The organism is Shewanella sp. POL2 (assembly GCF_000282755.1).
Taxonomy (GTDB): Bacteria; Pseudomonadota; Gammaproteobacteria; order Enterobacterales; family Shewanellaceae; genus Shewanella; species Shewanella xiamenensis.
This window is the reverse complement of record NZ_AKZL01000017.1, coordinates 1-56,300: the sequence shown is the minus strand read 5'-3', so window position 1 is coordinate 56,300 and position 56,300 is coordinate 1. Positions and strand designations below refer to the sequence as shown.

At 45.9% G+C, this 56,300-nt stretch carries 62 protein-coding genes; 37 read left to right on the top strand and 25 right to left on the bottom strand.

Annotated features, from left to right (window positions below):
- A complete protein-coding gene (locus SHEWPOL2_RS06595) occupies window positions 1-519 on the top strand; it encodes a hypothetical protein (RefSeq protein WP_204366680.1) in 519 nt (172 codons plus the stop codon).
- 21 nt (window positions 520-540) lie between these two features.
- Window positions 541-942, top strand: a complete 402-nt coding sequence (locus SHEWPOL2_RS06590) for a type II toxin-antitoxin system YafO family toxin (RefSeq protein WP_086023996.1) — start codon at window positions 541-543, stop codon at window positions 940-942.
- A 53-nt stretch (window positions 943-995) separates the two neighbouring features.
- Here SHEWPOL2_RS06590 and SHEWPOL2_RS06585 read toward each other — a convergent pair whose 3' ends face one another.
- Window positions 996-1,886, bottom strand: coding sequence for a BRCT domain-containing protein (locus tag SHEWPOL2_RS06585; RefSeq protein WP_037427194.1), 891 nt, complete (start codon window positions 1,884-1,886; stop codon window positions 996-998).
- 185 nt (window positions 1,887-2,071) lie between these two features.
- On the opposite strand from SHEWPOL2_RS06585, the gene SHEWPOL2_RS06580 reads away from it, so the two are divergent.
- The 14 genes from SHEWPOL2_RS06580 to SHEWPOL2_RS06515 all read left to right on the top strand — a co-directional run bounded on the left by SHEWPOL2_RS06580 (window position 2,072) and on the right by SHEWPOL2_RS06515 (window position 8,567).
- Window positions 2,072-2,401, top strand: a complete 330-nt coding sequence (locus SHEWPOL2_RS06580) for a hypothetical protein (RefSeq protein ID WP_037427192.1) — start codon at window positions 2,072-2,074, stop codon at window positions 2,399-2,401.
- Window positions 2,402-2,410: 9 nt separating this feature from the next.
- On the top strand, window positions 2,411-2,596 hold the full coding sequence (locus tag SHEWPOL2_RS06575) for a hypothetical protein (RefSeq protein WP_037427191.1): 186 nt from the start codon (window positions 2,411-2,413) through the stop codon (window positions 2,594-2,596).
- Entirely contained in the window at window positions 2,593-2,856 is a 264-nt protein-coding gene (locus tag SHEWPOL2_RS06570; RefSeq protein WP_037427188.1) for a pyocin activator PrtN family protein, read from the top strand. Before SHEWPOL2_RS06575 ends, SHEWPOL2_RS06570 begins: the two co-directional genes overlap by 4 nt.
- Before the next feature lie 48 nt (window positions 2,857-2,904).
- Window positions 2,905-3,555, top strand: coding sequence for a hypothetical protein (locus SHEWPOL2_RS06565; protein WP_037427186.1), 651 nt, complete (start codon window positions 2,905-2,907; stop codon window positions 3,553-3,555).
- 121 nt (window positions 3,556-3,676) lie between these two features.
- Window positions 3,677-4,237 (top strand): hypothetical protein, encoded by a 561-nt coding sequence (locus SHEWPOL2_RS06560; protein WP_204366679.1) that lies wholly within the window; start codon window positions 3,677-3,679, stop codon window positions 4,235-4,237.
- Window positions 4,231-4,395 carry a DUF1317 family protein gene (locus tag SHEWPOL2_RS22670; RefSeq protein ID WP_037427185.1) on the top strand — a complete coding sequence of 55 codons (165 nt, stop codon included), beginning with the start codon at window positions 4,231-4,233 and terminating at the stop codon, window positions 4,393-4,395. The genes SHEWPOL2_RS06560 and SHEWPOL2_RS22670 overlap by 7 nt, the downstream gene beginning before the upstream one ends.
- 9 nt (window positions 4,396-4,404) lie before the next feature.
- Window positions 4,405-4,794, top strand: a complete 390-nt coding sequence (locus SHEWPOL2_RS06550) for a hypothetical protein (protein ID WP_037427183.1) — start codon at window positions 4,405-4,407, stop codon at window positions 4,792-4,794.
- The gene (locus SHEWPOL2_RS06545) at window positions 4,791-5,165 is read left to right on the top strand and encodes a hypothetical protein (protein ID WP_239642743.1); all 375 of its coding nucleotides are present in this window, start codon (window positions 4,791-4,793) and stop codon (window positions 5,163-5,165) included. The genes SHEWPOL2_RS06550 and SHEWPOL2_RS06545 overlap by 4 nt, the downstream gene beginning before the upstream one ends.
- Window positions 5,166-5,167: 2 nt before the next feature.
- Entirely contained in the window at window positions 5,168-5,884 is a 717-nt protein-coding gene (locus SHEWPOL2_RS06540) for a hypothetical protein (protein ID WP_204366678.1), read from the top strand.
- A complete protein-coding gene (locus SHEWPOL2_RS06535; protein WP_037427182.1) occupies window positions 5,881-6,237 on the top strand; it encodes a hypothetical protein in 357 nt (118 codons plus the stop codon). Before SHEWPOL2_RS06540 ends, SHEWPOL2_RS06535 begins: the two co-directional genes overlap by 4 nt.
- Entirely contained in the window at window positions 6,234-7,898 is a 1,665-nt protein-coding gene (locus SHEWPOL2_RS06530; protein ID WP_037427223.1) for a DEAD/DEAH box helicase, read from the top strand. Before SHEWPOL2_RS06535 ends, SHEWPOL2_RS06530 begins: the two co-directional genes overlap by 4 nt.
- Window positions 7,895-8,020, top strand: coding sequence for a hypothetical protein (locus tag SHEWPOL2_RS23330; protein ID WP_037427180.1), 126 nt, complete (start codon window positions 7,895-7,897; stop codon window positions 8,018-8,020). The genes SHEWPOL2_RS06530 and SHEWPOL2_RS23330 overlap by 4 nt, the downstream gene beginning before the upstream one ends.
- The gene (locus tag SHEWPOL2_RS06520) at window positions 8,020-8,307 is read left to right on the top strand and encodes a hypothetical protein (RefSeq protein WP_037427179.1); all 288 of its coding nucleotides are present in this window, start codon (window positions 8,020-8,022) and stop codon (window positions 8,305-8,307) included. Before SHEWPOL2_RS23330 ends, SHEWPOL2_RS06520 begins: the two co-directional genes overlap by 1 nt.
- Window positions 8,307-8,567 carry a hypothetical protein gene (locus SHEWPOL2_RS06515; RefSeq protein WP_037427178.1) on the top strand — a complete coding sequence of 87 codons (261 nt, stop codon included), beginning with the start codon at window positions 8,307-8,309 and terminating at the stop codon, window positions 8,565-8,567. Before SHEWPOL2_RS06520 ends, SHEWPOL2_RS06515 begins: the two co-directional genes overlap by 1 nt.
- A gap of 20 nt (window positions 8,568-8,587) precedes the next feature.
- On the opposite strand, the gene SHEWPOL2_RS06510 is transcribed toward SHEWPOL2_RS06515, so the two are convergent.
- From SHEWPOL2_RS06510 to SHEWPOL2_RS06500, 3 genes are all read right to left on the bottom strand, one after another.
- The gene (locus SHEWPOL2_RS06510) at window positions 8,588-9,052 is read right to left on the bottom strand and encodes a hypothetical protein (protein WP_037427176.1); all 465 of its coding nucleotides are present in this window, start codon (window positions 9,050-9,052) and stop codon (window positions 8,588-8,590) included.
- A gap of 433 nt (window positions 9,053-9,485) precedes the next feature.
- Entirely contained in the window at window positions 9,486-10,160 is a 675-nt protein-coding gene (locus tag SHEWPOL2_RS06505; RefSeq protein WP_037427174.1) for a Fe2+-dependent dioxygenase, read from the bottom strand.
- A gap of 73 nt (window positions 10,161-10,233) precedes the next feature.
- Entirely contained in the window at window positions 10,234-12,426 is a 2,193-nt protein-coding gene (locus tag SHEWPOL2_RS06500) for a TonB-dependent siderophore receptor (RefSeq protein ID WP_037427173.1), read from the bottom strand.
- 556 nt (window positions 12,427-12,982) lie between these two features.
- Between SHEWPOL2_RS06500 and SHEWPOL2_RS06495 the strand changes: the two genes are divergently transcribed.
- Window positions 12,983-13,447 carry a chemotaxis protein CheX gene (locus SHEWPOL2_RS06495; protein WP_037422113.1) on the top strand — a complete coding sequence of 155 codons (465 nt, stop codon included), beginning with the start codon at window positions 12,983-12,985 and terminating at the stop codon, window positions 13,445-13,447.
- A 169-nt stretch (window positions 13,448-13,616) separates the two neighbouring features.
- Here the strand turns inward: SHEWPOL2_RS06495 and alr are convergent, their stop codons facing one another.
- Window positions 13,617-14,693, bottom strand: a complete 1,077-nt coding sequence (gene alr / locus SHEWPOL2_RS06490) for an alanine racemase (RefSeq protein ID WP_037427171.1) — start codon at window positions 14,691-14,693, stop codon at window positions 13,617-13,619.
- Between the two features lie 76 nt (window positions 14,694-14,769).
- Window positions 14,770-16,176, bottom strand: coding sequence for a replicative DNA helicase (dnaB, locus tag SHEWPOL2_RS06485; protein ID WP_037422109.1), 1,407 nt, complete (start codon window positions 16,174-16,176; stop codon window positions 14,770-14,772).
- A 123-nt stretch (window positions 16,177-16,299) separates the two neighbouring features.
- On the opposite strand from dnaB, the gene SHEWPOL2_RS06480 reads away from it, so the two are divergent.
- The 9 genes from SHEWPOL2_RS06480 (at window position 16,300) to hydF (ending at window position 25,842) form a co-directional block, all read left to right on the top strand.
- Window positions 16,300-18,498 carry a S46 family peptidase gene (locus SHEWPOL2_RS06480; RefSeq protein ID WP_037427169.1) on the top strand — a complete coding sequence of 733 codons (2,199 nt, stop codon included), beginning with the start codon at window positions 16,300-16,302 and terminating at the stop codon, window positions 18,496-18,498.
- Between the two features lie 633 nt (window positions 18,499-19,131).
- Window positions 19,132-20,364: an iron hydrogenase large subunit HydA gene (gene hydA / locus SHEWPOL2_RS06475; protein WP_037427167.1), complete on the top strand. Its 1,233-nt coding sequence runs from the start codon at window positions 19,132-19,134 to the stop codon at window positions 20,362-20,364.
- A 12-nt stretch (window positions 20,365-20,376) separates the two neighbouring features.
- Window positions 20,377-20,697, top strand: coding sequence for an iron hydrogenase small subunit HydB (gene hydB, locus SHEWPOL2_RS06470; RefSeq protein WP_023268564.1), 321 nt, complete (start codon window positions 20,377-20,379; stop codon window positions 20,695-20,697).
- Between the two features lie 13 nt (window positions 20,698-20,710).
- Window positions 20,711-21,394, top strand: coding sequence for a cytochrome b/b6 domain-containing protein (locus SHEWPOL2_RS06465; RefSeq protein WP_037427165.1), 684 nt, complete (start codon window positions 20,711-20,713; stop codon window positions 21,392-21,394).
- A 69-nt stretch (window positions 21,395-21,463) separates the two neighbouring features.
- On the top strand, window positions 21,464-22,429 hold the full coding sequence (locus tag SHEWPOL2_RS06460) for a radical SAM protein (protein WP_239642742.1): 966 nt from the start codon (window positions 21,464-21,466) through the stop codon (window positions 22,427-22,429).
- Complete coding sequence (locus SHEWPOL2_RS23165) at window positions 22,315-22,902, top strand: hypothetical protein (RefSeq protein WP_239642745.1); 588 nt, start codon at window positions 22,315-22,317, stop codon at window positions 22,900-22,902. The genes SHEWPOL2_RS06460 and SHEWPOL2_RS23165 overlap by 115 nt, the downstream gene beginning before the upstream one ends.
- On the top strand, window positions 22,903-23,541 hold the full coding sequence (locus SHEWPOL2_RS06455; protein ID WP_037427163.1) for a hypothetical protein: 639 nt from the start codon (window positions 22,903-22,905) through the stop codon (window positions 23,539-23,541). It begins immediately after the preceding gene.
- Window positions 23,541-24,617 carry a [FeFe] hydrogenase H-cluster radical SAM maturase HydE gene (hydE, locus tag SHEWPOL2_RS06450; RefSeq protein WP_083848310.1) on the top strand — a complete coding sequence of 359 codons (1,077 nt, stop codon included), beginning with the start codon at window positions 23,541-23,543 and terminating at the stop codon, window positions 24,615-24,617. The genes SHEWPOL2_RS06455 and hydE overlap by 1 nt, the downstream gene beginning before the upstream one ends.
- Window positions 24,601-25,842, top strand: coding sequence for a [FeFe] hydrogenase H-cluster maturation GTPase HydF (gene hydF, locus SHEWPOL2_RS06445; protein WP_037427161.1), 1,242 nt, complete (start codon window positions 24,601-24,603; stop codon window positions 25,840-25,842). Before hydE ends, hydF begins: the two co-directional genes overlap by 17 nt.
- A 158-nt stretch (window positions 25,843-26,000) precedes the next feature.
- Here hydF and rplI read toward each other — a convergent pair whose 3' ends face one another.
- From rplI to rpsF, 4 genes are read right to left on the bottom strand one after another with little or no spacing between them, the layout of a single operon-like run.
- Window positions 26,001-26,453 carry a 50S ribosomal protein L9 gene (gene rplI / locus SHEWPOL2_RS06440; RefSeq protein ID WP_037422085.1) on the bottom strand — a complete coding sequence of 151 codons (453 nt, stop codon included), beginning with the start codon at window positions 26,451-26,453 and terminating at the stop codon, window positions 26,001-26,003.
- Between the two features lie 36 nt (window positions 26,454-26,489).
- Window positions 26,490-26,717, bottom strand: coding sequence for a 30S ribosomal protein S18 (gene rpsR / locus SHEWPOL2_RS06435; RefSeq protein WP_006083042.1), 228 nt, complete (start codon window positions 26,715-26,717; stop codon window positions 26,490-26,492).
- A gap of 11 nt (window positions 26,718-26,728) precedes the next feature.
- Window positions 26,729-27,034 (bottom strand): primosomal replication protein N, encoded by a 306-nt coding sequence (priB, locus tag SHEWPOL2_RS06430; RefSeq protein WP_011073673.1) that lies wholly within the window; start codon window positions 27,032-27,034, stop codon window positions 26,729-26,731.
- Window positions 27,035-27,042: 8 nt separating this feature from the next.
- Complete coding sequence (gene rpsF, locus SHEWPOL2_RS06425; RefSeq protein ID WP_011623998.1) at window positions 27,043-27,438, bottom strand: 30S ribosomal protein S6; 396 nt, start codon at window positions 27,436-27,438, stop codon at window positions 27,043-27,045.
- A gap of 224 nt (window positions 27,439-27,662) precedes the next feature.
- On the opposite strand from rpsF, the gene SHEWPOL2_RS06420 reads away from it, so the two are divergent.
- Window positions 27,663-28,406 carry a DUF481 domain-containing protein gene (locus tag SHEWPOL2_RS06420; RefSeq protein WP_037427219.1) on the top strand — a complete coding sequence of 248 codons (744 nt, stop codon included), beginning with the start codon at window positions 27,663-27,665 and terminating at the stop codon, window positions 28,404-28,406.
- 182 nt (window positions 28,407-28,588) lie between these two features.
- Window positions 28,589-30,016: an MFS transporter gene (locus SHEWPOL2_RS06415; protein ID WP_037422082.1), complete on the top strand. Its 1,428-nt coding sequence runs from the start codon at window positions 28,589-28,591 to the stop codon at window positions 30,014-30,016.
- A 61-nt stretch (window positions 30,017-30,077) separates the two neighbouring features.
- Here SHEWPOL2_RS06415 and rlmB read toward each other — a convergent pair whose 3' ends face one another.
- The 8 genes from rlmB to zapE form a co-directional block, all read right to left on the bottom strand.
- Entirely contained in the window at window positions 30,078-30,818 is a 741-nt protein-coding gene (gene rlmB, locus SHEWPOL2_RS06410) for a 23S rRNA (guanosine(2251)-2'-O)-methyltransferase RlmB (RefSeq protein WP_037427160.1), read from the bottom strand.
- Complete coding sequence (gene rnr, locus SHEWPOL2_RS06405) at window positions 30,819-33,245, bottom strand: ribonuclease R (protein WP_037427159.1); 2,427 nt, start codon at window positions 33,243-33,245, stop codon at window positions 30,819-30,821. It abuts the gene before it with no gap.
- 39 nt (window positions 33,246-33,284) lie between these two features.
- Window positions 33,285-33,941 (bottom strand): flagellar protein MotX, encoded by a 657-nt coding sequence (motX, locus tag SHEWPOL2_RS06400; RefSeq protein WP_082389636.1) that lies wholly within the window; start codon window positions 33,939-33,941, stop codon window positions 33,285-33,287.
- Window positions 33,942-34,048: 107 nt separating this feature from the next.
- The gene (locus SHEWPOL2_RS06395) at window positions 34,049-35,344 is read right to left on the bottom strand and encodes an adenylosuccinate synthase (protein WP_037427155.1); all 1,296 of its coding nucleotides are present in this window, start codon (window positions 35,342-35,344) and stop codon (window positions 34,049-34,051) included.
- A 66-nt stretch (window positions 35,345-35,410) separates the two neighbouring features.
- Window positions 35,411-35,599: a DUF2065 domain-containing protein gene (locus SHEWPOL2_RS06390; protein WP_011715861.1), complete on the bottom strand. Its 189-nt coding sequence runs from the start codon at window positions 35,597-35,599 to the stop codon at window positions 35,411-35,413.
- A 113-nt stretch (window positions 35,600-35,712) separates the two neighbouring features.
- Window positions 35,713-36,105, bottom strand: a complete 393-nt coding sequence (gene rpsI, locus SHEWPOL2_RS06385) for a 30S ribosomal protein S9 (protein WP_006083052.1) — start codon at window positions 36,103-36,105, stop codon at window positions 35,713-35,715.
- Window positions 36,106-36,119: 14 nt separating this feature from the next.
- Window positions 36,120-36,548 carry a 50S ribosomal protein L13 gene (gene rplM / locus SHEWPOL2_RS06380; protein ID WP_011073682.1) on the bottom strand — a complete coding sequence of 143 codons (429 nt, stop codon included), beginning with the start codon at window positions 36,546-36,548 and terminating at the stop codon, window positions 36,120-36,122.
- A 298-nt stretch (window positions 36,549-36,846) separates the two neighbouring features.
- The gene (zapE, locus tag SHEWPOL2_RS06375) at window positions 36,847-37,959 is read right to left on the bottom strand and encodes a cell division protein ZapE (protein WP_037427153.1); all 1,113 of its coding nucleotides are present in this window, start codon (window positions 37,957-37,959) and stop codon (window positions 36,847-36,849) included.
- 440 nt (window positions 37,960-38,399) lie between these two features.
- Between zapE and degQ the strand changes: the two genes are divergently transcribed.
- The 9 genes from degQ (at window position 38,400) to SHEWPOL2_RS06330 (ending at window position 50,948) form a co-directional block, all read left to right on the top strand.
- The gene (degQ, locus tag SHEWPOL2_RS06370) at window positions 38,400-39,752 is read left to right on the top strand and encodes a Do family serine endopeptidase DegQ (protein WP_037422060.1); all 1,353 of its coding nucleotides are present in this window, start codon (window positions 38,400-38,402) and stop codon (window positions 39,750-39,752) included.
- A gap of 125 nt (window positions 39,753-39,877) precedes the next feature.
- Window positions 39,878-40,960, top strand: a complete 1,083-nt coding sequence (gene degS, locus SHEWPOL2_RS06365; protein WP_037427151.1) for an outer membrane-stress sensor serine endopeptidase DegS — start codon at window positions 39,878-39,880, stop codon at window positions 40,958-40,960.
- A gap of 462 nt (window positions 40,961-41,422) precedes the next feature.
- Entirely contained in the window at window positions 41,423-42,016 is a 594-nt protein-coding gene (locus tag SHEWPOL2_RS06360; protein WP_012588474.1) for a tyrosine-type recombinase/integrase, read from the top strand.
- A gap of 164 nt (window positions 42,017-42,180) precedes the next feature.
- Window positions 42,181-43,284 (top strand): XRE family transcriptional regulator, encoded by a 1,104-nt coding sequence (locus SHEWPOL2_RS06355; protein ID WP_037427146.1) that lies wholly within the window; start codon window positions 42,181-42,183, stop codon window positions 43,282-43,284.
- A 22-nt stretch (window positions 43,285-43,306) separates the two neighbouring features.
- Entirely contained in the window at window positions 43,307-43,759 is a 453-nt protein-coding gene (locus tag SHEWPOL2_RS06350; RefSeq protein ID WP_050991316.1) for a PIN domain-containing protein, read from the top strand.
- A gap of 55 nt (window positions 43,760-43,814) precedes the next feature.
- On the top strand, window positions 43,815-45,374 hold the full coding sequence (locus tag SHEWPOL2_RS06345; protein ID WP_037427143.1) for a type I restriction-modification system subunit M: 1,560 nt from the start codon (window positions 43,815-43,817) through the stop codon (window positions 45,372-45,374).
- Entirely contained in the window at window positions 45,371-46,621 is a 1,251-nt protein-coding gene (locus SHEWPOL2_RS06340) for a restriction endonuclease subunit S (RefSeq protein ID WP_037427141.1), read from the top strand. Before SHEWPOL2_RS06345 ends, SHEWPOL2_RS06340 begins: the two co-directional genes overlap by 4 nt.
- Window positions 46,621-47,826 carry an AAA family ATPase gene (locus SHEWPOL2_RS06335; protein ID WP_037427139.1) on the top strand — a complete coding sequence of 402 codons (1,206 nt, stop codon included), beginning with the start codon at window positions 46,621-46,623 and terminating at the stop codon, window positions 47,824-47,826. The genes SHEWPOL2_RS06340 and SHEWPOL2_RS06335 overlap by 1 nt, the downstream gene beginning before the upstream one ends.
- 8 nt (window positions 47,827-47,834) lie before the next feature.
- On the top strand, window positions 47,835-50,948 hold the full coding sequence (locus SHEWPOL2_RS06330; RefSeq protein ID WP_037427137.1) for a type I restriction endonuclease subunit R: 3,114 nt from the start codon (window positions 47,835-47,837) through the stop codon (window positions 50,946-50,948).
- A 274-nt stretch (window positions 50,949-51,222) separates the two neighbouring features.
- On the opposite strand, the gene murA is transcribed toward SHEWPOL2_RS06330, so the two are convergent.
- From murA to mlaF, 7 genes are read right to left on the bottom strand one after another with little or no spacing between them, the layout of a single operon-like run.
- Window positions 51,223-52,482 carry a UDP-N-acetylglucosamine 1-carboxyvinyltransferase gene (gene murA, locus SHEWPOL2_RS06325; protein ID WP_011073687.1) on the bottom strand — a complete coding sequence of 420 codons (1,260 nt, stop codon included), beginning with the start codon at window positions 52,480-52,482 and terminating at the stop codon, window positions 51,223-51,225.
- Between the two features lie 12 nt (window positions 52,483-52,494).
- The gene (locus SHEWPOL2_RS06320; RefSeq protein ID WP_011621481.1) at window positions 52,495-52,746 is read right to left on the bottom strand and encodes a BolA family protein; all 252 of its coding nucleotides are present in this window, start codon (window positions 52,744-52,746) and stop codon (window positions 52,495-52,497) included.
- Between the two features lie 16 nt (window positions 52,747-52,762).
- Complete coding sequence (locus SHEWPOL2_RS06315; RefSeq protein WP_037427136.1) at window positions 52,763-53,047, bottom strand: STAS domain-containing protein; 285 nt, start codon at window positions 53,045-53,047, stop codon at window positions 52,763-52,765.
- Window positions 53,048-53,052: 5 nt separating this feature from the next.
- Entirely contained in the window at window positions 53,053-53,706 is a 654-nt protein-coding gene (locus tag SHEWPOL2_RS06310; protein ID WP_037427135.1) for an ABC transporter substrate-binding protein, read from the bottom strand.
- 11 nt (window positions 53,707-53,717) lie between these two features.
- Entirely contained in the window at window positions 53,718-54,191 is a 474-nt protein-coding gene (gene mlaD, locus SHEWPOL2_RS06305; protein WP_037427133.1) for an outer membrane lipid asymmetry maintenance protein MlaD, read from the bottom strand.
- A 54-nt stretch (window positions 54,192-54,245) separates the two neighbouring features.
- Entirely contained in the window at window positions 54,246-55,031 is a 786-nt protein-coding gene (gene mlaE, locus SHEWPOL2_RS06300) for a lipid asymmetry maintenance ABC transporter permease subunit MlaE (RefSeq protein ID WP_037427131.1), read from the bottom strand.
- Entirely contained in the window at window positions 55,028-55,846 is an 819-nt protein-coding gene (gene mlaF, locus SHEWPOL2_RS06295; RefSeq protein WP_037427130.1) for a phospholipid ABC transporter ATP-binding protein MlaF, read from the bottom strand. The genes mlaE and mlaF overlap by 4 nt, the downstream gene beginning before the upstream one ends.
- Between the last annotated feature and the right edge of the window lie 454 nt (window positions 55,847-56,300).

The window sequence follows — 56,300 nt, the reverse complement described above, 5'->3', positions numbered from 1 at the left end:
ATGCTAATCGCCACCATCATTGCAAGTGCATTTGGTGCAACTACAGCTAATGTAGAGGCCAGTATGCTATCAAATACCAGCGTTGCAGCTGAAAATTGCCACAAAAATTCGCCATATAAAATATTAGAATGTCGTATTCACGAGCTAAGTAAGATACTGCTAGATTTTAAACAATACCATTATGATATATGTAATGGTGATCAAGCTATTGAAGCAGAAGAATATCAAAACCTGTTAAACCTAGAGTCTACACTTAAAGGTTATAGTGGCTTAATGAAAAGCTTTTTTGCTAAAACTGGCGAAAAAGTACGTACAGAACATGGTGAAGAAGGTTATTTATTACTGCGTAAAGTGGTGGCTACATATGGCCAACTTTATAAAGTGATTAGTAATGTTGCGGCTTTTTATGCCGAGCAACTTGGTGATGTTGAAATTATTACTGATACACACTTCACTCCATCTAAAGAGTTTTGGCTTGCAGCAGTTGACGCTAGCAACAAAGTGTACGGCAGGCACTAATTTTTTAAGGAGTAGTTACGAGTGGTTAGCACAGTAACTTTCATGGAAGGTCTAGAGGCTGAGCTCAAGCGCATGGGTTTTGAGCTCACTCAATTAAAAAAAGACTTAGAAGCCTACTTTGATTCTAATAAGCGAAAAAAACCAGCCTATCTCGGTAAAGATGCCCCATTTTTAAGACCAGAATCGATGTTTGATGCAGAAGTTCACCACCTTCACGTATACGTGAATGGGGTTTCTTGCCATAAAACATGGTTAGCAGGCAAAACGAGTAATTCATACCTTGTTTATACTTCTGGTGATTTAGACCCTGACCAATATCTAGTGATGGACGTCATTCAAGATGATGCCCATAACATTTGTAAAAGTCATTCTCTAATGCGAGGCTATAAACAAAAGGCCAAAGATTTTAGAGATCGAAATTAAAACCCGCATTTGCGGGTTTTATGGGTTATTTTCCCTATATAATTCATTTACGATTACAAATCAGCCACCGCATCATGAAAGTCATGTTCATGCACTATTAGCAGAGTGACACCTTCTTTTCGTAGTTTAACGGCCTCCTCAACCTTGCGGCCATAACAAGCATAAGCCCAGCATGGGTTACCTTCTGCCCCAATAACAAGATAATTAACCTTCTTTGATACATGCTTTGCTGACATGCCACCCAGTTGTTCAACTATGGAGTTGAAGCCTGATCTGGTGTATTTACTTGACGCGCCAGTAAAACAAAAAGTTGAACCTTCAAAAGCGATATCCGGGCAAGCGGCGCAAATACCGACTAAAGTACGCTGTTCTTCACTTAATGGGTTGGTGATAGTGTTGTCATCTAAAGTAAGAATAAATTCAGAGAAAAAATTTAATAACATTTTATGCTCTTGTGCATCAATTCTCTGATCAGCCATTACCGATGTGATCAAACTATCAACCTCATCATACGGCCAACATGCCCGAAGATGATCATGTTCAGCAATCCATTCAGCCAAACCATTTAGTTCATCTTCGTTGATTACCCCATCAGCAATAATCCCACCAAGAATGGCATGCAATCGCTGTAAGTCAGCAGTAACAATATTAAAATATTTTACTGAGGTGAGATTCTCACAAACCCACTTTACATCTTGCCTTTCATCTTCCGATAACCAACCGCTCCCTAGCACAGCCTCTATGATGGGAACCAACTCATTAAATGGATGCTTGGCTTGCACATCTTTATATTCAGCAAGCCACAGGTTAAGAAACTCAATTTCTGATTGATTAACCTTTCCATCAATGGCAACACCTTCAAAAAGCCCGAGTAAAGAATTAATCGACTTATCCATCCTTGAACGGGTGGTTTTCATGTAGTAAGGCAAATGATCCATATGCATTTATTGTCACTCCATTCGCAATTAACACTCATCAGTTCAATCCCTTAACTTATAACACTCCCTGCTATAAAAATCATCAAATCAAAAATAATCAAAAATAAGTCAAGTTTTTTAAACTTTACCACTTGACCGCTAGGTCAAGTTATCTTAACTTTATACCTGTACCCACTACCGAGGACAGGGAAATGATCTTAACCAGAGTTCAAACATCAGCAAAACAGCGCACCGAGTTTCGTCTACTGGTTGCCATCCGCTTTGCATGCCTAATGGCTATCGCCAAAGGCCACCAAAACCCAATGGACTGCCCACGGGTACAAGAGCGTTGTAGCGATCTCGCCAAGCACTTTGCCTACAACCACCCAAGCCCCGCCTTTCACAGCCAATACATTGGCCGTATTGGCGAGCTCGGCAACAGCTTTGGCCTGCGCTTTAACGAACCCAAGCAAGGCTTGTTTGGCACCGTCACCGTATGGCGCAACGACCAAGCGCCAACCAACGTGCATCAACTTGCATAAGGCACAGCCATGAGCGCAACCAAGGTGAGTGCCTTAAGCGATCACTGCGATAAACAAATCGCCGAAACCCAAAAGCTGATAGCCGATTACCCGCACGAACGGGCAGCGCTTGAAAGGGTAATTAAAGGCTGGCGCGCCACCAAACGCCACCACCTAGCCCTGATAAATAACATTCAACCCAAGGAGCCTGCATGAACACCGCCTTTTTACTCATGGCCCAGTTCAACAAAGCCATCGTACCGCTGGACGAAATCAGCGAGGAATACTTCGCCCTCGCCCCGCGAACGGCGCAGAACTACGCCAAAGCAGGCCGCTTGCCCGTCCCCGCCTTTCGCGGCGGCGAAGGCAATAAAGCCCCGTGGTTAGTCAACGTCAACGACCTAGCCGCCTACCTCGACAAACAGCGCGACGCAGCCGCAAAAGACCAGATTAGCAACCAAAGCCGCGCAGCGTAGCAGTTAAACATTAGCCAGCTTAGCAAGCAGCAAAAAGCGAGAGAGAAAATGAAAACCAAATTCAACATTGAATACCTGCCAATGCTGGCAGCGTTCGCCGCAAAACAGGATGTTCGTTACTGTCTAAACGGCTTTCACGTAAAGCCGCACCCAGAAAAAGGCGTGATCCTAACCGCCACTGACGGCCATTGCCTCGTCACCATCCACGATGAGGACGGCTTTAGCGATGGCGAGTACATTTACCCAATCAGCAAAGAGTTGCTAAAAGCCGCCAACAAAAAAGCATTACCGTCTATTCAAAACATCTTTATCAACGATGGCGTGGCCATGCTCACATCGATTTACGACATCATCGATACCTTCACCACCTTTGAAGCGTTGGACACTCAGGAACGTAAGTTTATTACTCACATTGAGTTTATTAACCCCATCGATGCACGTTACCCAAATGTAGGCAAACTCTTTAAATCACGGCTAAGTGATGAAAACTTAAAGCCAGCATCAACGATTGGCATGAATGTAAACCTGCTCAGCCGCCTATCAAAATTGAATTACTGCAAGATTAACGGTGCTGTTTTGCACCTAGCAGACAAGAATTCGCTGATTGCAGTCATGGGCTTAAAAAAAGAAATACGTCGCAATGATCATGCCGATGACATTGGACGAATCAGAGCGAGCTCATCCCGCCGATTTTGTTAACTTTGCAGGCCATCAGCCAGTCGAGCCAGCACCCGAATCCGCCACTCAAACCACCTCACCCGAGCCTGAACAGTCAAGCGCCGCTTGATAGTTGCCGCCATCACGAAACAAGGAATAGAGCATGACACAACGTATCGAATGCAGTCGCCGTACCTGTCGCTGGACAGGCAGACATTCAGAGTTAAGCAAGATCGCAGACCCTAAACACGCATCAAGATCCTTTGCTGTTTATAACTGCGCCTGCCCTAAATGCGGCTGCGAATCTTATTACGAATTGCCTGAGCCAATCATCACCGAGCGCGTAGAACACGCAAACGCACTCATCAAAGTGATATCAGAACATGGCCGCAAGTTCTTCGACTACAAAGGCACCATAGCAACACTTGAACTCGATAAAAACGGCAAGGTTTGGGTGATTGATGAATATACCAAAGCGCGAATTTACACCCATTACAAAGGTGATTGGCGCGGTTTCAATCACGGAGGGACGCTTAAAAATCTTATTTGTTTGATGCGCGAATACATCACTAAAGGCACTCAAATTTCAATTTATTGGTTAGCACCTGCTCCTAAATTTTGTGATGGTGAAGACATTTGGGGCTATGGCAAAGAAGCCGCAGCAGCCGTCCGCGCAGCAGCTGCACAACTGCCCATCATCAAGCAGGAGGACGCAGCATGCTAACCCACGACAAACCCCAACACCGCGATATCAAAATCGGCCTCGGCCATATCGTCGCAGACAAAAACGGTTGGATGTTACCAGGTGGCAAGTTCACCACCAACCGCGCCGTTGCCATTCGTGCCGCCAAAGGCCTGCACCGTTTCTTGGTTAAAAGATAAGGACGTCATATGAGCAACCAACACGACTTCTACGCCAAGCAATACCCTTGGCTAAATGCAGATCAACGTGAGTGCTTTGATTTTCTTTGTGATATTCACAATGGCGGTAATCACATGTTTGGCAAAATCCAAGCCTGTGGCGAGCATGGCTTAGTGATCAACAGCAAAGCCTCTCACTACATGTCAACGTTCGACTATAGCAACCTGACAAAAGCCGTAGTACTTGCCCATGACCGCATGATCCGCTTTCAAATCGAACCTTCAGGACCGCGTATGTTGAAGTTTATCGCTCACAAGCGCCATACCCGCGAAGGTGATTACTGTGAACGTCATCCAACGATGGAAGAAGCAATTGCCACGGTAAGAGAACAGTTTCCATATGACGAGGTGAAAGCATGACCGCCCCTAAATCATCCCGCGAAATGCTTTATCTGCTGGCAGGCTGCGAACCAGAGCCAAAGCTCGACTTGCTGCTATCGCTAACGCGCATCACCTCCGAGCCAACCATTGCCGCCTTAAAGCTGCACTACACCACTGGTCTGGCTGAAGAACGCTGCGCCGCTCGCCACCGTATCGAGCTATCAAACCTGATGCGCGCCCAAACCACGCTCAACAGCATCATGGGCGTGATTGAGGCAATCAAAGAACTCGACTGGGAAAAGCATCTTGCCAAGTTAGCCGCAGCCAATGCACAGATCACACAGTTCGAAAAACAATTAGCCAGTTATCAGTTAACTGATTCAACACCTCAATTGAGCAAGGCGGGCTAACAATGAACAAAGTAAATAACGCCAATCTAATCAACCAATCTAATGCTGAGCAAGGTTTTGAATACTATACGCCAGAACCATGGCCTCAATTAGCAAGTCAGTTGATGGGTGGGATAGATTTAGATCCAGCGAGCAACGACATAGCCAACGCCAGTATTAATGCCAAAACCATTTTCACAAAAGAAATTGATGGGCTTTCGCAACGCTGGTACGGCACAGTTTGGATGAACCATCCATTTCATCGTGGTGAAAAGCCATGTAAGGCTAAATGCAATAAAAAGGCTTGTATCAAGCGTGGTCATCACATTGATAAACCGATACCGGGTAATGGCGATTGGATAAATAAAATTATCAAAGAATATGAAAGCGGCCACATAAAAGAGGCTGTGATCATCACATTTTGCAATTCGTCTGAAACTTGGTTTTTACCATTACTTAAATTTCCGCAATGTTTCCCTCATGGCCGAGTGCATTACAAGAAGGCAGATGGTAGCAAAGCCGATAGTTGTACCAAAGGAAGTGTGATCACTTACTTAGGTAAGAATGTCGCTGAATTTTCAAGACTGTTTGGCGCGCATGGCACCATCAAAGTTGAATTTGGTTATGAGATTAAAAGCCAAATCGACACTCCACTGAAACAGGAGCAAGTAACCGTTGAGTTAGCGCCATCGCAACAGCTCGATATCGAAGATCAAATCGCGCGGGAGAATGCAGCATGATAAATCAAATACTTCTATTGATTTCTCGATGCCGACTTAATGCTGTTGTTGAGAAAGAAGCCCAGTCTGATCTTGAGCGTGGGCTAACCAACAGCAACTTTAAGTTTGAACGCGAGTATCGATTATCTGCACGGGATATTGTTGATTTTGTTGTGCATACCGAAAATGGTTTAGTTGCCATTGAGCTAAAAATTAAAGCTCAACGCATGTCTATCTATCGTCAGCTATGCCGCTATGCAAAACATGATGAAGTCGCCGCTGTAGTGCTATTGACTGGCACGGCAATGAACCTACCCGCATTGATCGAAAATAAACCCGCAGCAGTCATTTCACTTGGAGAAGCATGGTTATGATCCGCACTTACGGCCAACTTACGCTTATCGATAACAAGTGGCAGTTACAGAATATACCGCCTCATGTTGCCATCAGGTTAAAGCAGCTATTCCCAAGGGTGCCAAAACACCAAATTGGCACGTTCGAATTTCCAAATGATAAACAGCATTGCGCTGATCTATCTTGGTTCTTACAGCGTTACCCAATGGATATGATTCAGAAGCAAGTCATCACGCTTGAGGCTGGGCGAAAAAGTTATGAAGCAGAACAATCACGCATGGAAGATATCTTGCGGCCTGAATACATTCCATCAGTATTGAATGGATTGAAAAAGGGCCAGAAGGTACGCCAATATCAAGGTCAGGCAATCGACTTGGTGCTAGCTCGCCGTGCCTTATTGCTCGGTGATGATGTTGGTTTAGGTAAAACCTATACCGCTGCTGGTCTATTCCTCAATCAGCAAGCCTTACCTGCTGCTGTCGTCATGCAAACTCACTTGCAGGCTCAATGGCAAGAAAAGATTGAAAGCTTTACTCACTTAACAGTCCACAAAATAAAAGGCACTAAGCCTTATAACCTTCCGGCCGCAGATGTGTATTTATTTAAGTACAGTCAGTTACTTGGCTGGATAGACACCTTCCACGATGGATTTTTTAAAGCTGTTGCTTTTGATGAAATCCAAGAGTTACGCCGTGGCACTGACAGCGGTAAAGGTCAAGCAGCCAAAGTGTTAGCTGACCAAGCTGTTTATAAGCTAGGGCTATCTGCTACGCCAATTTATAACTATGGCTCAGAGATTTGGAACATCATGCAGTATCTAGACGATCTGGCACTTGGTAGTTATTACGACTTTCTGCGCGAATGGTGTGTCGATGATCGCAGAGTAAAAGACCCTGATGCTTTGGGATCATATTTGCGAGAGCAAAACCTAATGCTGCGACGAACTAAGCGCGATGTTGGTCAGCAAATGCCGCCGATTAATACCATCGTTGAACATATCGAAGCAGACCAAAAAGCCCTTAAGTCAGTTGAAGAACTCGCTAAACAGTTGGCAATTAAAGCGACTACAGGCGACTACTTTAGCCGCGGTCAAGCAGGACGAGAGCTCGACTTAATGATGCGCCATACAACAGGAGTCTCCAAGGCGCTCGGCGTGGCTCGTTATATTCGCATCCTACTCGAAAATGATATTCCAGTGCTGCTAATGGGCTGGCATCGTGACGTGTATGAGATTTGGTTAGACGAACTCGCCGATTTAAAACCCGCAATGTATACCGGCTCTGAAAGCGAGAAGCAAAAAAATGACTCAGTGCAGCGCTTTGTATCTGGTGAAACCAATCTATTCATCATGTCGCTACGAAGTGGAGCAGGGCTAGACGGCTTGCAATTCCGTTGCTCTACCGTCGTATTTGGTGAGCTTGATTGGTCGCCAAAGGTGCATGAGCAAATCATTGGCCGACTTAACCGAGAAGGGCAGCAAGAACAGATAACTGCCATTTATCTGAACACCAATGAAGGTTCTGACCCGCCAATGGTTGAGGTGCTTGGGGTGAAGCAGTTCCAATCCACAGGAATCATCGACCCGGGCAAACAGCTAGATGCTAAGTTCAGTGATAAGAGCCGTATTCAGGCATTAGCTGAACAGTTTCTTAGCAAGAAAATGAATCAGGAGGCAGCATGAAGCAATCAACCGCAATCAGAGAAGCGCTTAACAAGTGGTACGCCCTGCCACGAAAACAAGCATGCAGCTGCCAACAGTTTATGAAAAAACTCGCCGAGGAATTGGCAAAGGAAGGTAAGTGATGACTCTAAATGAACGCATGAATGAACTTATCGCTGAGAATGAGCGGTTAAAAGCCGAGCGGCTTGAAATTCTTACTAAATTTGGTGAGTTAAATCGTGACAAGTTAAGGCTCGATCTACTTGATGAGGTTAACGCTGGTTTCAATAAAGAAAACGGCACTTTATACGGTTGGGTTGTTCATTGGAACCATAACAGAATTTCTCTGCATGATAGCGACCCCATGAAGAAGTCAGTTAGACAAGCAATCGATGATTTTGCCGTAAAAGTAAGTAAGGCGGGTAAGTGATGGATACCATCGAGGAGCTTTATCTATCCGGTTTAACGATTGAAGAAGTCGCGGCCGAAACGGGAATATCGATGTGGACAGTGAGAAGCACCATTCGCAAACTCGGGATTAGCCGACCGCGAAAGGTGGCGATCAAGCTATCAAAGCGCAAGCCGAACAGAGAAACCCGCAACGATGGCTATCTCGATAAGCTAGAAAAGAAAGAAGCAGCGCTCTACATCAAAGCCAATCAGCTATTTAAACCGATAGCGACAAACTAACTAAAGGGCCAAACGGCCCTTTAGTTTTTCTCGCTTTTCAACTGTTCAATCTGCCGATCGATAGATGCCACTTGAGTGTCGGCCTGTTGCGCAACTGCTGCCATTTCCTGCGCCAAGCTTTGTTGCCAAGTCGCACCGGCTAAGTTGTTATTGGCATAGCGCCTGCCATTTTGCAGATCGCGCATTCGCTGATCACGGCGCTCAATCACCCGCTTACGGTCGTTCTCTAACTTAGTTATCTCACGGCTGATCCGCTGATTATCAATGTAAGCGCTAATCTCCTGCTTCTTACCATAATCCACGCCCGCCGCCGAACCGCTGGCAACAACGCTACCAACATTGCTTAGATCAACGGGTTTGCTTGATTCATTACAGGGATCCGCCTGGTATTTACCATCAGCGCATTTATAGACTTCGGCCATAGCCGAAAAAGAAGGGCCGCTCGTCAACACTAGCGCGAGCATTATTAAAGATTTTCTATCCATAGATCACCTCGTTTACGTTTACTAAATATTAACCGTTCGGGTATCCAAAAACTATTCAAAAAACGCGGGGTATCCTATAGGTATCCACAAAATTTACAGCATTATAAAAATCAATAGCTTAATTTAAAATCAAACCAATCGAGCATCGGTGCAATGGAAAAGGTGCGGTCGAGCTGTAGACCATCATTAAGATTATTTTTCAACACGTGACTATCGACTCAAGTAATTAAAATTTGCCAGTAAGTTCAAGCTTTGAGGGATAAAGCGCCTTAACTTAAGCCGCAGATGAGCAACGCAGCGCCAGCGTAAAAATACAAAAACAGTAAACGAGTTAACGTTTACTGTTTTATTGCCCCTCAGAGCAAGCGGGATTATACCCTAAACCGCCTGCTTTGTGGAGATTAAGCAGGGAGAGAAGCCTAGCTCTATATCACTACAACTCACTCCAACGCCTGAGCAAGTTATGATAAACACCCGTTAGATTAAACAGCTCTTGTTCAGGCGCGGTCTGCGACGTCAAAGATTGAATCGATTGATCGAGTTGAAATAACAAGCGACGCTGCCCTTCATCGCGCACCATGCTCTGTAGCCACATAAAAGCGGCGGTTCGCTCACCTGATGTGACAGGCGTAACCTGATGTAAACTCGTTGACGGGTATAACACCAAAGATCCCGCCGCCAGCTTAATGCTTTGCTGGCCATAGGTATCTTGGATGACCAGCTCACCACCTTGATAAGTGTCTGGTTCGCTTAAAAATAAGGTGGCAGACAGATCGGTACGCACCATACCGTCACTCGTCGAGCGAATTGCATTGTCGATATGATAGCCAAAGGTTTCTCCACCTTGATAACGATTAAACAAGGGCGGATAAAACTGTAATGGAAGTGCTGCCGAGATAAATAAAGGATGAGCTAACAAGCGCTCCATAATCAATTCACCGATGCCAATCGCAACAGGATCGTCTTTATCCAACTGCTGATTGCGCTTACGGGTACTCGCCATCACGCCTGATGTTTGATTGCCATCAATCCAAGTGCGAGCATCAAGTTGTTCACGTAACTGATTGACTTCTTGTTTTGAAAAAACATGAGGAATTTCAATAAGCATCTTCAAACCTTAAGGAAAGCATAAACATCAAAGGCAGCCCTAGGGCTGCCATTCAAATCGTCATTCACTAATATTAAAAGTGCATATCAGCACTTAACATCACCAAACGTCCAGGCGCCATATTCGCAAAGTGTGCAGTATAAGCCTTATCGTAATAACGCTCATCCGTTAGATTTTGAACGTTCAGGCGTAAGGTCAAGAATTCGCTCATCTTATAGGATGAGGTCAAATCAAAACGCCAGTAAGACGGAATCGACAGCGTATTAGCCGTATTGCCATACACTTTGTCCATATAATAAGCACCCGTGCCGACCGTTAACTGCTCGGTAATATCGTAAGTCGTGAATAAGCTAAGGCTATTTTTGGCTGTATTAGGGAAGCGATTACCATTAAGCGCAGCGTTGTAACCATTGCTTTCGAGGGTAGCGTCCAAATACGTATAACCACCAAAACCATGCCAATCTTTAGTAAAGTCACCGGAAAAGCCGATTTCAAAGCCTTTGACTTTTTGCTCGCCGACGTTTTCCTGTGGCGCATTACGATCGCCAGAGGTCGCAACGCGGGCATTGTTTTTCTCGATTTGGAATACAGAGCCATTCAGAGATAAACGCCCCTCCCAAAGATCCCATTTAGTGCCTAACTCGTAGCTTTCGGTGTCTTCTGGTTCTAAATCGGCGTTAGTGCTGCCAAGACGATCTGCCCCATCTCCGTTAGACGTGCCAGGTGGATTAGAGGAAGTGCCCCACGCAGCGTAGATACTGCCATTTTCTGCGGGCTTATATAGCACCGACAATTGGTAGTTGAAGAAATCAGCATCATTGCTGAATCGAGAGGTTGAGTTCTCAGCACTGGTGTTATAGTCATCCCAGCGGATACCTGCGTTAACCATCCATGCTTCAGTTAACTCAATCGTATTAAAGGCATAGATAGAGCGAGTATCGGTTTCAGTCACTGTCGCATCGGTACCGAGTGTAATCGTACCAACCCAAGGATCGTGGGGATTCGGATTATCCAGCAACGTACAGTTGTAGTTATCCAGCATTGCCTGATTACAACCCGCGTTGCGACCATTGCCCGTATCGACGGTGTAACTCAAATTGCTAGTACGTTCGTTACTGAGTTCAGTACCGACTGCAAAACGGTTAGTCATTCCTGCAAGTTTTGCTTCACCCGAGAGTTGCAATTGAGTCGCTAGGGTTTTAGTGACCGAATGGCGCGACTTAGTGTTTCGCCAAACATAACCATTAGCCACGTTGCCAGTGGTGTCGTCTGGGTTAGTCACAATATAGTAATTGCTGTTACGGCTATAGATAGACGTCGAAGTGAACTGCATGTCGTTGTTAAAATCATGGCTGATCAACACCGAAGCCGTATCGTCCATCGTATCGCGAAAATCCCGCGATAATAAGCCATAGAAATTGTCGGGATCGACATCGGCAGGTTTGCCTGTCGCCTGATCGTAGGGAATACCATAATCAGGAATATCATGGTTTTCAAAATGATAATATTCAAGGGTCACTTTAGTCGGCGTTGTTAACCCAAAAGTAACTGACGGTGCAACGCCCCAACGATTACCAGTGACCTCATCACGTCCAGGAGTGTTGGCATCGTGAGCCATCATGTTGACACGAACCGCAGCTTCATCGGTAATCACATGGTTGATATCAACATTGGCACGTTTGAGGGCATCAGTCCCCACGGCAACATCGGCGTTAATAAAATCTTCAGCCTGAGCTTTTTTGGTCACAATGTTAATGCTACCGCCAACCGCGCCACGGCCGTTATAGACAGAGCTTGGGCCTTTCAGGACTTCAATTTGTTCAATGTTAAAGGTTTCACGGCTTTGTGAACCCACATTACGCATACCATTGATAAAAGTGGAGGATTGAGCATCGTACCCACGAATAAACGGTCTATCACCGTAGGGGTTTCCCCCTTCGCCAGTACCCAAGGTAATACCAGGCGTCGCTCGTAGCGCATCAGTAAAACTCTGCGCGCCCATATCTTTGATCAGATCTTGATTGATGACTGTTACAGTTTTCGCAGTATTGAGCAGGTCTTCGGTAAATTTACCCGATTGTACTTTGCGGGTGTTATAACCCAAGTACTCACCATTGACTTCAATATGTTCAACTTTTTTATCTGCGACTTGTGCCTGCTCCGCTGCCATAGCAGGGATAGCAGAAACCGCCATCCCTATGGTTAACGAACCTAAAACATGGGCACCAAGCGTGACTCGACCATTGCGACGTTTTGCAAATTTCATTTAAAGCATTCCTGTTGCGGACTAAACCCTGTAACAGATGTCCCCCACCTGTTAATCGCCCGCTAATATATGTAAAATTATTTTTGTGATCAATAATTATTATCATTTACATTATAATTTAATGTAAATCACAGTTTAAGCCGTTTATAGTTGTTAGGCACAGCAAAACGACTGTAGCTACATTGGTAGGGTTAAAGATACGCCTATGATAGAAATGAAAATTTCCTTCAAAAATCTTTCGCATACATTCAAGCTATCGCACTATAGCCTAACGGCATGCTCATTCGAATCATCAACCTTTCGGTGGAAACGTGCCTTTGGACTCATTGAGGGGGAATGCAGAATACGCGACTCTTTTACCGCTTGTAGCGTGGCTTTTGGTAAAAAGACTTTTACGATAAATAACAAGAAAATCGTGAAATTAACCTCACATTTCCATTTGTGTCATCTAAGCTGATAGAGTGTGATTAAGATTGCTGTGGTCAAGCCACTTTTCGACTACCCTTAATTACGTGGTGACCATAAGGCTTAAGTTCATAAGAGGACACACTGAAGCATGAACGTCAATTTTATTAATCCTTTTTTGCAGTCGCTGCTCAATGTTATTTCGACCATGGCCAGCCTAGAGCTCACGCCAGGTAAACCCCAAATCAAAACTGACAACTTAGCCAAAGGCGATGTATCAGGTTTGATTGGTATGGTTGGGCCACAAACCAAAGGCTCACTTTCAATTACGTTTGAGCAAAAACTGGTACTGCAAATCATGCAAAATATGCTGGGCGAAAACCCCGGCAAAATAAATGAAGAAGTAACCGATCTGGTGGGTGAAATCACTAATATGGTTACGGGGGGCGCAAAAAATCTTTTAGGACAAAAGGGTTACGAATTCGAAATGGCAACACCAATGGTCGTTTCAGGTCAAGGGCATACAATTTCCCATAAAGCCAACGGCACCAAAATTATCATGCCATTTACCAGTTCTTACGGAACTGCATTTATCGAAGTTTGCTTCGAAAATTAATTAAATATCATAAGTTTGTAGGAAAACATTGGATGTTTGGTTGGCTGTAACGAGTACGCTTTGCTCGACTAGAGCGAACCTAATAGCCAAATCAGTAAATCTATTAACTGTATGCTAAATAAAGAAAAACGGCGCATTAGCGCCGATTTGTCATTCTAATTTGAGCAAACTATGCTAGGCAAACAGCTACTCTTGGAGTCAGTTTAGTCACTAATTCATAGGCGATGGTACCAATCTGTTCGGCCACCTCCTCTACGGGTAAAGCCTGCCCCCAAAGTAGCACATCATCACCGACTTGATCCGCCGCATCTTGGCCTAAATCTACGGTTAACATATCCATAGATACCCTGCCAACAATCGGCACTCGGCGACCATTAATCCATACAGGCGTGCCTTCAGGCGCATTCCGCGGATAGCCATCACCATAGCCAATAGCGACAACGCCAAGGCGAGTATCTTGTTTGGCTGTCCAGTAACAACCATAACCTACGGGTTGACCCGCTTTATGATCGCGCACCGCGATCAAACGTGAGACTAAGTTCATTGCGGGGATCAAACCATGGTTCGCACCGCAATCTCCTGTGACAGGAGATACGCCATAGAGCGCAATGCCTGGACGGATCCAATCCCCTTGGCTTTTAGGCCAATAAAGCGCACCCGCCGAGTTGGCTAAGGTTCTAAACCCAGGTAAATCCGCAGTTAACTGGTTAAAGGTTTGCATTTGTACTTGAGTGTAATGATTATCTGGTTCATCGGCACAGGCAAAGTGGGTCATCAAATGAACAGGTTTGGCAACATTTTCGCAAGCTGCCAAACGAGCATAAACCGCAGTGAATTGTTCAGGCGTGACCCCTAAACGATGCATCCCCGAATCGACTTTTAGCCACACGGTGACAGGCTTCGTTAAGTTTGCCTGTTCTAACATCTCGATTTGCGATTCGTGGTGCACCACAGTATCGATATCGTGCTCCACCAACAAAGGTAAGTCGGTGCTGCGAAAAAAGCCCTCCAGCAATAATAAACGCGCCTTAATACCACCTTCGCGCAGTTCTAATGCCTCTTCCAAACGGGCTAAGCCGAAGCCATCGGCAGTATGTAAACAATGAGCGACATTTAATAATCCATGACCATAACCATTGGCTTTCACCACCGCCATCACTTGGCTGCTGCTCGCCTGTTGGCGTAAAACGGCGAGGTTGTTTTGCAGTGCAGTACTGCTAATTTCTGCTCGAGGAAAAGGTTTCAAAATTTGCCTTGTCTATTTGGAAAAGTCTGGAAATAAAAAGAATACATAAGCTTTGCTTATCTTCTAACACCGGGAATTAATCTTCTTCAAACTGAGGACCAGCATAGTTATCAAAACGGGAAAACTGGCCTTGGAAGGTCAAGCGCACACGTCCAATGGGGCCGTTACGCTGTTTACCGATAATGATTTCCGCCGTGCCCTTATCGGGAGAGTCGTTGTTATACACCTCATCACGGTAAATAAACATGATGAGATCCGCATCCTGCTCAATAGAACCTGATTCACGTAAGTCCGAGTTCACAGGGCGTTTATCGGCACGTTGTTCGAGCGAGCGGTTAAGCTGGGAAAGTGCGATAACGGGGATTTCTAATTCTTTAGCTAATGCCTTAAGAGAACGAGATATTTCAGCAATTTCAAGGGTACGATTGTCCGATAATGCCGGCACTTGCATCAGCTGCAAGTAGTCGACCATGATCATCGATAATCCGCCATGCTCGCGGGCAATACGGCGGGCACGGCTGCGCACTTCGGTCGGCGTTAAGCCTGAACCATCATCGATATACATCTTGCCTTGCTCAAGCATAATTCCCATGGTCGAGGATACCCGCGCCCAATCCTCATCATCGAGTTGTCCGGTACGGATTTTGGTTTGGTCAACGCGCCCTAAAGAGGCCAACATACGCATCATGATCTGTTCTGAGGGCATCTCGAGGCTGAAAATAAGCACGGGCTTGTCTTCATTCATCGCCGCCTGTTCGCACAGGTTCATCGCAAAGGTCGTTTTCCCCATCGACGGACGCGCCGCCACGATGATCAAGTCGCCGGATTGAAAGCCTGCTGTCATTTTATCGAGATCAGTAAAGCCACTCGATACCCCGGTTACACCATTGTGTGGGTTGTTGTAGAGCTGCTCAATCTTATCAACGGTTTTTTCCAGAATGGTTTTGATGCCTTCAGGGCCTTCGTTAGCATTGGTGCGCTGCTCAGCAATTTTAAAGACTTTGCTCTCGGCCAAATCGAGTAGAGCGCTGGAATCGCGGCCTTCAGGGTTATAACCCGCATCGGCAATCTCATGGGCAACGCGGATCATCTCGCGCACGACTGCGCGCTCGCGAACAATTTCAGCATAGGAAACAATGTTGCCCGCACTCGGGGTGTTTTTGGCAATCTCGCCCAAGTAGGCAAAGCCGCCAGCTTCTTCAAGTTGGTTTTCAAGCTCAAGCTGTTCAGAAACCGTAATTAAGTCGATAGGTTGGCCTGTTTCGACTAAACGGTGCATGGCGGCGAAAATCATCCGGTGCGAGCGAGAATAAAAATCCTCCTTCACTACGGTTTCAGCCACTTTATCCCAAGCGTCGGCGTCTAACATGAGGCCGCCTAATACCGATTGTTCAGCCTCAATTGAATGCGGCGGTAGCTTGAGGCTATCGACCTGCAAATCCCTTGGCTTACTCTTAGGCTTAAAAGCACCTTGTTGTGACATTAACACTCCCGATTTCCAACAACTTAACAAAATATGATATAAAACCCCGTCAAGCAAACAGGTGGTTTACACTGGCCTGTTATCTCACCCAACGGATACTCAAACTAAAAATAAGGAAAGAACATGCGTATTGCATTGGTTGCAGCCTTAGTACTGACCTCTGGCATTGCAACAGCCGATGAAGGGCAATGGCAACCTTATCAAATGCCTTCTATTGCAGACAAACTCAGCGCGCGTGGAATTGATATTCCCGCAAACAAGCTGGCCGATCTCACCAGTTATCCAATGAACGCCGTTGTCGGGCTGGGCTATTGTACCGCCAGTTTTGTCTCGCCCCAAGGGCTAGTTGTGACAAACCATCATTGTGCCTACAAGGCGATACAATATAACACTAAGAAAGAGCATAACTATCTCGAACAAGGCTTTTTAGCCACGTCAATGGATAAAGAACCGTCGGCCGGTCCCAATGAGCGTTTATACATCACCGAAGCCGTGACCAATGTCACCGCTGAGGTAACCAAAGACTTAAGCCAAGATCCACTAAAACGCTACGAAGAGATTGAGAATCACAGTAAAGCCTTAATCAAAAGCTGTGAAGCCGATGATAACTACCGCTGTAACGTTCGCAGCTTCCACAATGGCTTGGAATATTACCTCATCAAGCAATTGATGATCCGCGATGTGCGCCTAGTGTATGCACCACCTGAAAGTGTTGGTGGTTACGGTGGTGATATTGATAACTACGAGTATCCACGCCACTCGGGTGATTTTGCCTTCCTACGGGCTTATGTGGGTAAAGACGGAAAACCTGCGGCTTTCAGCGAAGATAACATTCCTTATACGCCCAAAAGCTATTTAAAAGTGAACGCCGATGGCGTGAAAGCCGGCGATGGCGTGTTTGTGGCAGGCTATCCTGGCACGACCAACCGTTACAATCTCACTAGCGAGCTTAAATTTGCCAGTGATTGGGTGTATCCAACTCAGGCAAAACGCTATCAATTACAGATTGATACTATCGAAGCCATGGGTCAGGAAGATGCCGACATCGCGATTAAATATGCGGGCAATATGGCGTCTATGGCGAACCGGATGAAAAAGCTCAACGGTCTGCTGGCTGGCTTTAAAGCCACAGATATCGTCGGCATTAAGCAGCAACGTGAAGATGACTTTCTGGCTTGGTTAAAGAAAAACTCTAGCCTTAATCAAAATCTTATCAGCGAACTAGAAGTGTTACTGGCGGAGCAGCAACTGCAAACCCAAACCAATTATTACTTCACCAACGCCCAATCGAGCACACTGCTCACCGCGGCCAACAACCTCTACCGCTTAGCGAAAGAAAAGCAAAAGAGTGATGCCGAGCGTGAAATCGGTTACCAAGAGCGCGACTTAGCCATGTTCAGCTCGCGCTTAAAACGTATCGACTCTAGTTTTGATGTTAAAGTCGATAAAACCCTCTGGTTACAAGATTTAAATGCTTATTTATCGCAGCCAAACCGTGTTGCGGCCTTAGACAATATGCTGAATTTGGACGATAAAAACGTCAGTCTAGAGGCTAAACTCGACGGCCTGTATTCGCTGACCACTCTGACAGACCAAGCGCAACGTCTGGCGTGGATGGATGCTGATGCGAAGGCCTTTGAAACCAGCAGCGATCCGTTTATCCGCCTCGCTGTCGCGCTGTATGACACCAATATGGCCCAGGAAAAAGCAGAAAAAATCCTTGCGGGTAAATTGTCTACCGCTCGCCCAGCCTACATGGCAGCCGTTATCGACTACTACAAAGCCAACAACTGGCCAGTGTATCCCGATGCTAACGGTACGCTACGCATCAGCTACGGTATGGTCGATGGTTATCAATCCCGCGATGCGCTGTACAAACAGCCATTTACACGTCTTGATGGGATTGTAGCTAAGCACACTGGTGTTGAGCCCTATAATGCCCCGAAAAAATTGCTCGATGCGATTCACGAGCAACGTTTTGGCGATCACTTAGTGAAATCTGTCTACCAAGATCCCCGTGGCTGGATTTGCCGTCTGTTCTCTTGTTTGGACAAGCCAGAAGAATTCAACTCAGTACCAGTTAACTTCTTATCGAGCGTAGATACCACAGGTGGCAACTCAGGCTCACCCGTATTTAACGGCAAAGGGGAACTTGTAGGACTTAACTTCGACTCCACCTACGAAGCGATTACTAAGGATTGGTTCTTCAATCCCACCATCACCCGTGCCGTGCACGTGGATATTCGTTATATCCTATGGATGATGGATGAAGTTGACCATGCCGATAATCTGATTAAAGAACTGGATTTAGTAAGAAACTAATTATTATTAATCTGTCATGATTAATGATAATGGAATTAACTAATATGAACCGTTTAATTTAATCAATATAAATTAAGCATCTTTAAAAACCGTCCAAGAAATATTCCTTGGACGGTTTTTATTTTATGTAATTTATCAATTTGTGATCTACCGCATTATCAATTCACCAAAAACTCAATCAAAGCGTCTTAATTAGTATTATTTAAAGCAAGACTACACATGGACAATTTGTCCAACCTAAAAATAAAATCCAGTGATAAAAGCCACATTAACCAACAAATTTCAATCTAAGCCTTTAAAACATCACAAATAGTGGTAGGCAAACACAAAAAGAAAAATAACATACTGTATTTAAATAAAAAATATAAAAATCACCACTATAAAACTAACCAAGATTGTTATTTTTATTTCTCAAAAAAACTCAAAAAACGCAAATAAAACTATTAAAAACACCTGTTTTATCAAAAACCATAAAACTTGATCACCATCATGTTTTTCATAGGTTCAATTTCCTATCATCCAACCGCCTAAAATTTCACAAATTAAATGTAACCGTCAACATAAGCACTTAACAAACACATTAAATAACACTGAAAATATAATTCAGGTTGAAAATGAGGAACGCAAAATTCTATGACAGCGACAACTTATCAACCAGGAGAAATCCAAGGGCTGATCAAGATTAATGCATCCAAATGCAAAGGATGTGATGCTTGCAAACAGTTCTGCCCAACCCACGCCATTAATGGTGCCTCGGGTGCAGCGCACTCTATCGATGAAGATAAATGTTTAAGTTGCGGACAGTGTTTAATCAACTGCCCCTTTAGCGCCATTGAAGAAACCCACAGCGCCCTTGAAACCGTGATTAAAAAACTCGCCGATAAGAATACCACCGTCGTTGGCATTATCGCCCCTGCGGTACGGGTGGCGATTGGTGAAGAATTTGGCTTAGGCACGGGCGAACTGGTGACAGGTAAACTCTATGGCGCCATGAATCAGGCGGGCTTTAAGATTTTTGATTGTAACTTTGCCGCCGATCTCACCATTATGGAAGAAGGCAGTGAGTTTATTCATCGCCTCCATGCCAATGTGAAAGGTGAAGAAAATGCAGGTGCATTGCCGCAGTTCACCTCCTGCTGCCCGGGCTGGGTACGCTACCTCGAAACCCGCTACCCTGCACTTTTACCCAACCTGTCAACCGCCAAATCGCCCCAGCAAATGGCCGGAACGGTTGCCAAAACTTACGGCGCCAAGGTGTATCAAATGCAGCCGGAGAATATTTTCACCGTCTCTGTGATGCCTTGTACCTCGAAAAAACTCGAAGCCTCACGCCCTGAATTTAACTCGGCTTGGCAATACCATCAGGAACATGGTGCTAACACGCCTTCGTACCAAGATATTGATGCCGTGCTGACCACAAGGGAAATGGCTCAATTGCTCAAAATGCTCGATATCGACCTCGCTAATACACCCGAATATCAAGGCGATAGCTTGTTCTCTGAATACACTGGCGCGGGCACTATCTTTGGTACCACAGGTGGCGTGATGGAAGCGGCATTACGTACCGCCCACAAGGTGCTCACTGGTACTGAAATGGCCAAATTAGAATTTGAACCCGTACGCGGGCTAAAAGGCGTCAAATCTGCTTCCGTCAGCCTGTTTGATACTCAGCTTAAGCAGAATGTGACCGTAAATGTCGCCGTAGTGCACGACATGGGCAACAACATCGAACCCGTGCTGCGCGATGTGATGGCAGGCACCTCTCCCTACCACTTTATTGAGGTGATGAACTGCGCAGGTGGTTGCGTTAACGGTGGAGGTCAACCTATTGAGGGTAAAGGCTCTTCATGGCTTGGTAACATTTAACGGGAAACAGAAATGAACAAGAAAAAACACCTATTTGCCGAGGACAGTTTCTTTCTGTCACGCCGTAAATTTATGGCTGTCGGCGCCGCGTTTGTGGCTGCGCTCGCGATCCCTATCGGCTGGTTCACCAGCAAGCTTGAGCGCCGTAATGAATACATTAAGGCCAGAAGCCAAGGGTTATATAAGGACGATAGCCTAGCGAAAAAACGTGTCAGCCACGCCAACCCCGCAGTTGAAAAGTACTACAAAGAGTTCGGTGGCGAGCCATTAGGACATATGTCCCACGAGCTGCTACACACCCACTTTGTCGATCGCACCAAATTAAGCTCTTGATTGGAGATGAGAAATGCATCAAGAACATGATATGAGACCCATTTTAAAACATCCGCTAAACGTCAGGATCTTCCACTACATCCTGCTGCTCAGCTTTTTGCCATTAGCCGCGACAGGTTTGTTATTGTTTTTTAAACCGCTTTCCCAAGAAGGTATGCAGCTAACCTATGATGTGCACATTATTGCAGGGATTGTTATGGCCCTCGATGCCGTGGCATTTACCATCATGGCATTCGATCGAGTGGTACTGTTTATCGCACGTGTGTTTAGTTTCTCAGGGCGCGATGTGAAATGGTTTATGGTGTTAGGCGGCTACCCACAGAAATTCTTACTGGGTAAAAAAGTGCCTATTCCACCGATGAACAAATACAACTCAGGCCAAAAACTCTTTGGTGCCTGCGTACTGATTGGCGGCACAGTGCTTATCCTCTCTGGTCTAGTGCTATGGCTTATCCCCCATGCTGCGCCGCGGGATATAGTGTGGTTTTTAGGTCAGGCTCATTTAGTGTCAGGTTTAGTGTTAACCGCCTTTTTACCCGTGCATCTTTTCCTCGCGGTGTACCGCTTTGATGATTTCAAAGCCATGATGATCCACGGCAATGTGCCCTACCATGATGCCGCTGAGTACACCCCTCTGTGGGTTAAAAATGAAATTGCCCCCGTCGCCACTAATGGTGAACAGCTGACAAGCAAATAGCTAAGTCTCCAGCGGCAGTTGCACACAACTGCCGCATTTTCGCATTCATACTCAAGGGCATAGATAACCATGAGCACACACGAGCATCATTCCATTACCGTCACTGACTATAATCCCAACGTCAGCTTTATCGACGATAAAGCGATTTGGCAGACCATTGAAGACGCCAGTAATCCAAGTCGCGAGCAAGTCCTCGCCATTCTCGACAAGGCGCGCCAGTGTGAAGGCTTAAGCATTAGCGAGACCGCCATTTTGCTGCAAAACCAAGATAAGGCCCTGGATGAAGCACTCTTTGCCGTTGCCCGTGAGATTAAGAACACCATTTACGGCAACCGTATTGTGATGTTTGCGCCGCTGTATGTATCCAACCATTGCGCCAACAGTTGTAGTTATTGTGGCTTTAACGCCGATAACCATGAGCTCAAACGTAAAACCTTAAAACAGGATGAGATCCGCCAAGAGGTTACGATCCTTGAAGAAATGGGTCACAAACGGATCCTTGCCGTTTATGGCGAGCATCCACGCAATAACGTGCAGGCCATTGTTGAAAGTATTCAAACCATGTACAGCGTTAAGCAGGGCAAGGGCGGAGAAATTCGTCGTATCAACGTCAACTGCGCGCCAATGAGTGTGGAGGACTTTAAGCAACTTAAAACCGCGGCGATAGGCACTTATCAATGCTTTCAAGAAACCTATCATCAAGACACCTACAGCCAAGTCCATCTTAAAGGTAAAAAACCGACTTTTTATACCGCCTCTACGCCATGCACAGGGCGATGGAAGCAGGAATCGACGATGTCGGTATCGGTGCGCTCTTTGGCCTGTATGATCATAGATTTGAGCTGCTCGCCATGCTCACCCATGTTCAGCAGCTCGAAAAAGATTGTGGCGTTGGCCCACACACTATCTCCTTCCCGCGGATTGAACCCGCACATGGTTCGGCTATCAGTGAAAAACCGCCCTATGAGGTCGATGATGACTGCTTTAAGCGCATTGTTGCCATCACTCGCCTTGCCGTGCCTTATACCGGGCTGATTATGAGCACGCGGGAAAGTGCGGCGCTGCGCAAAGAACTGTTAGAACTCGGGGTTTCACAAATCAGCGCAGGCTCGCGTACCGCACCGGGTGGTTATCAAGACAGCAAACAAAATCAACATGATGCCGAGCAATTCAGCCTTGGTGATCAACGAGAGATGGACGATATTATTTATGAGCTAGTGACTGATTCAGATGCTATTCCCTCTTTCTGCACGGGTTGTTACCGCAAAGGACGAACTGGCGATCACTTTATGGGATTAGCCAAACAGCAGTTTATTGGCAAATTCTGCCAGCCCAATGCCTTGATCACCTTTAAGGAATATTTGAACGATTACGCCAGTGAAAAGACTCGCGAGGCTGGCAATGCGCTGATAGAGCGAGAACTGGCTAAAATGAGCCCGTCACGGGCGCGCAATGTGCGCGGCTGCTTGCAAAAAACCGATGCGGGTGAACGGGATATCTATCTATAAATGGCATCTTATCTATTCTCAGATCTCGGCGTGCAGTTGCATTTCGGCCTTAACACTAGCGCCTTACTCAATGCGATAGAACGCGCTGATGAAATCGTGCTACACGCGGCCATTTACAGTAATTTTGCCGATAATGCCGTAGGGCAGTTGTTATTGCAGCGGCTACAAAACGCCAGCTTAAAGCAACTCACCCTCATTAAACTTGAGCCCACTCGTCTATGGCGGGATGAGTTTGCCACCATCCTAAGGCCCGAGATGCCGCTGCAAGAGGTTGAGCAGCTATATGATATTTCCCGCCACTGGTGCGCCGAGCTTAAAAAGCAGTTTCCTGAGACAGTCAATTTAGTTTCGACCCAAGCGCTACCACTGCAACCTATATTGCTGATTGGCGATAGACTCTTTGTCGGCCACTACGCCCATAGCCATACCACTTCAGCTCAGGGGCTTTGGCTGGAGTTTGACATCCTTGCTTTAGGCCTTGCACCAAACAGCTTAATCGATTGGTTTGATACTGGCGTCCCCAGTGAGCAAAACTCAGCGGTAGAAGTGGCCCTAGGCTGTTATGTTGAAGAATGCCGCCGCGCAGTGGGCGATCTTTGGTATCAGAGCTTGATTGAGCTAGATAAAGGGCGTAACTAATGATCTCTAACCCGCCCGCGCCAGTCACTCAGCCAACGTCCGTTAAACCGACCTTGCTTAAGCCCACAGCGTTTTCCTATGCCGAAATCCTTTCGCTACTTCAGGGGCAAGACGATGAATGGCTATTTAGTCGCGCCCAGCTCGCCACTGAATTGCAATTTAATCAACAGGTGTATTTACGCGGCATTGTTGAGTTTTCAAATCACTGTCGTAACCACTGCCATTACTGTGGTTTACGCAGCGAAAATCGACAGGTAACACGCTATCGGCTCTCGAACGAAGAAATCCTTCACGCAGTGGATAGCATAGCCGAGCTGGGACTAGGTACTGTGGTGCTGCAATCGGGAGATGACTTTACCTACAGCGGCAATCGTATCAGTACCCTTATTACTGAAATTAAACGTCACCACAATTTAGCAATCACTCTGTCACTGGGTGATCGCAAACATCAAGAGCTGGAAAAATGGCGCGAAGCGGGTGCCGATCGCTATTTACTCAAGATGGAAACCTTCGACCGCGCCCTCTTTGCTCGGTGTCGCCCTAAAGCCAATTTTGACGAGCGCATTGCAAGGCTCAATTATCTTAAGTCTCTGGGATATCAAACTGGCTCAGGGATTATTGTCGATTTACCGGGAATGACTGATGCGATTTTAGCGTGTGATATTCAGCATTTATCGGAGTTGCAGCTCGATATGCTGGCCTGTGGCCCCTTTATTGCCCATCACCAAACACCGTTTGCGACTTCCCCCAATGGCAGCGCCCTTAAGAGTCATAGGGTGAGTGCTATTTTGCGACTGATGAATCCGGGGGCGAATATTCCTGCCACCAGTTCCCTCGACGCCCTCGAAAAAGGCGCAAGGGAACTGGCACTCAAACGCGGATGTAATGTGCTTATGCCCTCCTTCACCCCAGCACAAGTCAGTGGCGATTACAGCATCTATCCGGGAAAAAACCAGCAACAAAACCCAGCAGCAGAGCGACTTAACCAAGTCTGCCAGCAAATTCAACGCCACGGGCTAATCCCCTCCTTTAGCCGTGGTGATTCAAAAAGGACCCAATATGTGTCAAGGCATTAATCCACAAGAGCATAGCCAAACCCAATCGGCACCAAGAGGAATGCGCTACCATATCGCCTTGGTCGGTCGGCGTAATTCGGGGAAATCCTCCCTACTTAATATGCTTGCAGGGCAGCAAATCTCGATAGTATCCGATATAAAAGGCACAACCACAGATGCCGTGGCCAAGGCCTATGAGTTACAACCCTTAGGGCCGGTGACCTTTTACGATACCGCTGGCATAGACGATGAAGGGACATTAGGAATGATGCGAGTGAGCGCCACTCGCAGAGTGTTGTTTCGCTCCGATATGGCACTCTTAGTCGTTGATGAGCACGGGCTGTGCCCTTCAGACATGGCATTAATTGACGAAATACAGCAATTAGAAATGCCAATACTTGTGGTATTCAATAAGGCCGATATCTGCCTCCCCAAAGCTGAGGATATTGCCTTTTGCCAGACTCAATCCTTACCCTTTATTGTCGTTTCTGCCGCCACAGGTCTTGCAGGTAAACAGCTTAAGCAGTTGATGGTCGAATTAGCACCTGCGGAGTATAAGCAGGAGCCGCTCCTAGCGGGCGACCTCTATCAAGCAGGGGACGTTATTCTCTGTGTCGTCCCTATCGATATGGCCGCACCTAAAGGGCGTTTGATCCTGCCACAGGTGCAGATACTGCGTGAGGCGCTTGATCGCAACGCCATCGCAATGGTCGTCAAAGAAACAGAACTAACGCAGGCATTATCAGTGGTTACGCCTAAGCTGGTGATTTCTGATGCTCAAGCAATTAAGCAAGTCGCCGCCACAGTGCCAGACGCAGTCCCTCTCACCACCTTCTCAACCTTATTTGCCCGATTTAAAGGCGATTTAGCCGTTCTCGCTGCGGGAGCTGATGCTTTAGATAAATTGCAAGATGGTAATAAAGTGCTCATCGCCGAAGCCTGTAGTCACAATGTGCAGGAGGACGATATTGGCCGAGTTAAACTTCCCCGCTGGATAAATAGCTACACCGGCAAACAACTCCAGTTTGTAGTCACATCTGGGCACGACTTTCCCGATGATTTAGAACAATATGCCCTCGTCATCCACTGCGGCGCTTGTATGTTTAACCGCAATGAAATGCTCCGTCGCATTCGTGAATGTCAACGGCGGCAGGTGCCTATCACTAACTATGGGGTGGCGATTTCTAAATTACAGGGCGTGCTACCGCGAGTGCTTGCGCCTTTTAACAACAGTCCGCAGCAATAACATATTGAGCCTTAGTGCCAGGCTTAGCTGCGATGAAGTAGCTAAGCCTGTTTATCCTTGATGCTTGACAAACAACCACTTACACAACAATACGAACTAAATCGCGCCCATAAAAAAACACCGCCGAAGCGGTGTTTTTCATTTAAAGCAGTTGGTAATTAAGCTTCTGCAACGATAGAAACTTTAACAACAGCTTTAACTTCAGTGTGTAACTGAACTTCAACTTCGAAGTCGCCAGTAGTACGCAGAGCGCCTAATGGTAAACGAACTTCTGATTTAGCCAGTTCAACGCCAGCAGCAGTTACTGCATCAGCGATGTCACGGTTGCCAACTGAACCAAACAGTTTGCCTTCATCACCCGCTTTAGAAGCAATAACAACAGCTTCCAGAGCAGCGATTTTCTCAGCACGTTGGTTAGCAGCAGCCAGATCAGCAGCGATTTTAGCTTCTAATTCAGCGCGACGAGCTTCAAATACTTTAACGTTGCTTTCGTTAGCAACAACAGCTTTACCTTGTGGCAGCAGGTAGTTACGAGCGTAACCAGCTTTAACTGCAACTTGGTCACCCAGGTTACCCAGGTTAGCGATTTTATCAAGCAGAATAACGTTCATTATCAAATCCTCTATATTCGATTAGGAATACTGCAATTACTGATGTAAATCAGTGTATGGCAGTAGAGAAAGATAACGAGCACGCTTGATAGCGCGAGCTAGTTGACGCTGATATTTAGCACTAGTACCAGTGATACGGCTTGGAACGATTTTGCCGCTTTCAGTGATGTAGTTCTTTAAAGTAACGATATCTTTGTAATCAATTTCTGCAACACCTTCAGCGGTGAAACGGCAGAACTTGCGACGACGGAAATAACGTGCCATTTGACAGTCTCCTAAGTTTTCAATTCGACATTTTCGGCATGGATGACTAAGCGATTTTGGCCATTTCGCCCCTGTTGAAGCGTCATAAAACCTTGTACTTGTACTTCCACACCTGCTTTCAGATTATCTGCCACGCTTTCAAAACGTGGTCCACTCAATATCACTTGTATTTGAACGTAGACATTGCGGAGCATATCTGCTTCATAACGCTGCGATTTGTGTTCTAGCATGATCACACTATGTGCAATGCCTGCCGGGCTTTTAAAGCGTCTGGAACGGGTTATGGTTCCTGACAACACCAAGTTATTGGTGGTCACAGAAAAACTTACTCAGCGATTTCTTCAGCGTTAGCTTCATCATATGAGCGGTCGCCAGCTGGGCCACGACGTGAATCGCGCTCATCTTTAGCTTTCGCCATTGGAGATGCTTCAGTAACGGCAACTTTAGTACGCATTACCATGTTACGCAGAACTGCGTCGTTGAAACGGAAAGCAGTTTCTAGCTCTTCAATCGTCTCTGCTGGTGCTTCAACGTTCATCAGAACATAGTGAGCTTTATGCAGATCTTGGATTGGGTAAGCCAGTTGACGACGGCCCCAATCTTCTAAACGGTGGATTTTGCCGTTAGCTTCGGTGATAACACCGGTGTAACGCTCAATCATACCTGGTACTTGTTCACTTTGATCTGGGTGAACCATAAATACGATTTCGTAATGACGCATTTATTGCTCCTTACGGTTATGTAGCCTCGTTATTGGCTCAGTCAAACCAAATAGAGGCAAGGAACGAAAATAGTGACTGATTTGAGCGCGAGATAGTACAGAAAGCAGACGCGAAACTCAAGCAATAACTTTGCCTCAACCCCCAATACAGGTATGATGACGCCTCACCCCTATTCGGATATCAGACACCGGCCACTCAAGAACCCATACTAATGTTACGAGCAATGCTAAAAGTTATCGCCCCTTTGAGTTTTTTTTGCCTATCTTTTCCTGCACTTGCGCTTGTTCCTCCCGATTATCAGGAGCCACCAAGTGATTTGACTGCAGAAGTCGAAGCCGGCTTACAATTGAACACAGGCAATACCGAATCGAGCAGTTTTAATGGTCGAACCCAACTGATTTACGATACTAAACAAACTAAGCAGGAAGCGACGCTAAAAGCGTATTTTGCTTCTGAAAAAAATCAAACCACCTCAGAAAAGTACGAACTCCAGCTTCAAAGCAACTATAAACTCAACAAAGGTTATATCTTCGGCCGTGGCGACTTCACTTGGGATCAGTTTGGTAGTTATACCCAAATCTCAACTATTTCTTCGGGTTATGGTTTTAACGCAATTAGTAGCTACAAGACCAAACTTAGTCTCGAAATCGGCCCAGGTTATCGATACAACTTGCCTGCCGAGTCAGTCGCAGAGCCAGACCCCGCTCCCGAAAAGGATGTGATCCTACGTACTGCGGCAAAGTTTTCTCAAAAATTACAGGAATACACCAGTATCAATGCCGATCTCACCGCCGAAGTGGGCGAAAATAACAACACCCTGACTCTCGATATGAACTACAAAAATTTAGTATTTCAGGATTGGGCCTTTAAAATCGGCATGAACATCAAGTTCACCGAAGTGGTTCCTGAGGGCAGCCAGCAGACGGATACCATCACCACCTTTAACTTGCTGTATACCTTTAGATAAACAAGCAATAAAACGATTTGGCTGGCACAACAATTCCCCACTCAGCCAAATCCCATTTCAGCACAATTTAGTGACCCACACATAAAAACGATAAATTAGTCGATAAATTCCAACATTTTGCAACACGGAATAAACACCGACTGCTGATATACTCTCCCTGGCAATCATACAAGGAGCAGTTAATGACAAACCCGCTACGTACTTTCGCCTCTTTATATAGCACGACGTTATTAACAGTGCTGGCTGGCGGTTTACTCACCACATATTTAGGCCTTAGGCTCTCGGTGATGCATGTTCCGCAGTTGTGGATAGGTAGCATGATGTCGGCCTACTATGTCGGCCTTGTCGCAGGATCTAAGATTGGCCACCGGCTAATCGCCCAAGTCGGACATATCCGTGCCTTTGTCGCTAGTGCTGGGATCGTTGCCGCCTCCGCACTGGGTCATGCACTCGTAGATGAGTTGGCGATTTGGATCCTGTTAAGGCTTATCGTTGGTATGGGAATGATGTGCCAATACATGGTGCTCGAAAGTTGGCTGAATGAACAGGCTGAAAGCAGCCAACGCGGCACTGTGTTTGCCAGCTACATGATAGTCTCGTACTTCGGTTTGATCTTGGGCCAAGGTGCCATCAGCCTCTATCCTGAACTCGGTCTAGAGCCGCTGTTACTGATCGCCATCTGCTTTGCCCTGTGTATTGTCCCGATTTCTTTAACGCGGCGTATTCACCCAGCACCACTGGTGCCCGCCCCCTTAAAAATTGCTCACTATTGGCGCAAAGCGCCGCAGGCACTAACGACAATTGCCATTGGCAGCATGATTGTCGGCTCCTTTTACGGTTTGGCGCCTGCTTATGCGAGCAACTTAGGTTTACCGCCCGAGAAGGTGGCCACCTATATGACAGCAACCATTCTCGCGGGCCTACTCGCCCAATGGCCAATGGGAAAATTATCTGACATTATGTCCCGCAGTCGACTTATCCGCATCAACTGTGTACTGCTTGGGATCTTAGCATTAGCTATCGCTCTCACTCCCTATCATCCCACTCTCTCACTGGTGATGACGTTTCTGTTCGGCATTCTTGGCTTTACCTTCTATCCCTTGGCAACCGCACTGGCTAATTCCCGTGTCGAGCAAAGTGAAAGGGTAGGTCTATCGGCAACCATTTTGCTCACCTTTGGCATGGGCGCCAGCATCGGCCCATTAATCGCCTCGACTCTTATGCAATGGTTTGGCAACAGCATGCTCTATGGCTTTATGTCGGCCTGTACCTTAATCCTGTTTTTACGGCTACGTTATGTTCACTCACAGCAAAAAACCGAAACCAGTGTCACCCAAGACTACATCATGGCGACCGGTGACTTAGTCTCATCACCACTGGCTGCGGCGCTTGACCCGAGGGTGGATGTTGAATCGGTGCAGGAACACATGACACCAACACAGCAGGAAGATGAAGAAGATTTAGGTGCCGATGCCCTTGTTGAAGATTCAGATCATGATAACGAGCAACAGCTAACATTCGAGTTTGAATTTCACCCAGCGCCCAGCTTTATCCACGATGAGACAAACGAGGTGGACGAATCCAACCTCGATGCTATTAAAACCAATTAAGGGTTGATTTAGGCAATAAAAAAGACGGGCTCGCCCGTCTTTTTTTATTGATATATATCAATTAGCTACGGCGTTGACGCACGGCTTCGAATAGGCAAATACCCGTGGCGACCGACACGTTTAAGCTAGAGACGCTTCCCGACATCGGAATCGAAACTAAAGTATCGCAACATTCACGACTTAAGCGGCGTAAACCTTTGCCTTCGGCGCCCATCGCAATCGCCAGCGGCCCTTTAAGATCGGCTTGATAAAGCTCGCAATCCGCTTCACCCGCCGTGCCGACAATCCACACGCCCTTTTCCTGCAGATGGCGCATAGTGCGGGCGAGGTTAGTCACTTGGAATAACGGCACGGTTTCAGCTGCGCCGCAAGCGACCTTACTAACCACAGCCGTTAAGCCAACGGAGTTATCCTTTGGCACAATAATGCCCTGCACGCCCGCCGCATCGGCGTTACGTAAGCAGGCACCTAGGTTATGCGGATCGGTAACGCCATCTAAAATCAATAAAAACGGTAAGTCGGTCTTTGCTAACAGCTCATCTAAGTCATGCTCACCAAGGATTTTAGCCGCTTTCACACGGGCAATAATACCTTGGTGCTGAGTACTTTCGGCTTTCTCGTCCAACACTTTGCGTGAAGTCACTTGAATGCTCGTGCCAAAGGCTTTCGCTTGACGGATCAGCGGGGTTAAACGCTCATCCTCACGGCCCTGCAACAACCAAAGTTCAATAATGCGCTCAGGGCTGTGTTTTAGCAGCGCTTCAACCGCGTGGATCCCAAAAATAATATCTTGTTTTTTCATTTACTTCTTTCTCGTGCTCCGCTTCGCGGCCTTTGGCTTTTTCGCCGTATCTTTTACACTTTTCTTAGGCTTAGTGCCCGCTTTAGACTTAGACTTACTCGCCGCTTTGTCTGAACCCGCTTTCGCTTTAACGCCAGTCGATTTAGCCGTTTTCGCCATTTTCGCGCCTTCGCGGTTTACCCGCTCACGGGCTGTCATGGGTTTTTCTCGACTAGGTGCCGCCTTGCGGCGACTGCCTTTACCACTATCGCCAATCATGACTAAGTCAATCTGTCTATCATCCAAGTTTACCGCGGCCACTTTTACCGTAACGGGGTCACCCACTTGATAGATTTGACCTGTGTGCTCACCAATCAAACGCTGACGCATAGGATCGAACTGGTAATAATCGCTGCCCAGACTAGAAATATGCACTAAGCCATCGATAAATAAGTCATTTAAGCGAACGAATAAACCAAAGTTAGTGACAGAGGCTATCACGGCTTCGAAAGTGTCACCCACATGGTCCTGCATAAATTCACATTTAAGCCAGTCGCTTACATCACGTGTTGCTTCATCGGCGCGGCGTTCAGTCGTAGAACATTCTTCGCCTAATTTATCTAATTCATCGAGTTGATAGTGGTAGCCACCATCGGGAGTCCATTTCTCATTGGCTTCACCTTTTTCTTTCGCCAACAAATAGCGGATCACTCGGTGCAGCACTAAGTCAGGATAACGACGAATAGGCGAGGTAAAATGCGCGTATTCTTCCAGTGCCAAACCAAAATGACCTTCGTTATCAGGCGTGTATATAGCTTGGCGCATAGAGCGCAGCAACATCACTTGAATAAGTTCAGCATCGGGACGGTCGGCAATCTGCAACATCACATTTTGATAATCTGCAGGCGTTGGCTCAAGCCCACCGCCCATGCTCAAACCACGCTCAGCTAAAAACTCTTTAAAGTTTGCCAGTTTCTGCTCAGAGGGCGACTCGTGCACTCGATAGAGGATTTCACCCTTATGCTTTTTCACAAACTTCGCGGCAGACACGTTCGCCAAAATCATACATTCTTCAATGATTTTATGAGCTTGATTACGCGCTCTTGGCACAATCTTATCGATCTTGCGCTGTTCGTTAAAAATAAACTGCGTTTCTATCGTCTCAAATGCTATCGCACCGCGCTCTGCGCGCTGTTCATCAAGCGCTAAATAAAGCGACTGTAAGCATTGAAGATGTGGAAAGAGTGCTTCATGTTCAGGCGCAATCGGCCCACCTTCGAGCATCGCAGCGACTTGGGTGTAGGTAAAGCGCGCGTGTGAATGCATCACCGCCGGATAAAACTTATAACCCGATAACTTACCGCGGGCTGAAACCGTCATCTCTGCAACCATACACAGGCGGTCAACATGAGGATTGAGTGAACACAAGCCATTAGAGATTTTCTCCGGCAACATTGGGATCACTTGCGATGGGAAGTACACCGAGTTACCACGGGCACGGGCTTCAGTATCTAAGGCCGAATCGGTGCGCACATAATAGCTTACATCGGCAATCGCCACCCACAGACGCCAACCACCACTGGGTTTAGCTTCGGCATAAACAGCATCGTCAAAGTCGCGGGCATCTTCACCATCGATGGTCACTAAGGGTAGATCACGCAGATCGACACGACCCACTTTATCAGACTCAGTTACTTCATCGGGAATACGGCGCAGTTTCTTTTCAATGGCGGCCGACCACGTATGGGGAAGATCGTAATTGCGCAGGGCTATTTCGATTTCCATTCCCGGTGCCATTTGCTTGCCAAGCACTTCGGTCACTTTGCCTGCGGCTTTAACAAATCGACCGGGACGACGGGTTAATTCTACCACCACCACATCGCCTTGACGGGCGCCATTGCGATCTTCACTAGCGATTAAAATTTCTTGGGTAATGCGCTTATCATCGGCAATCACAAATGCCATGCCACTGTCGACATGGAATCGACCAACAATCGCAGCACTACGGGGCTGGATCAAACGGACAATACGGGCTTCTCGACGACCTTTACGATCCATACCGGCTTTTTGTGCCAGCACTTTATCGCCATGGAAATACATCAGCATGTCGCGATTTGAGATAAATAAATCGTCGCCACCTTCGTCAGGTTTAAAGAAGCCGTAGCCTTCTCTGTGCCCAAGAACAATGCCGGAGATCAGATCCATTTTTTCAGGTAAGCCGTAGCTTTGACCGCGGGTAAATACCAATTCACCGTCGCGCTCCATCGCCCGTAAACGGCGGCGCAGGGCTTCTAATTGCTCTTCATCATGGATCTGTAGTGCAGCAGCGATGCTGTCACGGGTAATAGGTGATTTTTGAGAACGTAAGTACTCGATAATATACTCACGACTTGGGATAGGGTTTTCGTACTTATCCTGTTCACGCTCGAAATGAGGGTCTTTGATCATTCAATATCCAATATTTTTGTCTCAATCAGTAGAGACAACTCAACGGGTTCGCAAGTGCTCTTGCTGGGCCCGCGCCACTGCACTGGCGGGCATTTTAGCGGCTAACACCTGCAGTAATGACAAGGCTTTTTTCTTAGTCGCCTCATCGGTAAATACATTGTTGTATAACCAGTTATAGGCCATTTCATAGTCTCTTGGACTACCATAACCTTCACCGTATAAACGGACCAGCATCATCCGCGCGGCTAAACTACCGCTCGCTGCCGCTGGCAATAAATAATTGACCGCACGGTCTTTATTACGAATAACAAACTTACCATTTTGATAATATTCGGCAAGTTTCACCATAGCCTCGGGGCTGCCCTGCTCAGCTGCATCACGCAATAACCCCATCCCTTTGACCGCATTGGCTTTTACACAGGTTCCGTGGTTGAGCATTTCTCCCCACAAAAACTGATACAGGGGCTGCTTTAAGACTTCTGCGCGCGCTTCGATGTCTTGCACTAACTGACAGTCATCTTGTTTGACTCTTGCCAAATACTTTTCACCGCGGATCATTTCAAGCAATTGATCTTGAGAATAAATATCCACCGCCTGTGTTTCAGCAAAGCACATTGAAGATACTAAGGGCAGCAGCGCAACTAATGCAGTACGTAGCATAACGACTCTCAATGACAATAAGGTGAATACTTGCATCGGCAGTATAACCTATTTCTTGAGCTCGAACCGAATTTCTAACCACGAAAGCAAACAGGAAGGAACAGCAGAGGGTGAAAAGGCCGTGAAACACGGCCTCTACGATTTTAGTTAAACGGGCTAACTAAAATCATCGTCTCATTACGGTCTGGACCGGTAGAAATGATGTCGATCGGCGTTTCTAACAACTCTTCAATACGCTTGATGTAGTTGATAGCTGCTTGCGGTAACTGATCTAAAGAGGTCGCACCGAAAGTTGACTCGCTCCAGCCTGGCATAGTTTCATAAACAGGAGTGACCTGCTCATAACCTTCAGCTGCTAATGGCGTAACCTTAGAGATAGTGCCATCTGGATGTTGATAACCCACACAGATCTTCACTTCTTTCAGGCCATCAAGTACGTCTAACTTAGTTAAGCAGAAGCCGCTTACGCTGTTGATTTGTACTGCGCGGCGCATTGCCACTGCATCTAACCAACCTGGACGACGTTTACGACCAGTAGTAGCACCAAATTCATGACCTTTAGTCCCTAAATGATCACCCACTTCACATAAGAGTTCAGTTGGGAAAGGACCAGCTCCCACGCGAGTGGTGTATGCCTTCATGATACCTAAGACATAGTCTAAATGACGTGGACCAAAGCCGCTGCCTGTCGCCACACCACCTGCGGTCGTATTTGACGAAGTCACAAACGGATAAGTACCGTGGTCAATGTCTAACAGTGTACCTTGTGCACCTTCGAACAGGATTGGCTCACCCGCTTTACGCGCGTTATCCAAAAGTTCAGTCACGTCAACACACATGCTCTTCAGATAGTCAGCTAAGGCTAACGCATCGCTCAGTGTTTGCTCGTAATCTACGGCGTCAACTTTGTAGTACTCTGTCAGCATAAAGTTATGATATGCCATAACTTCTTTCAGCTTTTCAGCAAATAGTTCAGCATTGAACAGATCGCCAACACGCAGACCGCGACGGGAAATCTTATCTTCATACGCAGGACCAATACCACGACCCGTAGTACCAATAGCTTTGTTACCGCGCGCTTTTTCGCGAGCGATGTCTAAGGCACAGTGGAATGGTAGGATCAGCGGACATGCTTCAGAGATCAGCAGACGTTCCTCAACTGGAATGCCGCGCTCTTTGAGCATTTTGATCTCTTTCATCAGTGCGTCAGGTGCAAGCACCACACCGTTACCGATAATGCATTTCACATTGTCGCGTAGGATACCTGATGGGATCAGATGAAGTACGGTTTTATCGCCATTGATCACAAGAGTGTGACCCGCGTTGTGACCGCCTTGGTAGCGAACTACATATTTTGCCTGTTCTGTTAGAAGGTCGACAATCTTACCTTTTCCTTCGTCACCCCATTGGGTGCCGAGAACAACTACGTTTTTGCCCATTGTTTGCTGCAAGGTTGTGGTTAAAAAAGAATTCTAACAGATTTTAAACCGCAAGTGGTAAGGCATTTATGAAAAAATAATCAAAATGACCAGCCCAGCGGTGACTAAAGAACCGCCAATCCGGCGTAAAACTTGCTGATTTTGATGGGAAAGCTCATTTAAATATCGGCGCCATTTATTAGGGAATAACAAAGGCCCCACGCCCTCTAAAATCAGCACCAATGCCACGGCCAACATAAATAACTGTAAGCTCATCTTCCCCTCTCTTCGAACAGTCAGCAAAAAACACTTTCATTAACGCGAGCATAGCCAATTTTAGGCAATAAAAAACCCAGCATAAGCTGGGTTTTTTGATATTCCAAAACGTATTAACGCTTAGAGAATTGTGGCTTACGACGTGCTTTACGTAGACCCACTTTCTTACGCTCAACTTTACGAGCGTCACGGGTTACGAAACCAGCAGAACGTAATGATGGACGCAGAGCTTCATCTAATTGCATCAGAGCACGAGTAATACCGTGACGGATTGCACCTGCTTGGCCAGTGATACCACCGCCCTTAACAGTTACATAGATGTCCAGCTTGTCAGTCATTTCAACTAGTTCTAATGGTTGACGAACAACCATACGAGCAGTTTCACGACCAAAGTATTGGTCCAAAGGACGTTGATTTACAACGATGTTGCCACTACCAGCTTTAGCGAATACGCGTGCTGTAGAGGTTTTGCGACGGCCAGTGCCGTAGTACTGAGTTGCAGCCATTTGCTTAATCCCGTTTAGATATCAAGAACTTGAGGTTGTTGTGCAGCGTGGTTATGTTCTGCGCCAGCGTAAACTTTCAGTTTACGGAACATGGCACGGCCCAGAGGACCTTTTGGTAACATACCCTTAACTGCTTTCTCGATGATCATTTCTGGCTTGTGAGCTTGCAGCTTTTCAAAGCTGATTTGCTTGATGCCACCAGGGAAGCCTGAGTGCGAGTAGTACGTCTTGCCTTGCGCTTTGTTACCAGTAACAGTAACTTTCTCAGCGTTGATAACGATGATGTAATCACCAGTGTCAACGTGAGGAGTGTATTCTGGCTTGTGCTTACCGCGTAAACGCAGAGCGATTTCGGTAGCGATACGACCTAAAGTTTTGCCGTCAGCATCAACGACGAACCAGTCACGAGTTACAGTTTCTGGTGTAGCAGTAAAAGTCTTCATTATTACAAAAACCCAAAGTTAATTTTCTGTCTCACATGTTGCTTGCAATGACAAACAACACAAAATTGCCTTTCAGTACCCCTTCGAGTACTTAACTCGGCGTACAACTTCCACCTAGTTTGGTGGAGTAACGTGGGCAGGTGGCGGATTATAGACAAACGTGAGTTAAAAATCACCTGATATTTTGACAAAAATCATAAAAATTCGATCGATGTGGCTCATTACTACGCTAAGGAATGAGCCACTGAAGATTTGTCGAGAAAAACCCCGCAAAGCACGCTCTGCAATAGTCTAAGACTTAGGGTAAATGCTCTGATTTTAAGTAATCGTGGGATTGCATTTCAATCAAACGGGAACGACAACGTCTGAATTCAAAACTCAATAAGCCGTCGGCATAAATGTCTTCTAACGGCACCTGCGCGGACACGATCAATTTAACGTTGCGCTCGTAAAACTCATCCACCATGGCCAAAAAGCGTCTGGCGATATCATCACCCGTTAAAAATGCGCCCATTTGCTCAATGCCACTCACCAGCACGGTATGATAAATCCGCGCCAGTTCCATATAATCCCGCTGACTACGGGGGCCATCACATAAGGCTCTAAAATCAGCAAGCAACACACCTTGCGCCTGTTGGCGAATGGATATTTCACGGCCTTCGATTTCAATCGCGTCAGTTGAAACCTCGGCCTCAGGCGCTAACTGACGGAAATAACGCAGCAAGTTAGTATCGGCCTGCTCATCAAGTGGATAGTGGTAAATTTCCGCCTGCTCTAACGTCCGTAGACGGTAGTCGATCCCCGAATCCACATTTAATACTTCACAATGCTGATTGATCAGCGCGATCGCAGGAAGAAATCGCGCCCGTTGCAACCCATTTTTATATAGGTCATCGGGGATGATATTTGAGGTAGCCACTAAGACCACGCCTTCTTTAAAGAGCGCTTGGAATAAGGTGCCAAGCAACATGGCGTCGGTGATATCTGACACGAAAAACTCATCAAAACAAATGACTTTATATTTTGCCGCCATTTGTTTGGCAATCACTAATAATGGATCGCGCGTACCTTTAAGCGTGTCTAAATCTAAATGCAGTTGATGCATAAAACGATGAAAGTGCGCCCTTAACTTTTGATTGCCAGGTAATGCATCAAAAAAGGTGTCCATCAAATAGGTTTTACCGCGGCCTACGCCTCCCCAAAGATAAAGCCCTTTTGTAGGCGCGGGTGCCGACTTTAAGCCAAAAGAGGTCAATAGCTTACCAAATAAAGAGTTAGGCTCTTCGGCTGCGGTGAGATCCTCATAAACGCGTTGCAGCGCCTTTACCGCCATTTCCTGCGCCGGATCATGGGAAAAACCATCACGAGTAAGATCTTTTTGATAATGCTGCCAAGGGCTTAACTGGGGCACGTTATTATTCTCTTTTATCCTTTGGAAAAACTGCGTCGATATTAACACGGCCAAGATGACGCAGCATATATTTATACCCCATCAACTTGGATCTGTAGTGAGCTCGCGGAGAGGCCTAGCACAACGGCTTAATATGATAAAACTGATTAGGAAGAACTATGCTGTTAGCTGATTAAACTCAATGATTGGAAGTTATTAGGACTTGAAAAATACCTTAAAAGCCCACAAGTTTCACTTCAGTTACAGTCAATAAAATGTTGATAAAATAACCGTTAAGAAATTAACCTTTGTTAATATTGATGAACTTTTTCAATGAGGTGCGTGTCCGAATGGTTACCTAGGCAAATAGCCGGTACCGATACAGATTCGATCTGGTGCGGACACAAACTGACGACGCATTACATCCAGATCCTTGATCCCTTATTTGGAGTTATGAATAGATGAAAACGAAATTATCTGTACTTTCAGCCGCAATGTTAGCCGCAACCCTGACAATGATGCCTGCGGTGTCACAGGCCGCTATTCCGCAATCTGTTGAGGGACAACCCATTCCCAGCCTTGCGCCTATGCTAGAGCGCACGACTCCCGCAGTGGTTTCTGTCGCGGTGTCTGGCACACATGTGTCCAAACAACGCGTACCCGATGTGTTCCGCTATTTCTTCGGCCCGAATGCACCGCAGGAACAAGTACAAGAGCGTCCATTTAGAGGCTTAGGCTCTGGTGTGATTATCGATGCTGACAAAGGCTATATTGTCACCAATAACCATGTGATTGACGGTGCCGATGATATCCAAGTTGGCTTACATGACGGCCGTGAAGTCAAAGCCAAATTGATTGGTACCGACTCAGAGTCCGACATTGCTTTGCTGCAAATTGAAGCAAAAAATCTAGTCGCAATTAAAACCTCCGACTCAGATGAGCTGCGTGTTGGTGACTTTGCCGTGGCTATTGGTAACCCCTTCGGTCTAGGACAAACCGTGACCTCAGGGATTGTCAGTGCCCTAGGCCGTAGTGGTTTAGGCATTGAAATGCTTGAAAACTTTATCCAAACCGACGCTGCTATCAATAGTGGTAACTCGGGCGGCGCGCTGGTTAACCTTAAAGGTGAACTGATCGGTATTAACACGGCTATCGTCGCACCAAACGGTGGTAACGTCGGTATCGGTTTTGCGATTCCCGCAAACATGGTGAAAAACCTCGTGGCTCAAATTGCCGAACACGGTGAAGTTCGCCGTGGCGTGCTGGGGATTTCAGGCCGTGATTTAGATAGCCAACTTGCCCAAGGCTTTGGGTTAGACACTCAGCACGGGGGCTTTGTGAATGAAGTCACTGCGGGCAGTGCTGCCGAAAAAGCAGGTATTAAAGCGGGCGATATTATTGTCAGCGTGGATGGACGAGCAATTAAGTCGTTCCAAGAGCTGCGAGCTAAAGTGGCAACCATGGGCGCAGGCGCCAAGGTCGAACTGGGCCTTATCCGTGATGGTGATAAGAAGACCGTGAGTGTCACCTTAGGCGAAGCTAGCCAAACTACTGAAAAAGCGGCTGGTGCTGTACATCCTATGTTGCAAGGAGCCTCATTAGAAAATGCCTCTAAAGGGGTTGAAATTACCGATGTCGCGCAAGGCTCGCCTGCGGCAATGAGTGGTCTGCAAAAAGGCGATTTGATTGTCGGTATCAATCGTTCTGCGGTGAAAGATCTCAAATCACTCAAGGAACAGCTCAAAGATCAAGAAGGTGCTGTAGCCCTGAAGATCCTGCGTGGTAAGAGCTTATTGTACCTAGTACTGCGTTAATCGATACGCCAGTCTGATTTATATCCCATTATCAGATGCGGATCAGCATAGGGAACGCGCGTTCCCTATGCTTTAACTTGTTAAACATGTTAATCTAACTCACCTTTTTCAATATTTAGCCTGCCATGACAATAAAAGAAACCCTGTTATATCTCGGTAAAGCCGTGCTTTTCGGCCTTATCATGGCGGCCATGTTTTTATTGGTGACTCACTACTTCGATAATAAGAGTCTTGGCAATTCACTTCTGCAAAACCGCGGTAATAATACAGTTGAACTGTCCTTTGCTAAGGCAGTCCGCCGCGCAGCACCTGCCGTAGTCAATATTTACAGTTTAAGTATCGATCAGAGCCGTCCATTGAATTCTGGCTCACTCCAAGGTTTAGGATCTGGGGTGATCATGAGTAAAGAAGGCTATATTCTCACGAATTATCATGTCATTAAAAAAGCCGATGAAATTGTAGTCGCCCTACAAGATGGCCGCAAATTCACCTCGGAAGTCGTAGGTTTTGATCCCGAAACCGATCTTTCTGTGCTTAAGATCGAAGGCGATAATCTTCCTACTGTGCCAGTCAATCTCGACAGCCCACCACAGGTTGGCGATGTGGTATTAGCCATTGGTAACCCTTATAACCTTGGGCAAACCATTACCCAAGGTATTATCAGCGCCACGGGTCGTAACGGCTTGAGTTCGGGTTATTTAGACTTTTTACAGACCGATGCTGCGATTAACGCCGGTAACTCAGGCGGCGCCTTAATCGACACTAATGGTAGCCTGATTGGTATCAACACCGCCGCCTTCCAAGTGGGCGGCGAAGGTGGCGGCCACGGCATTAACTTCGCGATCCCGATTAAACTGGCCCACAGCATTATGGGTAAACTGATTAAAAATGGTCGAGTGATCCGTGGTGCCTTAGGGATCTCTGGCGAACCGATTAACCCAGTTGTGGCACAAATCCTCAACCTGCCCGATTTACGTGGTGTATTAGTTACTGGTGTCGATCCTAATGGTCCAGCGGCACGAGCGCAGCTACAACCAAGGGATGTAATCATCAAATACGGCGACGAAGATGTGCCTGGGGTCGAAATGCTGATGGATAGAATTGCCGAAACTACGCCCGGCAAGAAAATCATGATGACGGTTATTCGCCAAGGTAAACAGCAGGAACTACCCGTTATTATCGATGAAAAAGTCGTCGTCGATAATTAAGCTCAGTAACTGACTTTGTTAATCTCAGAATGAGGCATGTAAAACCTCATTCTGAGTCATCATCCAAATCACCTATTACCTCACCCTCAAACGGCAGAGCTATTTATCTCTCACTGCATTTTTCACTTACTTTTGCCCCAAATTTAGATGAGTTTGTCATCGGGTGTGTAGGATGAATTGTCATTGTTTCCCCTGTGACACGCCATAAACTCGTCCCTGAGGCTCTACTAAAACATCCTTGTTTTAGAAGGTCACTGGTACAACATTGCCAATCCTAAGTATCCCTCTAACTGTTCGTGTAGCTAAAAAGCTTTTGCCCCATTATCAGTTAGACCAAATACACTACAGTTTTGAGTTTCAAATCTGTCACAATTTCCTAAATTGCATATCTATTCAACTCATTGACCTCAATCTCAAGCTAAAATAAATAAGGACATTTCTAAAGTCATTTAGGGGTCAGTTATGTGGACGAAAAAAGGCCATCGAACTGGGCAGAAAAAGCCCTTTAAGCTCGAGGATATCTGGCGTATCCGCACTAGACTCGAAATCGAAGGTAATATCATGGAGCTAGCGTTACTTAATCTCGCTATTGATTGCAAGTTACGCTCATGTGATTTACTCAGGATGAAAGTAAGGGATATTTCGTCAGGTGGTATTATCCAAAATCGTGTCCTTTATAGCCAAAGTAAAACGGGTAGAGAGGTACAATTTGAAATCACGTCACGCACGGCACAATCGTTAACCCAGTGGTTTATACACAGCCAATTAGCCATTTCAGACTATCTTTTCCCAAGTCCTCGAAAGTCGGGCAGACCAATGAGTTATAGCTGTTATTCAACAATCATTCGTCGTTGGGCATCACAACTTGGCTATGACTCTCACCTGTATGGAACTCACTCTATGCGAAGAACAAAAGCAACGTTGATCTATGCTCGAACAAAGAACATACGAGCCGTGCAGCTACTACTAGGCCATGTCAAGTTGGATAGTACCATTCGCTATCTAGGGGTAGAAATGGAAGATGCATTAAATATATCTGAAGATATAGAGTTTTGACGTTACCCGTAATAAGTCTATATACATCGGTAGGTTGTAAGGTTAGGCATGAGCAAAATGGAGAACCCTGCGCTGCAAAATAGATAGAAAATCTTATTTATAAGGTTTATATTAAACATAATTTTAATGACTTTATAAACCGAGCTATTGCTTGAGAGGATTCCATGTTTGCAGAACGCTTAGAACGAGCCCGTAAGGCTGCCGGGCTATCCATGAATGCATTAGCCAACGAGGTAGGACTGTCCGCTAACGCCATTAAAAAGTATGAACATGGCACGGCTATGCCTTCTTCTTCAAACCTACTAAAACTCGCGAAAGCGCTCGATGTGCGCACTGAGTACTTCTTTCGTCCAACGAAGGTGAAACTAGAGGGCGTAGAGTACCGCAAGCGTGCTAGTACACCAAAGAAAGTTTTAGACCGAATTAATGGCGATGTTTTAGAACAAGCTGAACGTTGGCAAGAGCTTTTAGAGTTGTATCCCGACTCAGTGAAGCCTATCCCTGAGTTTACTTTACCAAATGAGCTTCCAGAACAAATCTTTAGCTTAGAACAAGCGGAAGACTTGGCTATTCAGATGCGCCATGCTTGGGAGCTAGGGCTAAACCCTATTCACGATATGATCGATACCCTCGAAGCTAAAGGGGTGATGATCATTACCACTGATGTGGAAACTGATAAGAAGTTTGACGGTTTAGCGGGCAAGATTGGTAGCACTCCTGTAGTGGTGATCTCTACCGCCCAAAGTGGTGACCGTCAGCGCTTCACCTTGGCCCATGAACTTGGGCACTTAGTCGTGCATGGTCGTTTAGCTGAAGGGATTGATGAGGAGAAGGCTTGTAATGCCTTTGCTGGTGCATTTCTTTTACCTACCCAATCACTTATTGAACACTTGGGTGAAAAGCGCCGTCATATTGAACCGCGTGAATTACTGATGCTAAAGCACGAATACGGTATTAGCATGCTAGCGGCACTGTTTCGAGCTGGCCAATGTGGAATAATTACGCCTGCGACTCAGAAAAACCTATTTATGCTGTTTAGCAAAAATGGCTGGCGAACGGAGGAGCCAGGAAAAGCTTACCCGCATGAGTCGACTTATCTACACAAGCAACTCGTTTATCGTGCGCTAGGTGAGGAGTATATTGGGGAATCAAAAGCCGCAGAGTTACTGGGAATGTCGGTTTCTAGCTTTCGTAAAGAACGAAAGTTGGAGGTGCCGACTCAAGCACAGTTAGCTCAGGAGGCTAGCCGTACAGCAGCTGCTAATTAGTGATGCCAATATCCTCATTGACATGGAAGAAGGTGGTTTACTGGAAGCAATGTTTCAGTTGCCCTATGACTTTGCAACGCCAGATATTCTTTTTGTTGAAGAACTTGAAGAAGATCATCCCCACCTTCTGGATTTAGGGTTAGCGCTAAAAGAGGTTTCTGCAGAATCAATGATGTATGCCATGCAGCTAACGGGGACCTATACCCAAGCGAGCCGAAACGATTGTTTTGCCCTTGCTTTAGCAAAGCAAGAACAGTGTCCTTTACTGACCGGTGATATGGCACTGAGAAAAGCAGCAGAAAAAGAAGCTGCCATTGTTAAAGGCACAGTTTGGCTAGTAAGCCAACTGGTGGTTCATCAGCAAATCAATACCGAACAAGCGCGAGCAGCCTATAAGCAGATGCAAGCCAATGGCAGGCGTCTACCTTGGCATAACGCAGAACAAGCTTTAGTAGAACTAGAGCAAGTAAATTAATAATTAATAGGTTGCCCTCATAAAGTGCAATTTAGAACGATCAGGAATTCTAATAATGACAAGTTTACAACAACGTGCCGAACTTCAACGCCAAATATGGGCGATTGCCAACGATGTAAGAGGCTCAGTGGATGGCTGGGATTTTAAACAATATGTACTGGGTACGCTGTTTTACCGTTTTATCAGTGAAAACTTTGTCAACTACATCACAGGCGGTGATGAGAGCGTTAATTATGCCGCCATGTCTGACGATGATGAAAACATCAAGTTTGCTAAAGAAGATGCCATTAAAACCAAAGGCTATTTTCTTTACCCTAGCCAGTTGTTTAGTAATGTTGCTGCCAATGCACACAAAAACGAAAACTTAAATACCGATTTAGCTACTATTTTTGCTGCAATCGAAAACTCAGCCAATGGCTATGATTCAGAAAAAGACATCAAAGGCTTGTTTGCAGATTTTGATACCACTAGTAATCGTCTGGGTAATACGGTAGAGGTAAAAAACAAACGCCTAGCTGCGGTGTTAAAAGGCGTGGCAGGTTTAACCTTCGGTAATTTTGAAGACAACCAAATTGATTTATTCGGTGACGCCTACGAGTTCCTTATCTCCAACTACGCGGCAAATGCTGGTAAATCCGGTGGCGAATTTTTCACCCCTCAGCACGTTTCAAAATTGATCGCGCAACTTGCCATGCACGGCCAAACCAGCGTCAATAAAATCTATGACCCTGCGGCGGGTTCGGGCTCGTTGCTGTTACAAGCCAAGAAACACTTCGATGCGCATATCATTGAGGATGGTTTTTTTGGTCAAGAGCTCAACCACACCACCTATAACTTGGCGCGTATGAATATGTTTTTGCACAACATTAACTACGACAAGTTCAATATTCAGTTGGGCGATACCTTAATCGAACCGCATTTTCTCGATGACAAACCCTTTGATGCGATAGTCTCTAACCCGCCTTATTCGATTAACTGGATTGGTAGCGACGACCCAACCCTAATCAACGACGATCGCTTTGCGCCCGCTGGTGTGCTCGCGCCTAAATCAAAAGCCGACTTTGCCTTTGTGCTGCATGCGCTCAGTTACCTATCAAGCAAAGGTCGTGCAGCGATTGTTTGCTTCCCCGGTATTTTTTACCGTGGTGGTGCTGAGCAAAAAATTCGTCAGTACTTGGTTGATAACAACTATGTTGAAACCGTGATTTCACTGGCACCAAACCTGTTTTTTGGCACCACCATTGCGGTGAATATTTTAGTGCTGTCTAAGCACAAAACTGACACTACCACCCAGTTTATTGATGCCAGCGGTTTGTTTAAAAAAGAAACCAACAACAACGTGCTGACTGAGCAGCACATTGAAGACATCATGAAAGTGTTTGCCAGCAAAGAGAATGTAGAGCATTTTGCTAAATGCGTTGATTTGGATGTTATCGCAGGCAATAGCTACAACCTTTCGGTAAGCAGTTATGTGGAAGCTAAAGACAACCGCGAGCTAGTGAATATTACAGAGCTTAATGCTGAACTTAAAACCACCGTCGCTAAAATTGATGCGCTTCGCAGTGATATTGACGCCATTGTTGCAGAGATTGAAGGTGAGGAGCTTGAGGCATGAATCATTTGAGTTACATGGAAAAACTGTTGGATGGTGTAGAAGTTGAGTGGAAGCCATTGGAAGAAGTCATTCATTCCCTAAAAACCGGGCTGAATCCTCGTCAAAACTTCCAATTAAACACTAGTGATGCTCAAGGATATTACGTAACCGTCCGAGAAATTCAGGATGGAAAGATCGTTTTTCTTGATAAAACCGACAGAGTGAATGACAGAGCATTAGAGCTCATAAATGGCCGTTCTAAGTTAGAAGTTGGTGACATATTATTTTCCGGAACCGGAACGGTTGGGCGGACTGCGATAATAGAAGAAAAACCTGCTAACTGGAATATCAAGGAAGGGGTTTATACGATAAAGCCCATTCAAGAAAAAATTCTTCCCAGATTTTTATCACATTTATTAAATTCGAGTGAGATAGTTAAAGACTACAGCAAAAAAATCGTAGGAAACCCTGTAGTTAGTCTGCCTATGGGCGAACTAAAAAAACTTTTAATCCCCATTCCATGCCCAGATAACCCAGAAAAATCCCTGGAAATCCAGGCCGAAATAGTGCGCATTCTGGACGCATTTACCGCCATGACCGCCGAGCTGACCGCCGAACTTAACATGCGGAAAAAACAATACAACTACTACCGCGACCAGTTGTTGGGTTTTGAAGAGGGTGACGTTGAGTGGAAGACGCTGGAGGAGGTCGCGCACTTTGCGAATGGAAAAGGACATGAGAAAGATATATCAGAAGATGGTAAGTTTATTGTTGTAAATTCAAAATTTATCTCCACAGATGGGTTAGTTGCTAAGTACTCAGATAGCCAAATATGCCCTCTTTTTAAAGACGATATTCTACTGGTAATGAGTGATCTACCCAATGGTAAAGCTCTCTCAAAAACATTTATTGTAGATGAGGACGAAAGGTACACGTTAAATCAGCGTATAGGTGGAATTACCGTTAAAGATAAGTCTGAAATTTTGCCTAAGTTTTTACATTATTTTTTAGATAGAACACCACAGTTGCTTAAACACAATAATGGCGTTGATCAAACAAATTTACGTAAAGGGCAGATCCTTGAAGTTAAGGTACCAATTCTTCCACTCCATAAGCAGGAGCATATAGTTAGTATCTTAGATAAATTTGATAAACTCACAAAATCGCTTTCGGAAGGTCTCCCACGCGAAATTGAGCTACGCCAAAAGCAATACGAGTATTATCGTGATCTGTTGTTAAGCTTTCCTAAATCAGATGAGGCAGCTTAATGAGTAACACGCTAACGGAAATAGCAGAACAGCTTAAAGCACGTCAAAACAAGGTGCAGTTGATCTATGCCTTTAATGGCACAGGTAAGACGCGTTTGTCCCGTGAATTTAAAGAGATCATCGCGCCAAAGGAAGATGGACAGGATGATCTTGATGGTGCAGAGCAAGCGCCACTTTCGCGCCATAAGATTTTGTATTACAACGCGTTTACGGAAGACTTGTTTTACTGGGATAACGACTTAGATGCTGATGCAGAGCCGAAGCTAAAAATCCAACCTAATACGTTTACCGATTGGATTTTGCAAGAGCAAGGGCAAGACATGAACGTGATCAGCACGTTCCAGCGCTATGCCAACGATAAACTAACGCCACGCTTTAATCCGCAATACACGGCTAAAGACAAAGACGGAAAAGATGTTACCGTGAAAGCCTTTTCTGAGGTGACGTTTTCACATCAAGGTGGCGATGACGAACCAGATAGAAAAATTAAAATATCAAAGGGTGAAGAAAGTAACTTTATTTGGAGTATTTTTTATTCATTGCTCGAACAAGTGATTAGCATCTTAAATGTACCTGAAGATGCTGGCCGCGAAACTGACCAATTTAACCAATTACAATATGTGTTTATTGATGACCCAGTGAGCTCGTTAGATGACAACCATCTAATAGAGTTGGCTGTTGATTTAGCTCGTTTAATTAAGTCGAGTGATTTCGCTATTTCTGGTCTTAAGTTCATCATCACCACTCATAATCCGCTTTTTTACAATGTTTTGCATAACGAGTTTAATCGAGCACCCAAGTTCGTTTTGCGCAAGCTCGATGATGGCAAGCATGACCTGATTGAGCAAGAAAATGACTCGCCCTTCTCGTATCACCTGCATTTAAAGAATGAATTAATGAAAGCGGCAGACTCAGGCGATATCCACAAATACCACTTTAATTTTTTGCGAAATGTACTCGAAAAAACGTCAACGTTTTTGGGGTACGAAGAGTGGGGTGAGCTGTTGCCCGGTGTCAAAGGTAATAGGGCCAAGGGGCAAGTAAACCCCTATGCACGGGTTATTAATTTATATAACCATGCAAAACACGCAGGCCATGAAGTGGCCGAAGTCGAAGAAGATCATAAGCGCGTCTTTAAGTTTTTAGTGAAAGAGATAGACAATATTTATAAAGGCATGCGCACTCAACAAGGGACACAGGCTTAGGAATAGATATGGCAGAATACAAAGCAATCGCAGAGTCTAAAAATTACATTGTTTTAGATAAATACACACGCCAGGACCAAATTGCTGAAGGCTACCAGAGCGAAGGTGATCTAGAGCGTGAACTGATTCAAGACTTAGCTAATCAGGGCTATGAGTATTTACCTGCGCTAACCACGCCCGATGCCATGATGGTGAATGTGCGCAAGCAGCTACAAGCCCTTAATAAGGTCCAGTTTACTGATGGCGAGTGGGCTCGCTTTTGCGAGCAATACCTGAACACACCAAGCGACAATATTCTTGATAAAACTCGCAAAGTGCACAGTGACTATATTTTCGATTTTGTCTTTGATGATGGCCATATAGAAAACATCTACCTGTTTGATAAGAAGACCATTGCTCGTAACAAAGTGCAGGTCATTAAGCAGTTTGAGCAAACGGGAAGCCATGCCAACCGTTACGATGTGACGATTTTGGTTAATGGTTTGCCTTTGGTGCAAATCGAGCTGAAAAAGCGTGGTGTGGCAATCCGTGAGGCGTTTAATCAAATACATCGCTACAGCAAAGAAAGCTTTAATAGCGATCACTCCTTGTACAAGTTCTTGCAGCTTTTTGTGATCTCTAATGGCACCGACACGCGCTATTTTGCCAATACCACCAAGCGCGACAAGAACAGCTTCGACTTTACGATGAACTGGGCGAAGTCCGACAATACACTGATCAAGGATTTAAAAGACTTTACTGCCACTTTTTTCCAGAAAGAGACCTTGCTTGAAGTGATCTTGCGTTACTCGGTGTTTGACGTCAGCAATACCTTACTTGTAATGCGTCCCTACCAGATTGCCGCTACAGAGCGCATTTTATGGAAGATAAAGAGCGCGTTTAACGCTAAAGACTGGGCTAAGCCTGAAAGTGGGGGTTACATTTGGCACACCACGGGTTCAGGAAAAACACTCACCAGCTTTAAAGCGGCACGTTTGGCCACCGATTTAGACTGCATCGATAAAGTATTTTTTGTGGTGGACAGAAAAGACCTCGACTATCAGACGATGAAAGAGTATCAGCGCTTCTCGCCTGATAGTGTGAACGGTTCAGACAGTACCGCAGGGCTTAAGAGTAACCTGGACAAAGACGATAACAAGATTGTTGTTACCACAATCCAAAAGCTCAACAACTTAATCAAAAGCGAAAGCGATTTAGCTATCTACAACAAGCAAGTCGTTTTTATTTTTGATGAGTGTCATCGAAGCCAGTTCGGTGAAGCGCAGAAAAATCTGAAGAAGAAATTCAAAAAGTACTACCAGTTTGGTTTTACCGGTACGCCAATTTTCCCTGAAAACGCCTTGGGTGCTGAAACCACGGGCAGCGTGTTTGGCCAGCAGTTGCACACTTATGTGATCACTGATGCCATTCGTGATGAAAAAGTACTCAAGTTCAAAGTGGACTATAACGATGTTCGTCCGCAATTTAAGAGCATTGAGACTGAGCAGGATGATAAGAAGCTTAGTGCGGCGGAGAATAAGAAAGCCTTCTTACATCCAATGCGCATTGGTGAAATCTCGCAGTATATTCTGAGCCATTTTAACCAGAAAACACATCGAGCCTATTCTGGCGCCAAAGGGTTTAACGCCATGTTTGCGGTCAGTAGTGTTGATGCGGCGAAAGCCTACTATGAAACCTTCAAAACATTGCAGGCCGAGGCTGAGAATGGACCTACAAGTAAACCTCTGCGCATTGCAACTATCTTCTCATTTGCTGCCAATGAAGAGCAGGACGCCATTGGTGATATTTTAGATGAGAGTTTTGAAGTCAGTGCCATGAACAGCAGCGCGAAAGAGTTTTTGAGCGCCGCGATTAAAGATTACAACGCCATGTTTAAATCTAACTATGGCGTGGACAGTAATGGCTTTCAGAACTACTACCGTGACCTTGCTCAGCGCGTGAAGAATCAAGAAATAGATCTGCTCATAGTGGTGGGGATGTTTTTAACGGGCTTTGATGCGCCTACGCTTAATACCCTGTTTGTTGATAAGAATTTGCGCTATCACGGCTTGATGCAGGCATTTTCTCGCACTAACCGCATTTATGATGCGACGAAGACCTTTGGCAATATTGTTACCTTCCGTGATTTGGAACAGGCAACCATTGATGCAATCACCTTGTTTGGTGACAAAAACACCAAAAACGTGGTGTTGGAGAAGAGCTACAAAGAATACATGGAAGGCTTTAACGATATTGCTACTGGCCAAGCGCGTCGAGGTTTTGTTGATATCGTCAAAGAGCTGCAAGAACGCTTTCCAAACCCAGAAAATATTGAAAAAGAACAAGATAAAAAAGAGTTTGCCAAGCTGTTTGGTGAATACCTAAAAGCAGAAAATATTCTACAAAACTACGATGAGTTTGCTGGATTAAAAGCACTGCAAAGCTTAGATACCAGTGATGAACAAGCTGTTGAAGAGTTTAAGTCAAAGTACTATCTGGACGATGCTGACATCGAGGCAATGCAAACCATCGATATGCCGAGCGAACGTGCTATCCAAGATTATCGCTCTACCTACAACGATACCCGCGACTGGTTGCGACGCGATAAAGAAGGTCAGGATAAAGATAAGTCAACGGTAGACTGGGACGATGTGGTCTTTGAAATTGATTTGCTTAAATCGCAAGAAATCAACCTCGATTACATTCTTGAACTGATTTTTGATCACAATAAGAAGAACAAGAGCAAAGAAGGCTTGATTGAAGAAGTTCGTCGTATGATCCGCGGTAGCCTTGGCAATAGAGCGAAAGAGAGCTTGGTGGTTGATTTTATTAACCAGACAAACCTAGATGAGATCAATGACAAAGCCAGCATTATCGACGCTTTCTTCAAATTCGCCCAGGCGGAGCAGAAGCGCGAAGCCGATGCCATTATTGCCTCTGAAAAGCTCAATATCGATGCTGCCAAACGCTATATTGCGTCATCACTCAAACGTGAGTACGCCTCTGAAAATGGCACAGCACTTAATGAGGCACTGCCCAAACTTAGCCCATTGAACCCACAGTACCGAACCCAGAAGCAAACGGTTTTTCAGAAAATTGCCGCTTTTGTTGAAAAATTCAAAGGTGTGGGTGGGCAGTTGTAGTGATATGAAGAGCTCTTTTCACGTAGTTAATGCTTGATGAAAAGAGCTCGATATTTTTAAATTAGTGCTGTTTTTTTTCGAGATAGCAGATATGAATATTCAAATTAGTTTAATTATTATGCATTTTCTGGATAGGTCATTGGCCCACAAATGGAGCTAATAAGTAAAGCTACTAAATGATTTCTGTCCCTTTCCTTTTTAGCTAAACAAATTGCGCGCAATAAAAAACCAGCACTTGGCTGGTTTTTTATTGGGAGCTAGTTCTACGCAAATGTTATTGCACACGCTCTACATGCGCGCCCAATCCTTGGAACTTCTGCTCGATATGCTCATAGCCGCGGTCTAAGTGATAGATGCGATCGACGATGGTTTTACCATCGGCAACTAAGCCTGCGATCACTAGACTTGCCGAGGCACGTAAATCGGTCGCCATTACCTGCGCCCCACTCAAAGACTCAATGCCTTGGATAATACAGGTATTGCCTTCAAGCTCCATGGTCGCGCCCATACGGATAAGTTCTGGCACGTGCATAAAGCGGTTTTCGAAGATGGTTTCGGTAATGGTCGCCGTGCCCTGGGCTAATACGTTGAGCACGCAGAACTGCGCCTGCATATCGGTTGGGAAACCAGGATATGGTGCCGTCTTGATATTTACCGCTTTTGGACGCTTGCCTTCCATATCGAGCTCAATCCAATCTTCACCTGTAGTGATCTTGGCACCCGCATCTTCGAGTTTCGCGATAACAGACTCTAACGAAGCAGGGTCTGCCTTTAAGCAACGGATACGACCACGGGTCACAGCGGCGGCAACAAGGAATGAACCGGTTTCAATACGATCCGGCATCACTCGGTACTCACAGCCCTGTAGACGTTCAACGCCTTGAATACGCAGTGTGGCACTGCCGACACCGGTGATCTTCGCGCCCATAGCAATCAAACAGTTAGCTAAGTCGATCACTTCTGGTTCACGGGCAGCGTTTTCAATCACGGTTTCGCCATCGGCAAGTGCCGCGGCCATCAATAGGTTTTCGGTCGCGCCTACGCTCACCATGTCCATAAAAATATGGGCGCCCTTTAAGCGACCATCGACACGGGCCTTGATATAACCTTCTTTCACTTCAATCTTGGCGCCCATCATTTCGAGGCCATGTAAGTGAAGGTTTACTGGACGAGCACCAATGGCGCAGCCACCGGGTAATGATACGTCTGCGGTGCCATAGCGGGCTAATAACGGCCCAAGGATCAGAATCGAGGCACGCATGGTCTTAACGAGGTCGTAAGGAGCACAAAACTCATTAAGGTTCTTGGTCGAAATACGGATCTTACCTTCGCCCAACTCATCCACATCGGCGCCTAGGCAACGCAGCAATTTGCAGCTGGTGCTCACATCACGCAAATTAGGGACGTTCGAGACCACAAAGTCAGTTTCGGCTAACACGCCTGCCATTAGAATCGGCAGCGCAGCGTTTTTGGCACCGGAAATAATCACATCACCAGCAAGCGGAGGGCTTGCTTGAATCGCTAATTTATCCACTTTTCCTCACTACTAGCTGTTGAAAATTTTCTCGCGTTTCCATTGAGTCGGCGTGAAAGTTTTAATCGTTAATGCATGTAACTCACCGCTGGCGATATAACTCATCAAGGGTGCATAAATGGCTTGTTGTTGTTTTACACGGCTCATGCCGTCAAAACATTCACCCACGGCAATCACTTTGTAGTGGCTGCCATCGGAGCTGGCGTGCACTTCATCGAGTGCTAACGCGTCACGTAAAATCTGTTCTATTAAGCTGCATTCCATGAAATTCGGTACCTTTTCAATTCGCTTCTTCGCTGAAGAAGGATTGTAAATCATATAAATTGATTAATTTTTTTAACTGCTCCGATGCCGAGCACAGCTTCAGTGGCGTGCCATGCAGGCGCACTAACGCCAACAAAAATGCCACACCAGCACTGTCGCTGTACTCCAGCTCAGTGAGCGACAACATTTGGGTATCTTGGCTTAACAGGCTTTGCCTTTGCGGCCATAGCACGACCACTTGCTCCTGTGATAAACGCCCTTTTAGGTGGCAAATGTTACCCTGTTGCACAAATTCAACCACGGCGCTTACTTCCCTGCTTTAGGCTTTTTAGTCACTTTGTCTTTGGTGCGCTCTTCCAGCATCTTAATCACTGAATCAATCCCCTGTTGGCGGATAAGGTTCGAGATTTCAGATTGCTTAGAGGACAGCAAACTCACGCCTTCAGCGACTAGGTCAAACGCCTTCCAAGAGTCATCCTTGAGGCGACGAACTTTAAACAACAGCTTAATCGGCGGACGACCCGCTTCGATAATCTGTACGTTTACATCGACAATCTTCTCATTGCTGAAATCACTACCAGGCGAAAACTCCACTTTTTGGTTAGTGTATTCGGTAAACGCTTGGGCATAGGTTGAAACTAAGTAGCCTTCAAAAGCATCGACAAAACGATTGCGCTGATCTTCTGTCGACTCTTTTAAATACTGACCTAACACTTTGTAAGAGGCGTATTTATAGTCGATGTAAGGCATTAATTCTTCACGCACAATCACTTTGAGATGATCCGCATCGGCGTCAATCAACGCCTTGTCTTTGTGGAACCGGTCGAAGGTTTTGTTGGCAACAGATTTCACCATGGCATAAGGATCCATAGTGTTAACCTGAGCGTCATCCGCCAGTGCGGTCGTTGCAGTAAACATCCATACTAACGGCAGTAATAAGCGCGATAAGCGTTTAAACATAGCGGTAACCCCTATTTATCCTTTGAACCCATACTATATAAGAACTGACCAATCAGATCTTCTAACACTAATGCTGAGCGAGTATCGTCAATTTTGTCGCCATCCTTAAGCATACTCACGTCATCATCGACAAAGCCTGGTGTTAATCCGAGGAACTGCTCACCGAGCAAACCTGAAGTTAAAATAGCTAAGCTACTGGTTTCAGGAAATTTATCGAAACGCTTGTCCATCACAATCGTCACCACAGCCACCAGTTTGACTGGGTCTAAATCAATCTTACTCACGCGGCCAACCACGACGCCGCCAACCTTGACCGGAGAGCGAACCTTCAAGCCACCGATATTGGTGAAGTTGGCGGTGAGGGTATAGCTACTGTCGCTGGTCTGCACTTCGATATTGGCGACTTTAAACACCAACACTAAAAAGGCCGCTAAGCCCGTTAAGAGAAACACACCCACTAATAATTCAATTTTTCGTGTCAACATGCTCAGTTACCACTCTGTTAATCCGTCGATCTGTATCCTTGGCGCTGCAATCCGTTAGCGGCCAAACATCAGGGCTGTTAGTAAAAAGTCCAATGCCAGTACGGCGAGGCTCGATTGCACCACAGTTGAAGTAGTTGCACGGCTTATCCCTTCTGGATTCGGCACTACTTGATAGCCGCGGTATAAGGCAATCCAAGTCACCACCACGGCAAATACGCCACTCTTAATCAGGCAGTTCACTATGTCTTGGCGCCATTCTACCGAGGCTTGCAGAATCGACCAGAAGGCACCACCATCGATCCCCTTCCATTCCACGCCCACTAAATGGCCGCCATAAATACCTACCGCAGTAAACATCAGCGCCAACAACGGCATGCTTATTACACCCGCCCAAAAGCGTGGCGCAATGATTTGCCGCAGTGGGTCAATCGCCATCATCTCTAAGCTGGATAACTGCTCGGTACTCTTCATCAGACCGATTTCGGCGGTGAGTGCCGAACCTGCGCGGCCAGCAAATAACAACGCTGTAACCACGGGGCCAAGTTCACGCAGTAAACTTAAGGCCACCATCGGGCCTAAACTCTCCTCCGTACCAAACCCGACTAAGATGTTGTAGCCCTGCAGCGCCAATACCATGCCGATAAACAGGCCGGAGACCACAATAATGACCATAGATTGTACGCCGACCACATAGATTTGGCGCACTAATAATGGAAAACCTTTACGCACCCGAGGCCAACGAACAATCGCGCCCCACAGCATCAGGCCTGCACGGCCAAAACCGAGCACTAACTCGATAGCGCTGCGGCCAAGGTCGGCAATACTATCTAATAACTTCACTTGCCAACTCCTTTTGCCAATAATTCTTGCTGGTAATCCTTTGCCGGATAATGGAACGGCACAGGGCCATCTGGCGCACCTTGAATAAACTGCTTGAGCTGCGGATTATCCGCATGCTTTAACTCTTCAGGCGTGCCATGGGCAATAACTTTTTTATCTGCAACCACATACACATAATCTGCAATCCCGAGCACTTCATCCACATCGTGGGACACCACAACCGAGGTTAAATTAAGTGCATCGGAAAGTTCGCGGATAAGCTTAACCAGCACGCCCATAGAAATAGGGTCTTGTCCGGCAAAGGGTTCATCGTACATGACCATTTCTGGCTCAAGGGCTATCGCCCGAGCTAAGGCAGCGCGGCGCTGCATCCCACCGGATAACTCGCTGGGCATCATTTGCGCGGCGCCCCGCAGCCCAACGGCCTCAAGTTTCATCAGCACGATAGTCCGAATAATCTCTTCGGGCAGGCCTGAATGTTCACGTAGCGCAAAGGCAACGTTATCAAAGACGTTGATATCGGTGAATAATGCGCCACTTTGAAACAACATACTCATGCGCTTGCGCAGTTCGAATAATTCGCTACGGCTCGCCGCATGCACATCCTGTCCATCGAACAACACTTGGCCGCTATCGGGCGTTAATTGGCCGCCGATAAGCTTGAGCAAGGTGGTCTTACCTATGCCACTCGGTCCCATAATGGCGGTGACTTTGCCCCTAGGGATAGACAGGCTAATATCTTCATATATGACACGCTGGCCACGGCGAAAGCCCAAATGACGGATCTCAACCAACGGCGTTTGTTCTTGAGTCATGCTTGATTCCGATATTTGAAAAGAGGTGGCCTACGCTTCCTGCCCAGACCAATCGAAGAGCCGCAAATTGTACGTAATTGCGCTTTAACCTACAACAGAATCGACACTATCGTCCTGCGATACTTTCAATTTGCCTCATTTCCAGCGAGAATGCGCCCTAAGTTTTCGCTCTGTGAAGCTAAAGTGTTACTTAATGTTTTCAACTGTGTTGATAAATTAGCAAAATGGTTTTGTAAACGCTCACGACATAAGCTAATTGATACAAAGATAATGTGAGTACAACTTAACTTAAAAACGCTATTGAGTTCTGCAATTAAGCATCAAACTGGCCATCATAGTTACCTTACTCACTGCGGGTGGCAAAAGGGAAATACCAAAGACGATGATATTGCTCAAGGCATTCAATGGCTAAACGATATATTCTGCCCTAATGCCTAGGCGCAGAGCTTAAACA

What these genes read in the sequence shown, in the direction of transcription:
- SHEWPOL2_RS06420 (WP_037427219.1), top strand. Translation starts at nt 27,663, where the DNA reads ATGCTAAAAGTTATCGCCCCTTTGAGTTTTTTTTGCCTATCTTTTCCT.
- motX (WP_082389636.1), bottom strand. Translation starts at nt 33,941, where the DNA reads ATGCAAGTATTCACCTTATTGTCATTGAGAGTCGTTATGCTACGTACT.
- SHEWPOL2_RS06515 (WP_037427178.1), top strand. Translation starts at nt 8,307, where the DNA reads ATGGATACCATCGAGGAGCTTTATCTATCCGGTTTAACGATTGAAGAA.
- SHEWPOL2_RS06560 (WP_204366679.1), top strand. Translation starts at nt 3,677, where the DNA reads ATGACACAACGTATCGAATGCAGTCGCCGTACCTGTCGCTGGACAGGC.
- degQ (WP_037422060.1), top strand. Translation starts at nt 38,400, where the DNA reads ATGAAAACGAAATTATCTGTACTTTCAGCCGCAATGTTAGCCGCAACC.
- SHEWPOL2_RS06395 (WP_037427155.1), bottom strand. Translation starts at nt 35,344, where the DNA reads ATGGGCAAAAACGTAGTTGTTCTCGGCACCCAATGGGGTGACGAAGGA.
- SHEWPOL2_RS06480 (WP_037427169.1), top strand. Translation starts at nt 16,300, where the DNA reads ATGCGTATTGCATTGGTTGCAGCCTTAGTACTGACCTCTGGCATTGCA.
- rpsI (WP_006083052.1), bottom strand. Translation starts at nt 36,105, where the DNA reads ATGGCTGCAACTCAGTACTACGGCACTGGCCGTCGCAAAACCTCTACA.
- SHEWPOL2_RS06565 (WP_037427186.1), top strand. Translation starts at nt 2,905, where the DNA reads ATGAAAACCAAATTCAACATTGAATACCTGCCAATGCTGGCAGCGTTC.
- SHEWPOL2_RS06465 (WP_037427165.1), top strand. Translation starts at nt 20,711, where the DNA reads ATGCATCAAGAACATGATATGAGACCCATTTTAAAACATCCGCTAAAC.
- SHEWPOL2_RS06345 (WP_037427143.1), top strand. Translation starts at nt 43,815, where the DNA reads ATGACAAGTTTACAACAACGTGCCGAACTTCAACGCCAAATATGGGCG.
- SHEWPOL2_RS06330 (WP_037427137.1), top strand. Translation starts at nt 47,835, where the DNA reads ATGGCAGAATACAAAGCAATCGCAGAGTCTAAAAATTACATTGTTTTA.
- SHEWPOL2_RS06585 (WP_037427194.1), bottom strand. Translation starts at nt 1,886, where the DNA reads ATGCATATGGATCATTTGCCTTACTACATGAAAACCACCCGTTCAAGG.
- SHEWPOL2_RS06495 (WP_037422113.1), top strand. Translation starts at nt 12,983, where the DNA reads ATGAACGTCAATTTTATTAATCCTTTTTTGCAGTCGCTGCTCAATGTT.
- hydE (WP_083848310.1), top strand. Translation starts at nt 23,541, where the DNA reads ATGATCTCTAACCCGCCCGCGCCAGTCACTCAGCCAACGTCCGTTAAA.
- degS (WP_037427151.1), top strand. Translation starts at nt 39,878, where the DNA reads ATGACAATAAAAGAAACCCTGTTATATCTCGGTAAAGCCGTGCTTTTC.
- SHEWPOL2_RS23330 (WP_037427180.1), top strand. Translation starts at nt 7,895, where the DNA reads ATGAAGCAATCAACCGCAATCAGAGAAGCGCTTAACAAGTGGTACGCC.
- SHEWPOL2_RS06505 (WP_037427174.1), bottom strand. Translation starts at nt 10,160, where the DNA reads ATGCTTATTGAAATTCCTCATGTTTTTTCAAAACAAGAAGTCAATCAG.
- SHEWPOL2_RS06360 (WP_012588474.1), top strand. Translation starts at nt 41,423, where the DNA reads ATGTGGACGAAAAAAGGCCATCGAACTGGGCAGAAAAAGCCCTTTAAG.
- SHEWPOL2_RS06570 (WP_037427188.1), top strand. Translation starts at nt 2,593, where the DNA reads ATGAACACCGCCTTTTTACTCATGGCCCAGTTCAACAAAGCCATCGTA.
- SHEWPOL2_RS06540 (WP_204366678.1), top strand. Translation starts at nt 5,168, where the DNA reads ATGAACAAAGTAAATAACGCCAATCTAATCAACCAATCTAATGCTGAG.
- SHEWPOL2_RS06320 (WP_011621481.1), bottom strand. Translation starts at nt 52,746, where the DNA reads ATGGAATGCAGCTTAATAGAACAGATTTTACGTGACGCGTTAGCACTC.
- SHEWPOL2_RS06545 (WP_239642743.1), top strand. Translation starts at nt 4,791, where the DNA reads ATGACCGCCCCTAAATCATCCCGCGAAATGCTTTATCTGCTGGCAGGC.
- hydB (WP_023268564.1), top strand. Translation starts at nt 20,377, where the DNA reads ATGAACAAGAAAAAACACCTATTTGCCGAGGACAGTTTCTTTCTGTCA.
- rnr (WP_037427159.1), bottom strand. Translation starts at nt 33,245, where the DNA reads ATGATCAAAGACCCTCATTTCGAGCGTGAACAGGATAAGTACGAAAAC.
- rlmB (WP_037427160.1), bottom strand. Translation starts at nt 30,818, where the DNA reads ATGAAAAAACAAGATATTATTTTTGGGATCCACGCGGTTGAAGCGCTG.
- SHEWPOL2_RS06530 (WP_037427223.1), top strand. Translation starts at nt 6,234, where the DNA reads ATGATCCGCACTTACGGCCAACTTACGCTTATCGATAACAAGTGGCAG.
- SHEWPOL2_RS06520 (WP_037427179.1), top strand. Translation starts at nt 8,020, where the DNA reads ATGACTCTAAATGAACGCATGAATGAACTTATCGCTGAGAATGAGCGG.
- SHEWPOL2_RS06535 (WP_037427182.1), top strand. Translation starts at nt 5,881, where the DNA reads ATGATAAATCAAATACTTCTATTGATTTCTCGATGCCGACTTAATGCT.
- SHEWPOL2_RS06415 (WP_037422082.1), top strand. Translation starts at nt 28,589, where the DNA reads ATGACAAACCCGCTACGTACTTTCGCCTCTTTATATAGCACGACGTTA.
- mlaF (WP_037427130.1), bottom strand. Translation starts at nt 55,846, where the DNA reads ATGACTCAAGAACAAACGCCGTTGGTTGAGATCCGTCATTTGGGCTTT.
- hydA (WP_037427167.1), top strand. Translation starts at nt 19,132, where the DNA reads ATGACAGCGACAACTTATCAACCAGGAGAAATCCAAGGGCTGATCAAG.
- SHEWPOL2_RS06510 (WP_037427176.1), bottom strand. Translation starts at nt 9,052, where the DNA reads ATGGATAGAAAATCTTTAATAATGCTCGCGCTAGTGTTGACGAGCGGC.
- SHEWPOL2_RS06310 (WP_037427135.1), bottom strand. Translation starts at nt 53,706, where the DNA reads ATGTTTAAACGCTTATCGCGCTTATTACTGCCGTTAGTATGGATGTTT.
- SHEWPOL2_RS06595 (WP_204366680.1), top strand. Translation starts at nt 1, where the DNA reads ATGCTAATCGCCACCATCATTGCAAGTGCATTTGGTGCAACTACAGCT.
- rplI (WP_037422085.1), bottom strand. Translation starts at nt 26,453, where the DNA reads ATGAACGTTATTCTGCTTGATAAAATCGCTAACCTGGGTAACCTGGGT.
- hydF (WP_037427161.1), top strand. Translation starts at nt 24,601, where the DNA reads ATGTGTCAAGGCATTAATCCACAAGAGCATAGCCAAACCCAATCGGCA.
- SHEWPOL2_RS06350 (WP_050991316.1), top strand. Translation starts at nt 43,307, where the DNA reads ATGGAAGAAGGTGGTTTACTGGAAGCAATGTTTCAGTTGCCCTATGAC.
- SHEWPOL2_RS06500 (WP_037427173.1), bottom strand. Translation starts at nt 12,426, where the DNA reads ATGAAATTTGCAAAACGTCGCAATGGTCGAGTCACGCTTGGTGCCCAT.
- SHEWPOL2_RS06575 (WP_037427191.1), top strand. Translation starts at nt 2,411, where the DNA reads ATGAGCGCAACCAAGGTGAGTGCCTTAAGCGATCACTGCGATAAACAA.
- dnaB (WP_037422109.1), bottom strand. Translation starts at nt 16,176, where the DNA reads ATGTCACAACAAGGTGCTTTTAAGCCTAAGAGTAAGCCAAGGGATTTG.
- rpsR (WP_006083042.1), bottom strand. Translation starts at nt 26,717, where the DNA reads ATGGCACGTTATTTCCGTCGTCGCAAGTTCTGCCGTTTCACCGCTGAA.
- SHEWPOL2_RS06580 (WP_037427192.1), top strand. Translation starts at nt 2,072, where the DNA reads ATGATCTTAACCAGAGTTCAAACATCAGCAAAACAGCGCACCGAGTTT.
- SHEWPOL2_RS06460 (WP_239642742.1), top strand. Translation starts at nt 21,464, where the DNA reads ATGAGCACACACGAGCATCATTCCATTACCGTCACTGACTATAATCCC.
- mlaD (WP_037427133.1), bottom strand. Translation starts at nt 54,191, where the DNA reads ATGTTGACACGAAAAATTGAATTATTAGTGGGTGTGTTTCTCTTAACG.
- SHEWPOL2_RS22670 (WP_037427185.1), top strand. Translation starts at nt 4,231, where the DNA reads ATGCTAACCCACGACAAACCCCAACACCGCGATATCAAAATCGGCCTC.
- SHEWPOL2_RS06355 (WP_037427146.1), top strand. Translation starts at nt 42,181, where the DNA reads ATGTTTGCAGAACGCTTAGAACGAGCCCGTAAGGCTGCCGGGCTATCC.
- SHEWPOL2_RS06455 (WP_037427163.1), top strand. Translation starts at nt 22,903, where the DNA reads ATGGCATCTTATCTATTCTCAGATCTCGGCGTGCAGTTGCATTTCGGC.
- SHEWPOL2_RS06335 (WP_037427139.1), top strand. Translation starts at nt 46,621, where the DNA reads ATGAGTAACACGCTAACGGAAATAGCAGAACAGCTTAAAGCACGTCAA.
- SHEWPOL2_RS06340 (WP_037427141.1), top strand. Translation starts at nt 45,371, where the DNA reads ATGAATCATTTGAGTTACATGGAAAAACTGTTGGATGGTGTAGAAGTT.
- rpsF (WP_011623998.1), bottom strand. Translation starts at nt 27,438, where the DNA reads ATGCGTCATTACGAAATCGTATTTATGGTTCACCCAGATCAAAGTGAA.
- rplM (WP_011073682.1), bottom strand. Translation starts at nt 36,548, where the DNA reads ATGAAGACTTTTACTGCTACACCAGAAACTGTAACTCGTGACTGGTTC.
- SHEWPOL2_RS06390 (WP_011715861.1), bottom strand. Translation starts at nt 35,599, where the DNA reads ATGAGCTTACAGTTATTTATGTTGGCCGTGGCATTGGTGCTGATTTTA.
- SHEWPOL2_RS06550 (WP_037427183.1), top strand. Translation starts at nt 4,405, where the DNA reads ATGAGCAACCAACACGACTTCTACGCCAAGCAATACCCTTGGCTAAAT.